The organism is Aeromonas sp. QDB62 (assembly GCF_027705695.1).
Classification (GTDB): domain Bacteria; phylum Pseudomonadota; class Gammaproteobacteria; order Enterobacterales; family Aeromonadaceae; genus Aeromonas; species Aeromonas allosaccharophila.
The window spans coordinates 1-47,115 of record NZ_JAPDCD010000042.1 but is presented as its reverse complement, the minus strand read 5'-3'; the positions used below and the strand labels follow the sequence as shown (position 1 = coordinate 47,115).

The 47,115-nt window shown below is 60.6% G+C and carries 45 protein-coding genes and 4 tRNA genes; 22 read left to right on the top strand and 27 right to left on the bottom strand.

The window, feature by feature from the left end; genetic code table 11:
* The first annotated feature begins 392 nt into the window (after nucleotides 1-392).
* A complete protein-coding gene (locus OKC27_RS18385) occupies nucleotides 393-1,964 on the top strand; it encodes an EAL domain-containing protein (RefSeq protein ID WP_270806564.1) in 1,572 nt (523 codons plus the stop codon).
* A 107-nt stretch (nucleotides 1,965-2,071) separates the two neighbouring features.
* Here OKC27_RS18385 and OKC27_RS18380 read toward each other — a convergent pair whose 3' ends face one another.
* Nucleotides 2,072-2,821, bottom strand: a complete 750-nt coding sequence (locus tag OKC27_RS18380) for a 3-oxoacyl-ACP reductase family protein (protein WP_270806563.1) — start codon at nucleotides 2,819-2,821, stop codon at nucleotides 2,072-2,074.
* 176 nt (nucleotides 2,822-2,997) lie between these two features.
* Between OKC27_RS18380 and OKC27_RS18375 the strand changes: the two genes are divergently transcribed.
* Nucleotides 2,998-3,921: a LysR family transcriptional regulator gene (locus tag OKC27_RS18375; protein ID WP_270806562.1), complete on the top strand. Its 924-nt coding sequence runs from the start codon at nucleotides 2,998-3,000 to the stop codon at nucleotides 3,919-3,921.
* A gap of 71 nt (nucleotides 3,922-3,992) precedes the next feature.
* Here the strand turns inward: OKC27_RS18375 and OKC27_RS18370 are convergent, their stop codons facing one another.
* Nucleotides 3,993-4,904: a LysR family transcriptional regulator gene (locus tag OKC27_RS18370; protein WP_270806561.1), complete on the bottom strand. Its 912-nt coding sequence runs from the start codon at nucleotides 4,902-4,904 to the stop codon at nucleotides 3,993-3,995.
* Nucleotides 4,905-4,981: 77 nt separating this feature from the next.
* On the opposite strand from OKC27_RS18370, the gene OKC27_RS18365 reads away from it, so the two are divergent.
* The 4 genes from OKC27_RS18365 (at nucleotide 4,982) to mdtD (ending at nucleotide 9,723) form a co-directional block, all read left to right on the top strand.
* Complete coding sequence (locus tag OKC27_RS18365; RefSeq protein WP_270806560.1) at nucleotides 4,982-5,599, top strand: LysE family translocator; 618 nt, start codon at nucleotides 4,982-4,984, stop codon at nucleotides 5,597-5,599.
* Nucleotides 5,600-5,717: 118 nt separating this feature from the next.
* A complete protein-coding gene (locus tag OKC27_RS18360; protein ID WP_270806559.1) occupies nucleotides 5,718-7,112 on the top strand; it encodes a D-arabinono-1,4-lactone oxidase in 1,395 nt (464 codons plus the stop codon).
* A gap of 9 nt (nucleotides 7,113-7,121) precedes the next feature.
* On the top strand, nucleotides 7,122-8,249 hold the full coding sequence (locus OKC27_RS18355; protein ID WP_270806558.1) for a CobW family GTP-binding protein: 1,128 nt from the start codon (nucleotides 7,122-7,124) through the stop codon (nucleotides 8,247-8,249).
* Between the two features lie 61 nt (nucleotides 8,250-8,310).
* Nucleotides 8,311-9,723: a multidrug transporter subunit MdtD gene (gene mdtD, locus OKC27_RS18350; RefSeq protein WP_270692486.1), complete on the top strand. Its 1,413-nt coding sequence runs from the start codon at nucleotides 8,311-8,313 to the stop codon at nucleotides 9,721-9,723.
* On the opposite strand, the gene OKC27_RS18345 is transcribed toward mdtD, so the two are convergent.
* The 3 genes from OKC27_RS18345 to folB form a co-directional block, all read right to left on the bottom strand.
* A complete protein-coding gene (locus OKC27_RS18345) occupies nucleotides 9,695-10,183 on the bottom strand; it encodes a YbaK/EbsC family protein (protein WP_270692484.1) in 489 nt (162 codons plus the stop codon). The two genes, mdtD and OKC27_RS18345, sit on opposite strands and share 29 nt — an antisense overlap.
* 98 nt (nucleotides 10,184-10,281) lie before the next feature.
* Complete coding sequence (folK, locus tag OKC27_RS18340) at nucleotides 10,282-10,791, bottom strand: 2-amino-4-hydroxy-6-hydroxymethyldihydropteridine diphosphokinase (protein ID WP_182938371.1); 510 nt, start codon at nucleotides 10,789-10,791, stop codon at nucleotides 10,282-10,284.
* 52 nt (nucleotides 10,792-10,843) lie between these two features.
* Nucleotides 10,844-11,215, bottom strand: coding sequence for a dihydroneopterin aldolase (gene folB / locus OKC27_RS18335; protein ID WP_075112913.1), 372 nt, complete (start codon nucleotides 11,213-11,215; stop codon nucleotides 10,844-10,846).
* A 157-nt stretch (nucleotides 11,216-11,372) separates the two neighbouring features.
* Between folB and plsY the strand changes: the two genes are divergently transcribed.
* The 6 genes from plsY (at nucleotide 11,373) to OKC27_RS18305 (ending at nucleotide 13,763) form a co-directional block, all read left to right on the top strand.
* The gene (plsY, locus tag OKC27_RS18330) at nucleotides 11,373-12,035 is read left to right on the top strand and encodes a glycerol-3-phosphate 1-O-acyltransferase PlsY (protein ID WP_182938370.1); all 663 of its coding nucleotides are present in this window, start codon (nucleotides 11,373-11,375) and stop codon (nucleotides 12,033-12,035) included.
* Between the two features lie 47 nt (nucleotides 12,036-12,082).
* Nucleotides 12,083-12,158, top strand: a tRNA-Phe gene (locus OKC27_RS18325).
* A gap of 52 nt (nucleotides 12,159-12,210) precedes the next feature.
* Nucleotides 12,211-12,286: transfer RNA gene (locus tag OKC27_RS18320), tRNA-Thr, on the top strand.
* 3 nt (nucleotides 12,287-12,289) lie between these two features.
* A tRNA-Phe gene (locus OKC27_RS18315) sits at nucleotides 12,290-12,365 on the top strand.
* Nucleotides 12,366-12,409: 44 nt separating this feature from the next.
* A tRNA-Asn gene (locus OKC27_RS18310) sits at nucleotides 12,410-12,485 on the top strand.
* 105 nt (nucleotides 12,486-12,590) lie between these two features.
* Nucleotides 12,591-13,763 carry a CD0519/CD1768 family membrane protein gene (locus OKC27_RS18305; protein WP_270806557.1) on the top strand — a complete coding sequence of 391 codons (1,173 nt, stop codon included), beginning with the start codon at nucleotides 12,591-12,593 and terminating at the stop codon, nucleotides 13,761-13,763.
* 85 nt (nucleotides 13,764-13,848) lie between these two features.
* Here the strand turns inward: OKC27_RS18305 and OKC27_RS18300 are convergent, their stop codons facing one another.
* On the bottom strand, nucleotides 13,849-14,181 hold the full coding sequence (locus OKC27_RS18300) for a hypothetical protein (RefSeq protein WP_270806556.1): 333 nt from the start codon (nucleotides 14,179-14,181) through the stop codon (nucleotides 13,849-13,851).
* 133 nt (nucleotides 14,182-14,314) lie between these two features.
* Here OKC27_RS18300 and OKC27_RS18295 point away from each other — a divergent pair, with 133 nt between their 5' ends.
* A complete protein-coding gene (locus OKC27_RS18295; protein WP_270806555.1) occupies nucleotides 14,315-14,830 on the top strand; it encodes a ClbS/DfsB family four-helix bundle protein in 516 nt (171 codons plus the stop codon).
* Nucleotides 14,831-14,939: 109 nt separating this feature from the next.
* Here OKC27_RS18295 and OKC27_RS18290 read toward each other — a convergent pair whose 3' ends face one another.
* Nucleotides 14,940-15,632 carry a B3/B4 domain-containing protein gene (locus OKC27_RS18290; RefSeq protein ID WP_270806554.1) on the bottom strand — a complete coding sequence of 231 codons (693 nt, stop codon included), beginning with the start codon at nucleotides 15,630-15,632 and terminating at the stop codon, nucleotides 14,940-14,942.
* A 432-nt stretch (nucleotides 15,633-16,064) separates the two neighbouring features.
* On the opposite strand from OKC27_RS18290, the gene OKC27_RS18285 reads away from it, so the two are divergent.
* Complete coding sequence (locus OKC27_RS18285; RefSeq protein ID WP_182938366.1) at nucleotides 16,065-16,520, top strand: hypothetical protein; 456 nt, start codon at nucleotides 16,065-16,067, stop codon at nucleotides 16,518-16,520.
* Between the two features lie 61 nt (nucleotides 16,521-16,581).
* Here the strand turns inward: OKC27_RS18285 and OKC27_RS18280 are convergent, their stop codons facing one another.
* The 6 genes from OKC27_RS18280 to argC form a co-directional block, all read right to left on the bottom strand.
* The gene (locus OKC27_RS18280; RefSeq protein ID WP_182938365.1) at nucleotides 16,582-17,217 is read right to left on the bottom strand and encodes an FMN-binding negative transcriptional regulator; all 636 of its coding nucleotides are present in this window, start codon (nucleotides 17,215-17,217) and stop codon (nucleotides 16,582-16,584) included.
* A gap of 121 nt (nucleotides 17,218-17,338) precedes the next feature.
* Nucleotides 17,339-18,721: an argininosuccinate lyase gene (gene argH / locus OKC27_RS18275; RefSeq protein WP_182938364.1), complete on the bottom strand. Its 1,383-nt coding sequence runs from the start codon at nucleotides 18,719-18,721 to the stop codon at nucleotides 17,339-17,341.
* A gap of 210 nt (nucleotides 18,722-18,931) precedes the next feature.
* Nucleotides 18,932-20,167 carry an argininosuccinate synthase gene (locus OKC27_RS18270; RefSeq protein ID WP_270794764.1) on the bottom strand — a complete coding sequence of 412 codons (1,236 nt, stop codon included), beginning with the start codon at nucleotides 20,165-20,167 and terminating at the stop codon, nucleotides 18,932-18,934.
* Nucleotides 20,168-20,251: 84 nt separating this feature from the next.
* Entirely contained in the window at nucleotides 20,252-21,163 is a 912-nt protein-coding gene (locus OKC27_RS18265; RefSeq protein WP_058053384.1) for an ornithine carbamoyltransferase, read from the bottom strand.
* Between the two features lie 25 nt (nucleotides 21,164-21,188).
* Nucleotides 21,189-21,992, bottom strand: coding sequence for an acetylglutamate kinase (gene argB / locus OKC27_RS18260; protein ID WP_182938362.1), 804 nt, complete (start codon nucleotides 21,990-21,992; stop codon nucleotides 21,189-21,191).
* A 16-nt stretch (nucleotides 21,993-22,008) separates the two neighbouring features.
* Nucleotides 22,009-23,016 (bottom strand): N-acetyl-gamma-glutamyl-phosphate reductase, encoded by a 1,008-nt coding sequence (gene argC, locus OKC27_RS18255; protein WP_182938361.1) that lies wholly within the window; start codon nucleotides 23,014-23,016, stop codon nucleotides 22,009-22,011.
* A 271-nt stretch (nucleotides 23,017-23,287) separates the two neighbouring features.
* Here argC and argE point away from each other — a divergent pair, with 271 nt between their 5' ends.
* Entirely contained in the window at nucleotides 23,288-24,433 is a 1,146-nt protein-coding gene (gene argE / locus OKC27_RS18250; RefSeq protein ID WP_270806553.1) for an acetylornithine deacetylase, read from the top strand.
* Nucleotides 24,434-24,663: 230 nt separating this feature from the next.
* A complete protein-coding gene (gene ppc / locus OKC27_RS18245) occupies nucleotides 24,664-27,297 on the top strand; it encodes a phosphoenolpyruvate carboxylase (RefSeq protein ID WP_270692476.1) in 2,634 nt (877 codons plus the stop codon).
* Between the two features lie 117 nt (nucleotides 27,298-27,414).
* On the opposite strand, the gene OKC27_RS18240 is transcribed toward ppc, so the two are convergent.
* Together OKC27_RS18240 and OKC27_RS18235 are read right to left on the bottom strand one after the other, a co-directional pair.
* A complete protein-coding gene (locus tag OKC27_RS18240; protein ID WP_182938358.1) occupies nucleotides 27,415-28,050 on the bottom strand; it encodes a Vat family streptogramin A O-acetyltransferase in 636 nt (211 codons plus the stop codon).
* 23 nt (nucleotides 28,051-28,073) lie between these two features.
* On the bottom strand, nucleotides 28,074-28,391 hold the full coding sequence (locus tag OKC27_RS18235; RefSeq protein ID WP_139734505.1) for a DUF6968 family protein: 318 nt from the start codon (nucleotides 28,389-28,391) through the stop codon (nucleotides 28,074-28,076).
* A 348-nt stretch (nucleotides 28,392-28,739) separates the two neighbouring features.
* Between OKC27_RS18235 and OKC27_RS18230 the strand changes: the two genes are divergently transcribed.
* Entirely contained in the window at nucleotides 28,740-29,630 is an 891-nt protein-coding gene (locus tag OKC27_RS18230) for a sensor domain-containing diguanylate cyclase (protein ID WP_270692475.1), read from the top strand.
* Between the two features lie 472 nt (nucleotides 29,631-30,102).
* Nucleotides 30,103-31,377 (top strand): amino acid permease, encoded by a 1,275-nt coding sequence (locus OKC27_RS18225; RefSeq protein WP_333563351.1) that lies wholly within the window; start codon nucleotides 30,103-30,105, stop codon nucleotides 31,375-31,377.
* 66 nt (nucleotides 31,378-31,443) lie between these two features.
* Here the strand turns inward: OKC27_RS18225 and OKC27_RS18220 are convergent, their stop codons facing one another.
* Nucleotides 31,444-32,082 (bottom strand): exopolysaccharide biosynthesis protein, encoded by a 639-nt coding sequence (locus OKC27_RS18220; protein WP_270692473.1) that lies wholly within the window; start codon nucleotides 32,080-32,082, stop codon nucleotides 31,444-31,446.
* Nucleotides 32,083-32,333: 251 nt separating this feature from the next.
* Between OKC27_RS18220 and OKC27_RS18215 the strand changes: the two genes are divergently transcribed.
* Nucleotides 32,334-32,954, top strand: coding sequence for an outer membrane beta-barrel protein (locus OKC27_RS18215; RefSeq protein ID WP_270692472.1), 621 nt, complete (start codon nucleotides 32,334-32,336; stop codon nucleotides 32,952-32,954).
* Between the two features lie 90 nt (nucleotides 32,955-33,044).
* Here OKC27_RS18215 and OKC27_RS18210 read toward each other — a convergent pair whose 3' ends face one another.
* Both OKC27_RS18210 and OKC27_RS18205 read right to left on the bottom strand, forming a co-directional pair.
* The gene (locus OKC27_RS18210; RefSeq protein WP_234604020.1) at nucleotides 33,045-33,968 is read right to left on the bottom strand and encodes a GGDEF domain-containing protein; all 924 of its coding nucleotides are present in this window, start codon (nucleotides 33,966-33,968) and stop codon (nucleotides 33,045-33,047) included.
* Nucleotides 33,969-34,148: 180 nt separating this feature from the next.
* The gene (locus OKC27_RS18205; RefSeq protein ID WP_270692471.1) at nucleotides 34,149-34,397 is read right to left on the bottom strand and encodes a hypothetical protein; all 249 of its coding nucleotides are present in this window, start codon (nucleotides 34,395-34,397) and stop codon (nucleotides 34,149-34,151) included.
* 76 nt (nucleotides 34,398-34,473) lie between these two features.
* Between OKC27_RS18205 and amt the strand changes: the two genes are divergently transcribed.
* Nucleotides 34,474-35,901: an ammonium transporter gene (gene amt / locus OKC27_RS18200; RefSeq protein WP_042655723.1), complete on the top strand. Its 1,428-nt coding sequence runs from the start codon at nucleotides 34,474-34,476 to the stop codon at nucleotides 35,899-35,901.
* A gap of 82 nt (nucleotides 35,902-35,983) precedes the next feature.
* On the opposite strand, the gene OKC27_RS18195 is transcribed toward amt, so the two are convergent.
* The 9 genes from OKC27_RS18195 to OKC27_RS18155 form a co-directional block, all read right to left on the bottom strand.
* Nucleotides 35,984-36,451, bottom strand: a complete 468-nt coding sequence (locus tag OKC27_RS18195) for a glycine zipper 2TM domain-containing protein (RefSeq protein ID WP_069554244.1) — start codon at nucleotides 36,449-36,451, stop codon at nucleotides 35,984-35,986.
* Between the two features lie 97 nt (nucleotides 36,452-36,548).
* Complete coding sequence (locus tag OKC27_RS18190) at nucleotides 36,549-37,046, bottom strand: GNAT family N-acetyltransferase (protein WP_270692469.1); 498 nt, start codon at nucleotides 37,044-37,046, stop codon at nucleotides 36,549-36,551.
* 112 nt (nucleotides 37,047-37,158) lie between these two features.
* Nucleotides 37,159-37,563 carry a nitrous oxide-stimulated promoter family protein gene (locus OKC27_RS18185; RefSeq protein WP_005340128.1) on the bottom strand — a complete coding sequence of 135 codons (405 nt, stop codon included), beginning with the start codon at nucleotides 37,561-37,563 and terminating at the stop codon, nucleotides 37,159-37,161.
* A gap of 87 nt (nucleotides 37,564-37,650) precedes the next feature.
* A complete protein-coding gene (locus OKC27_RS18180) occupies nucleotides 37,651-39,453 on the bottom strand; it encodes an aminopeptidase P family protein (RefSeq protein ID WP_005355029.1) in 1,803 nt (600 codons plus the stop codon).
* 33 nt (nucleotides 39,454-39,486) lie between these two features.
* The gene (locus OKC27_RS18175; protein ID WP_270692468.1) at nucleotides 39,487-40,152 is read right to left on the bottom strand and encodes a GntR family transcriptional regulator; all 666 of its coding nucleotides are present in this window, start codon (nucleotides 40,150-40,152) and stop codon (nucleotides 39,487-39,489) included.
* Nucleotides 40,153-40,345: 193 nt separating this feature from the next.
* On the bottom strand, nucleotides 40,346-41,971 hold the full coding sequence (gene pckA / locus OKC27_RS18170; RefSeq protein ID WP_270692466.1) for a phosphoenolpyruvate carboxykinase (ATP): 1,626 nt from the start codon (nucleotides 41,969-41,971) through the stop codon (nucleotides 40,346-40,348).
* A 149-nt stretch (nucleotides 41,972-42,120) separates the two neighbouring features.
* Nucleotides 42,121-43,005: an Hsp33 family molecular chaperone HslO gene (hslO, locus tag OKC27_RS18165; protein ID WP_042062184.1), complete on the bottom strand. Its 885-nt coding sequence runs from the start codon at nucleotides 43,003-43,005 to the stop codon at nucleotides 42,121-42,123.
* Between the two features lie 77 nt (nucleotides 43,006-43,082).
* Complete coding sequence (gene hslR, locus OKC27_RS18160; RefSeq protein WP_042062186.1) at nucleotides 43,083-43,481, bottom strand: ribosome-associated heat shock protein Hsp15; 399 nt, start codon at nucleotides 43,479-43,481, stop codon at nucleotides 43,083-43,085.
* A gap of 255 nt (nucleotides 43,482-43,736) precedes the next feature.
* Nucleotides 43,737-44,117, bottom strand: a complete 381-nt coding sequence (locus tag OKC27_RS18155; RefSeq protein WP_042655745.1) for a hypothetical protein — start codon at nucleotides 44,115-44,117, stop codon at nucleotides 43,737-43,739.
* A 185-nt stretch (nucleotides 44,118-44,302) separates the two neighbouring features.
* Here OKC27_RS18155 and OKC27_RS18150 point away from each other — a divergent pair, with 185 nt between their 5' ends.
* Both OKC27_RS18150 and ydiK read left to right on the top strand, forming a co-directional pair.
* The gene (locus OKC27_RS18150; RefSeq protein ID WP_270806552.1) at nucleotides 44,303-45,700 is read left to right on the top strand and encodes a bifunctional NUDIX hydrolase/phosphatase PAP2 family protein; all 1,398 of its coding nucleotides are present in this window, start codon (nucleotides 44,303-44,305) and stop codon (nucleotides 45,698-45,700) included.
* Complete coding sequence (ydiK, locus tag OKC27_RS18145) at nucleotides 45,697-46,782, top strand: AI-2E family transporter YdiK (protein ID WP_042062190.1); 1,086 nt, start codon at nucleotides 45,697-45,699, stop codon at nucleotides 46,780-46,782. The genes OKC27_RS18150 and ydiK overlap by 4 nt, the downstream gene beginning before the upstream one ends.
* Nucleotides 46,783-47,115 lie beyond the last annotated feature (333 nt).

The following is a 47,115-nucleotide window of genomic DNA, read 5'->3' as shown; positions in this document are numbered from 1 at the left end:
CTGCAAAGTAAACTGGATGGCTTTCTTGCCGCCAAGGATCTGATGGCGCAGGGGATCAAGATCTGATCAAGAGACAGGGAAGGGCTCTTCCAACATTATTTTAAACTATCAGGGTTAACCGCTCTGGCCTGTAGTTAATCTCTTCACAAGGGGCTATTGGGAGAAGGAATTGCAGGATGAGAAGGGGTTTGAGGTGGAATTGATCCGTTCGGGGCTGTTTGCTGCATGAATCATCCCTGAGTACACCTTATAGTTCGTTTTATAAACGCTTTGCGTTATGTTGTCTGGTTATGACCGGTCGCGAAGAAATAGTGCTCCGCTATCGGTGTGAGATGACTTCTTTTCTCTTTGGCTTGTGCGGGCTGGCCCGACGAATTGCGGCGTGGTTCTTTATGTTTTTGTTCAGGATCGATCTTTCCCGAACCCGGTTACGCTTCGGCGGCGCCTTGCTGGTCTTCGTCCTGCCACTGCTGGCGGGCGGCTGGATCATCCACAGCAACTATATGCAGGATCTGAAAGCGGACTCCAGTGCCTCGGCCCACAAGGCCAGAACCCTGCTGGAGGCGATGCTGGATCATGCGGAGCAGGCCAATCGCTCGGTATTGCCACTGGTCAATGCGCCCTGTGACGAGAACCTGCTGGTATTGCGCAAAAAGGTGGCCATCGAGCCCTTTCTGCGTTCGGTCAATCTGGTGCGCGACGGCATCATCAGCTGTACCTCCCTGTTCGGCGCTGTGAGTGATGCCGATGACAGGTCGATCTATACCGGCAACAAGCTGTTGCTGATGAGTGGCAATCGGGTGCGGCAGAATCACCCGTTGATAGTGGTGCGAACCGAACAGGGCAGGAATGCTGCATTGAGCGCCATCGACAGCACCCAGCTCAGCTTCATGCTCTCTCTGAGTGGCAAGTCCAGCGCCCTCTATCTGCAGGTGGGGTCAGCCTGGCTCGACGCGTCGGGTCGCTATCTCAATGAAGCGCCCACCCTGCATCGCAGAACCAGTCTCGCCCTCGGCTCATCCCATTATCCTTTCACCATTCACGCCGGTTATGCCATGCCGGTCTACTGGAAGTCGCTGTGGGACGCCAGGCATCAGGCGTTGCTGTGGCTGGCCGCAACCTCTACGCTGCTGGCCTGGCTGGTATGGTGGGTGCTGGGGCGCCCCGGTTCGCCAACGGATGAGCTGCGACGCGCCTTGCGAGCCAAGGAGTTTGTTCCCTATCTGCAGCCGCAGATTGCCAGCCACGATGGCAAGATGATGGGGGCAGAGGTGCTGATGCGCTGGCAACATGCCAATGAAGGGGTGATCCGGCCCGACCTCTTTATCCCGCAAGCGGAAGAGTCGGGACTGATCGTCCCCATGACCACCCATATCATGAAGCTGGTAGCTACACGGTTGAATCGGATTCAGGCGCAGTTGCCCGATGGCTTTCATATCAGCTTCAACATCAGCGCGGCCCATTGCCACGATTTTGCCCTGCTGGCCGAGTGCCGCAACTTCCTCGGCCACTTTGCGCCGGGCAAGGTAGTTCTGGTGCTGGAGCTGACCGAGCGGGAGCTGCTGATGTCCGATCCCCAGACGCTCTCCCTGTTTCGCCAGCTGGACGAGATGGGGGTCAAACTCGCCATCGACGACTTCGGCACCGGCCACTCCAGCCTGGCTTACTTGCAGCAGTTTCATGTGGATTACCTCAAGATCGACAAATCCTTTATCGCCCGCATCGGTACCGAGTCGCTCTCGGAACATATCGTGGACAACGTGATCGACCTGGCCACCCGACTCGGACTGGCGCTGGTGGCGGAAGGGGTGGAGACCGAACGTCAGGCTGACTACCTCAGGGCCAAGGGGGTCGATTATCTGCAGGGCTACCTGTTTGCCCGCCCGATGCCGTTGCGCCAGTTTTGCGAGGAGCTGCTGGCGCAGGAGGCCTCGCCAGTCGAGGGGCGGCTTGAGCCAGCCTGAATCCGCCTTGCCACTGTGGCCGCATAGCGACCTGTGCCGCCGCAACTTGTCCTGTTATCAAGCCCCGGCAAGCGCAGGGGCTTTTTTGTGTAGCCAAAAACCAAGGGTCAGGCAGAGAAACCGCCATCAATAGTCAGGCTGGCGCCGGTGATATAGCCCGCTTCGGGCCCTGCCAGATAGGCGACGAAGCTGGCGATCTCCTCATCCTTGCCGTAACGGGCCAGCGCTATCATCCCCTTGAGCTGCGCCGCAGATTCCCCGTCAGCCGGGTTCATATCGGTATCGACCGGGCCTGGCTGCACGTTGTTCACCGTGATGCCCCGTGGGCCCAGATCCCGTGCCATGCCTTTGGTCAAGCCGACCAGTGCCGATTTGCTCATGGCGTAGACTGAACCACCCGCCATGGGGATGCGGTCAGCGTTGGTGCTGCCGATGTTGATGATGCGCCCCCCATTGCCCATATGATGGGCCGCCTCTTGGCAGGCCACAAACACGCTGCGGATGTTGACCGCCAGGGTGCGATCGAGATCGTCCAGGGTCAGCTCTTCAATGTTGCCCCATACCAGCACCCCGGCGTTGTTGACCAGGATGTCCAGTCGACCAAAGGTAGTGACGGTTTGGCGGATGGCGTGCTGAACGGCCACGGCATCTGCGCTGTCGGCCCGGATGGCCAGCGCTTTGCCGCCAGCGGCTGTGATGGTCGCGACTATCTCCTCTGCCTTGCTGGTCGAGGAAACGTAGGTGAAGGCCACGGCGGCACCGTCGCGAGCGAGGCGTTTTACAATGGCGGCGCCGATGCCGCGCGAACCACCTTGTACGAAGGCAACTTGTCCACTGAGGGGTTTAACGGTCAACATCTGGTCTCTCCTGTCTGGTGATAAAACAACGTCTGAGCGAGTCGGGAACTCAAGGCTCTCTGGGCCACCTCAAGCCATGGATGGCGTTGAATGAACCTGTTTACAGTGTGATTGATTCCTTGGAATTGATTAAGTAGCTATTATTCCAATCTCTATTTCCCTCAAGGACCGAGTTGATGGCAGAGCAGGACCCTTTTCTGAGCGTCAGACACTTTGTCGCCGTGGCGCAGGCGGGCAGTTTTACCGCCGCCGCATTGGCGCTGGGGCTGACCGGTTCGGCGTTGAGCAAGAGCATAGTGCGGCTGGAGGCGCGACTGGGGGTCAAGCTGTTGCACAGAACAACCCGTCGGGTGAGCCTGACTCTGGAGGGGGAGGCATATCTGGCCAGCTGTCTCCAGGCCATCCAGGTGCTGGAGGAGACGGAACAGAGCTTTGCATCGGGAAAGCAGAGCCCGTCGGGGCGCGTGCGCATCGATCTGCCCGCTGCGTTTGGCCGCAGGCATGTGCTGCCGATCCTGCTGGAATTGGCGGGCAAGCATCCACAGCTGGATCTGTCGGTGAGCTTCAACGAGCGCAAGGTTGATCTCATTGAGGCCAACATCGATCTGGTGGTGCGGATTGGCGCGCTGGAAGATCAGGCCGATCTCGTTGCTCGCCGCCTGGGGGAGCAGAAGCTGGTCATCTGCGGGGCGCCCGCCTATCTGGCACGGCGTGGGGTGCCCCTGACCCCGGATGAGTTGTCACGGCACGATTGCATCATCGACTGGCGGTCTGGACATCGTCATAGCTGGCTGCTCCGCAACGGGGCGGGAAAAATGGAAGATTACGATATCCCGGTACGCTACGAGATGGGGGATGGCGAAGCCGTACGAGCAGCGGCGCTGGCTGGTCTTGGGCTGGTTCAGATACCGACCTGGCTGGTCAGGGAACAGCTGGACGCGGGATCGCTGGTCTGTGTGCTCAATGACCAGTCTGGTGGCGAGATGCCGATCAATGTTATCTGGGCCAGGAGTCAGCACATGCCGCTCAAGGTGCGTATCGTGGTCGATGCCTTGTTGCAGGCGGCGCAAGAGCATGGCAGTGGTTTTCGGGCCCGCTGAATCTGTGTCGTCACTGTTCAGCGGCCACACGCGAGCCAGGGTCGCGGGTTGGACCCGCGGGGTGTCGCGACCTATTTGCTCAGGGATTGCAGCCAATTCGCCAGCTTCTCATGGGGGCTGCCGGGAATGGGCGGCGCGGGGGCGAGCAGGTGATAGCCGGTGCCATCCGGGATGAATCCTAGCGGGGCGGCCAGCAGGCCGGCGGCGACATCGTCGCACACCAGCCGGTAGGGGCCGATGGCGACGCCAAGGCCCGCCACGGCGGCCTGCAGGCTGAAGTAAAAGTGTTCGAAGGTCTGGGTCGGCGCCTCATCGCTTGTACTCTGTCCGGCCTGTTCCTGCCAGCTTTGCCAGGCGGCGGGACGGGTCTTGGTGTGCAGGCGGGGGGCAGAGGGGCGCAGCGCTGGCAGATCTCCTTGTGGCTCGAAAAACTGCGCCACCTTGCCCGGCTGACAGACTGGCCCTGTCTGCTCCTCAAACAGCAGCTGGCTGTAAAGGTCATCAGGCCAGTGAAAGTCGTTGCGCCGAATGGCGAGATCGATGCCATTGCCAAAACTGAGGGCGCCACCGCCCGCCATCAGATGCACGTCCAGCTCGGGGTGCAGGGCTTGAAAGGCGGGCCAGCGCGGGATCAGCCAGCGCATCAGCAGGGTGGGTTCGCAGGAGATGACCAGCGACTGGGGGCGACTTTTTTGGCGCAGCGACTGTGCTGTCTGGCGGATGCCACCTAAACCCTCTCTGACCGCCTGATAGAGCTGCTCGCCCGCCTCGGTCAGAAAAACCCTGCGCTGGCGGCGTTCGAACAGCATGACCCCCAGCTCCTCTTCAAGCAGGCGTACAGCACGGCTGACGGCACCGTGGGTGAGGTGCAGCTCATCGGCGGCGCGGCTGAAGTGCTCGGTGCGGGCCGCCACCTCGAAACAGCGCAGTGCCGTCAGGGAGGGGAGGGAGAGGTCTTTCTGTGAGTTATTATCACCATTCATGTCAGAAGTTATCGTTCGTTATTGGTGTTGATGCCAAATAAAATAGCCGATATCTCTCTGCATCAGGACTCTTTTTCATGACCGAACTGTTAGCCGTAGTGGCCATTACCTTCTTTGCTGTCATCAGTCCGGGGCCCGATTTTGCCATGGTGTCGCGCAACAGCCTGCTGCTCTCCCGTCGCACCGGCGTGCTGACGGCGCTCGGCATTGCAGCCGGGGTCTGTGTTCATGTGACCTACACCCTGCTCGGGGTGGGCCTGCTGATCCAGCAGTCGCTCTGGTTGTTCAACCTCATCAAGTTGGCGGGGGCCGCCTACCTCATCTTCCTCGGCATCAAAATGCTGCGCGCCAAACCGACGACAGATGAGGTGCTGGCCGAGCAGCCCGTTCTCTCCAGTCTGGGGGCACTGCGCACCGGTTTTCTGACCAATGTGCTCAACCCCAAGACCACCATCTTCATCGTCAGTCTGTTTATGCAGGTGGTGCAACCACAGACGTCGCTGGCGGTTCAGCTCGGTTATGGCGCCTTTATCGTACTGGCCCACGCCGTCTGGTTCAGCGCAGTGGCGATCTTCTTCTCCACCGACTCGGTGCGGGGTCGGCTGTTGGCGGTGCGCCACTGGATTGATCGGGTGTTTGGCGGGCTGCTGGTCGGATTCGGCATGCTGCTGGCATTGACTCAGCAGACACGTTGAAGCTAGGGGAGAGACCTTCTCCCCTATTCCCCCTCTAGTGCAGGGGCTTGTTTTCCATGCCTTGTGACTCGCTTTTCGGTAGAATCAGCGCTCATTTAGAAGTCAGATGAGGCGCGGTATGACGGTTCAGTTCCAGGCATTTCACAGCATCAAGGCGATCGGTAATCGGGAGGTGTTGTTCAACTGGTCGAGAACCAATCCCCTCGGGGCGCTGGATCAGGTGTGGCGCCCGAAAAGCCGTGACCAGCTGCAAGCGCTGCTGCGGGAACACCCCGAGCGCAAGCTGCGCCTTATCGGCTCCGGACTCTCTTTTGAACCCATTCACAGCGTCTATGCCGAGGGCAGTCAGGCGCTGCTGGTGGACTTGCACCACCTGCGCGGCCAGCTGGCGAAAACGGCCGATACCGTCACCTATCAGGCTGGGACGCCGCTCGATACCGTCTACGCCGATCTCATCGCCATGGAGCGGATGCTGCCGGCATCCCCGGGCGTTATCGGCATCCAGACCCTGGGCGGTGCCCTCAGCACCGGCACCCACGGCCAGGGGCTGCACCAATCAGCCCTCTGCGATGCGGTGGAGGCGATGACGGTGATGCTGGCCAATGGCGAGATTATCCGGGTGGATCGCACCGATCCGCGCTTCGGCGCCTTCGTGATGGGGATGGGCATGCTCGGCATCCTGCTCGACGTCACCCTGCGTACCGTACCGAACCGCATCATGCGCTGCACCAAGTTCACCACCGACTATCCCTTCCTCTTGGAACACAACGAGCGGCTCAACCGCGAGCACGGCTTTGTGAAGAGCTGGTGGTTTGCCTGGACCGGCGAGAGCCACATCTGGCTGGTGGATCCCGCCTCTGATGAGGAGGTGGCCCGTTACCGCGCCGGCGGCAGCGAGCCTTTGCTGCTGGATGGCGATATCGACGCCCGCATGAATGCCACCATTGATGCGACTCTGCAGAAGATGGCGAAAGACACCAAGGATGAGGCGCTGGCTGGCGAGCACTTCGAGACGGTGCGCCGCTTCAAGGATGCCTCCGATCTGGTGGGCAACGTCTACCAGATCCTCTGCAAGGGGATCCCGGCCCCCCAGATCAACTGCGAGGTGGCGGTGCCGCTTAATCGCATGAACGAGGCACTGGAGACCCTGCAAGCGTGGCAGCAGGCCAACCCGGGCGTGCTGCACTACCCCTTTATCCTGCGTTGCACCGGCCCCTCCGAGGCCTGGCTTAGCGCCGCTTATGGCCAGCCGGTCTGCTGGATCGGTTTTCTGGTCTATCTGGCGGCGGACGGCACCTTCGTCAACGGCTCCATGGAGCAGATGCGCGAGCTGCAGCAACTGCTGGCGCCGCTTGGCGGCATTCCCCACTTCGGCAAGCATCTGGCGATGGATCTCTACGACTTCCCGGCCCTGCTGCCGCGCTGGAACGACTTTGTTGCGTTGAAAGCCGAGCTCGACCCCCACGGCCGCTTTGAAAACCGCTGGCTCAGCGACCTGTTTGCCAACCGGTAAGGATCTGACATGACCGATATGCAAGACACTCGAATTCCCGTGACCCTGCTGACCGGCTTTCTCGGTAGCGGCAAGACCACCTTGCTCAACCACTGGGTCAAGCAGCCAGAGCTCGGCGAGTGCGCCGTGCTGATCAACGAGTTCGGCTCGGTGGGGCTGGATCACCATTTGGTGCAGCAGGTGGATGAGCAGGTGATGCTGCTCGACTCCGGCTGCATCTGCTGCTCGGTGCAGGGCTCTCTGGTGGAGGCGTTGCAGGGGCTGTTTATGAAGGCCATCCAGCGCAAGATCAAACCGTTCAAGCGGCTGATTATCGAGACCACTGGTCTGGCCGATCCAGCCCCCGTTCTGTTTACCCTGCGCGAAGAGGGCTTTATCGCCCAGCGCTACCGCTTCGATGGCACCGTCACAGTGGTGGATGCCGGTCATATCGAGCAGCAGCTGGCCGCTCAGTATGAAGCGGTGAAGCAGGTGGCGCTGGCGGATCTGCTGGTGGTGAGCAAAGGCGATCTGGTGGATGGCGAACAGCTGGCGAGGGTCGAAGCCCAGCTGGCGGCCCTCAATCCGGCGGCCCCGATCCAGCAGGTGACCAATGGCGAACTGTCGCCAGCGGTGCTGGAGAAGCTCGGCGCCTACAACGAAGCGGCGGGGCGCGATGTGCGTCAGCTGCTGGCCTGGCTGCGCACCGAATCTCCCAAGCAGGGGCTGGCGTCCCCCATGCAGCCGAAGATGCAACCGTTCGCCGCGAAGGTGGGCACCGCGGCGCCCACCCATTTCGAGCACGGCAACATCGAGAGTTTCTCTTTGCGTATCGGTGAGCCGCTCAAGCCCTCTCGTCTGCTGGCTGCCATCGATGCGGTGCAGGCGCAGTATGGCGATGCCCTGCTGCGCCTCAAGGGGATCTTGCAGCTGGAAGGGGAGAGCCAGCCGGTGGTGATCCACGGCGTCCACGGTCAGCTCTATCCGCTGCAGGCATTGGGCGACTGGCCGGAGGGCAAGGCTCAGTCCCGGCTGGTGTTTATCGTGAAAAGTCAGGACAAGGCGGGGATAGAGCAACTCTTTATGGAGACCCTCAGGGCTCCCGAGCCCACTCTGGAAGAGCGGCTCAAAGCCATGCTCGGCCAGCCGGACGCCTGACATGCTGATATGACCCGCTTTCGTGCGGGTCATTTTTTATCTGAAGAGGAGGTAGCAGCTCATGCCAGATAGCACAAACATGGTGACTCCCGCCCAGCGCAAGTGGCTGCCCCTGCTGGCGGCGGTCGGTTTCTTTATGCAGGCGCTGGATGGCACCATCCTCAACACCGCCCTGCCCAGCATGGCCGAGACATTGGGGGAGAGCCCGCTGCAGATGCAGTCGGTGATCATCGCCTACATGCTGACGGTGGCGTTGCTGATCCCGGCCTCCGGCTGGCTGGCTGATAGATTCGGCACCCGCCGCATCTATCTGGCCGCCATCTCGCTCTTTACCCTCGGCTCGCTCGCCTGCGCCGCCTCCAATTCGCTCTCCATGCTGGTGGCCGCCCGGGTGCTTCAGGGGATTGGCGGTGCGCTGCTGATGCCGGTGGGGCGGTTGGCGGTGCTGCGGGTCTATGACAAGCATGAGCTGCTGCGGGTGATGTCGTTTGTTACCATCCCTGGGCTGCTCGGTCCGTTGATGGGGCCGGCGCTCGGTGGCTGGCTGGTGGAAGTGGCGAGCTGGCACTGGGTGTTTCTCATCAACCTGCCGGTGGGGTTGCTCGGTTTTATCGCCAGCTGGCACTTTATGCCGGAGCTGCGGCAGCAGACCGCCCGGTTCGACTGGCAGGGCTTTGTGATGTTCAGCGTCGGCATGGTGCTGGTGTCGGTCGGTTTGCAGGGGCTGGGGGAGCACAGCATCTCCACTGGTTGGGCGCTGTTTGCACTGATCTTCGGCTTGGCGGCGATGGCGAGCTACTGGCTCTATGCCGCCAATGCACAGCAGCCGCTCTTTAGCCTGAACCTGTTCAAGACCACCACCTTTGCCATCGGCATCTGGGGCAACCTGTTTGCCCGCCTCGGCAGCGGTGCCATGCCGTTCCTCACCCCGCTCTTTCTGCAACTGGGGCTCGGCTTCTCCCCGAGCAAGGCGGGGATGACCATGATCCCGACGGTGCTGGGCGCCATGCTGACCAAGACGCTGGTGAACAAACTCATTCCCAGAGTGGGTTATCGCCGGATCCTGATTGGCAACACCCTGCTGCTCGGCGCCATGATCGCCAGCTTCTACTTTATCGACAACCAGCTTCCCTATGGCGTGCTGCTGGGCTGGCTGGCGATCTTTGGCGCCATCAACTCGCTGCAGTTCTCCGCCATGAACACTCTCACGCTGCAAGATCTCAGCCCGACCCTGGCCAGCAGCGGCAACGGCCTGCTCTCGGTGGTGATGCAGCTCTCCATGAGCTTGGGGGTGGCGATTGCCGCCAGCCTGCTCGGGCTCTTCTCGGCGGGTACCTCAGCGGCCAACGGCCAGTGGCTGGCCGGGTTCCACCTTACCTACCTCTGTGTCGGGCTGCTCTCCATGCTGGCGGCGCTGATCTTCGCCCAGCTGGCGCGCGATGGGGCTACGCCGTCGGCGAGGGCAGATAGCTGACCTCGCAGGGGAGCTGCGCCAGTACCTCGGCCAGATGCTCGGTCGCCAGCAGAAAGGTCTGCTCCGGGTGGCCCGGAGTCCAGGTGAAGGCGGTGTGGTTGAGCAGTTGCGGATCCACCAGTAGCGGAATATCGGCACGGGGCAGGAAGGGGCAGACCGCTCCCGGCAGGCAGCCAATCTCCGCCTGCATCTCTTCGGCGGTGCAGATGGAGGGCTTGGCACCGAGTGCGGCCTTGACCGCCTTGTTGTCGAGCCGTCCCTCCCTGTGGGTCAGCAGCAGGGCGAAGCGGCCATCCTTGAACTTGAGAAACAGGGTCTTGCTGAACTCCGCCTGCCAGCCGAGGCGGGCTTTGACCTTTTCGTCGGTGGCGTAGTCGAGGATGGGCTCATGTTCGAAGCGCTGGTGGGGCAGTTCGGTCAACAGCTGGCAGTTGAAATGGTGAATGGTATCGAGTTGCATGGGGTTCTCCTGTCGTGGGCGCTATCCTGCCACTCTCGCAGGGTCAGGCCCTCTTATCCGCTATAAACGACAAGGGCGCCGTGAGGCGCCCTTGTCGATCAGTGATGCTGCAATTCGCACGCTTCCCAGTGAAAGGGAATGGGGCACAGCTGCTGTGAGGCCTTGTCATAGGCCTGCCAAAGCTCGCCCATGGTGCGACCATCGATGGGGTGGCACAGGGTGGGGGCCAGCTCGGCCAGCGGCCACAGCACGAAGGCGTTGGTGAGCACTTCACCGCGCGGCAACACCAGCGGGGTGTCGCAGACCAGATCGCCATAGAGCAGCAGATCGAGATCCAGGGTGCGCGGGGCGAACTTCTTGGCATCTGGCTCGCGGCCGTGGGCGAACTCCATGGCCCGCAGTCGCTGGCAGACGGTGGCCAGCGGCAGGTCGGTCTCGGCAGCCGCTACCAGGTTGTAGAAGGGGCGGCCGTTGAAGCCGACCGCTTCGCTTTCGAATACCCGAGAGACCCGCAGCTCGCCAAACTCGGCATGCAGGGCATCGAGTCCGGCACGAATATGGCGATCCCGCTCGATGTTGGAGCCCAGGCTAATATAGATGCGGGTCATGCGGTGCTCCCTGTCATCGGGTTGGCGCCCGGACGGATATAGAGGGTGGCCATCAGTTGCTGCTCGCGGCAGGCGTGCGATGGCGCAGGATCTCTACGCCGACCCCGGCGGCATTGGGCACGGCGCCCGGCTTGGTGAGGGTCACCTTGACCCACTGCACCCGCTCATCGGTCAGCACCAGCATGGCAACCTGCTCGGCCATGGTCTCGACCAGCTCGACGACCTTACCGGTGACATGCTCGCAAATCTTGTTGGAGAGGTCGGCATAATCCAGTGCCAGATTGATGTCGTCGGTTGCTGCCGCGGGGCGGTTGTCGAACCCCATCTCGAGGTCAAAACGGAGCTTTTGGCGAATGCCCTTCTCCCACTCATATACACCGATGGTGGTCAAAACTTCGAGTCCGCGAATAAACACCTTGTCCATGACTGTACTTCTTCTTTACTCTTGATGGGCTGTGATGACAGCGCAGGGATGCTGGCCGGGCAACAGGCTTGCCGAGGCGCTCTGGGTGGGCATGGGCCCATGCCAGCGTATGTGGCCCGCATCATACCCCATTCATATCGTGGTAAAAACGACCAAGATGACGGCCCTGACGATTTTGATGATTATTCTGGCCTACCTGGGTGGTTCACTATCCAGTGCTGTGCTGGTCTCCCGCTGCACCGGTCTGCCCGACCCGCGGGATCATGGCTCCCACAATCCGGGGGCAACCAATGTGCTGCGCCTCGGTGGCCGGATGGCGGCGCTGGTGGTGCTGCTGCTCGATGTGCTCAAGGGCACTGTGCCCGTCTATCTCGCCTGGTATCTGCAGATCAAACCCGTCTACCTCGGCTTTATCGGGGTCGCCGCCTGCCTCGGCCATATGTATCCCATCTTCTTTCATTTTCGCGGTGGCAAAGGGGTCGCCACCGCTCTGGGGACTATGATGCCCATCGGCTTCACCATGGGGGGCGCCGTGATTGGCACCTGGCTGCTGGTGCTGCTGGTGAGCGGCTACTCCTCGCTGGCCTCCATCATTACCGTGCTGCTGACGCCGCTCTTTACCTACCTGCTCAAACCCGAATACACCCTGCCAGTCTCGCTGCTCTCCTGCCTTATCCTGATCCGCCATCACGAGAACATCTCCCGCCTGCTCAAGGGAGAGGAACCCAGAGTCTGGGGGCGAAAACGCGTGGCCTGTGCCGATGAAGTGGCAGAAATGGGCGATGTTGCGCAAAAAAGAGACGAACGAGACAAAAAGTGAAATTTCCCGTTGACCATCCGGCTTAAAATCCGTTTAATAGCGCCCACGCCCAGATAGCTCAGTCGGTAGAGCAGGGGATTGAAAATCCCCGTGTCGGCGGTTCGATTCCGTCTCTGGGCACCAATTTTGGTGCCATGAAATAAAAAATCTGTTCATGCACAATGGTTTAAAGTGTGCCGGCTTAGCTCAGTAGGTAGAGCAACTGACTTGTAATCAGTAGGTCACCAGTTCGATTCCGGTAGCCGGCACCATTTGCCCAGATAGCTCAGTCGGTAGAGCAGGGGATTGAAAATCCCCGTGTCGGCGGTTCGATTCCGTCTCTGGGCACCAATTAAGGTTGATGAGATAGCGATATCTGGTCTCCGAAGTACAATTCCTCCTTAGTTCAGTCGGTAGAACGGCGGACTGTTAATCCGTATGTCACTGGTTCAAGTCCAGTAGGAGGAGCCAATTCAAAAAGCCCTTGTCGCAAGACAAGGGCTTTTTTCTATTGGGCCCAGCCCGTTTACAACCATAAAAACAACCACACACGCACAGATGAACCGCAGGATAGATATGGAAAATCATGTAGTTATAGAGTCAAAGGGGCGACTTGCCGCCATTCGGGACTGGCTGGAGCCGGTGCTGGTGCTGCTTATTCTCGGCAGCCTGTTCGGTTATCTCGGTAGCCAGATGGGCCTCTCGGCCATGGTCAATACCCTGTTCAACACCGCCCACCAGCTGCTGCTCAATACAGTGCTCTTTATCATGGGGATCACGGTGCTCTCTGGTGCCCTGAGCCAGCTCTTGAGCGAGTTCGGGGTGATCCGTCTGCTGGAGGTACTGCTGGCCCCGCTGATGAAGCCGGTGTTTCGTCTGCCCGGTCGCACCGCGCTGGCGGCGCTGATGACTTTCTTCTCCGACAACCCGGCGGTGATCAGCCTCGCCAAGGACAGCCGCTTTCGCAAAGGCTTTACCCCCTGGCAGCTGGTGTCGCTGACCAACTTCGGCACCGCCTTTGGCATGGGGCTGATCGTGGTCACTTTTATGGCCACCCTGCAGCTGCCGAGCGGTGAATCCACCGCCAGCGCGGCGCTGATCGGTCTGCTTGGCGCTCTGGTCGGCTCGGTGGTCTCTACCCGACTGATGCAGCGGATGATCCGCCCCTTGGTGGGTGAGGTGCTGATCGATGAGCAACCAGCGGGCAATGGCCCCAAGGTCGGGGTGACCAAAGAGGCCGCTCCCGTCTGGCTGCGGATCCTCAACTCCCTGCTTGATGGTGGCAAATCCGGCGTGGAGCTGGGGATGGCGGTGATCCCGGGGGTGCTGATCATCAGCACCTTCGTGATGCTGCTGACCTTCGGCCCGGGTGACAAGGGGTATACCGGCGAAGCGTTTCAGGGGGTTGCCCTGCTGCCGGTGCTGGCCGCCAAGGTGAGTTGGCTGTTTGACCTGCTGTTTGGCTTCAAGCAGCCGGAGCTGGTCGCCTTCCCGGCCACCTCGCTCGGTGCGGTCGGCGCCGCCATGTCGCTGGTGCCCCCCTTTATTGCCAAGGGGTGGATCACCGGTAACGAGGTCGCGGTGTTTACCGCCATGGGGATGTGCTGGAGCGGCTTTTTGAGCACCCACACCGCCATGCTCGATGCCCTCGGCTATCGCCACCTCACCTCCCGCGCCATCGTCGCCCACACCATCGGCGGCCTGTGTGCCGGGGTGGCCGCGCACCAGCTCTATATGCTGCTGGGCTGAGCAGGGTTCAGATACGGATACAAAAAGAGGCTCTTCGGAGCCTCTTTGCATTTCTCCCTGCCGGTTCTGTTCACGGGCATACCAATCACCCTTGTGGCGTGATGCCCTGCACCTTCAACCAGAATCGCTCCTGACAGTGGTTGTGAAACAGTTTGCTGGGCGGAGTGATGGGGATGGGACTGCCGATGACCCGATAGCTGATCCAGCACTCGGCGCAAAGCTGCGGCGATGGTGCGTCGTCCTGCTCGGTTTGCTGGCGGATGACGACCCCATTGGCAAACCAGCTGGTCGTTATCTGGTGCCGGATCACAGTGCCGCTCTCATCATGCTCGCTATAGTGTTCACTCTCTTGGCGAATGAGGGTGACGGGGCTCGCCTGTCGATGAATGGCCCTGATATAGCTGATTAGTTGATTCATTGCCGATCTTGCCGTGATGGTTGGCCTGCACTGGATGAGCTGCACAGGATGGAAGAGGGCTAGCGTAGCGCGCTGCCTTGGTTGCGGCAATCGCCTCGGCTGAGCCGCAAGCAAACCTGAAAGGGGGAGATAAATGGGGATCCCGCAAAACAAGGCCGATCTGCTGCTCGCGATCGATACCAATTTCGGCAAGCTGTTCAAGGCGTTGCAGGCCGTCCCCGAGAGCCGGGTGCGGGAGCAGACCCTGGCAGGGCACAGCAAGGGAACCACCATGAGCGTCGCCAATCTGCTGGCCTACCTTATTGGCTGGAACGAACTGGTGATCAAGTGGATCGAGCGGGATGAGGCGGGTCTTCCGGTTGATTTTCCCGAGACCGGTTTTAAGTGGAACGAGCTGGGCAGGCTGGCTAAAACCTTCTATCGGGATTACGAAGGGCTCAGCTATCAGGCATTGTTGCAGCGGTTGGCGGCCGCCAGAGGGCGCATCATCGAACTGGTTGAGGCGCGCAGCGATAACCAACTGTATGGCAGCCTCTGGTATGAGACGTGGACGTTGGGGTGGATGATCCAGTTCAATAGCGCCTCCCCCTATCTCAACGCCAACGGGCGGCTGCGCAAGTGGCTGAAGGGGATCGGTATTCGGGTATGAATGCCCCCAAAGCGGCATTTGGCCATGCTGCTGGCCTGACAGGATGAAAGAGAGGGGCGCTGCGGCGCCCCTCTCTGTATCTGCTGACGAAACGCGTCTGCTCTCCGGTTTATTCGATATGGCCGATAAGGCTCTGCGCGATCACCGCTTCCGGCATCATCTCCCGCAGTCCTGCAATCAGCTTATCTCCAGCCTCTTGCAAGGCGGCCAGCGGCATCTCGGGCAGGCTCTCCAGAATGAACCACATCTGACCCGAATCGGCACTTAGTCGGGTACGCACCCCCTGCCGCCAGTTCCAGCGCCGACAGGTGACCCCCTTGCCATCCCGCCAGACCACCTCGCCGGGTTCCGGAGATTCGTGGGCGGGTTCGCCCCCTTTCATGGTATCGAACTGCTCGCTGCCATCGGCTACTACCAGTCGCGGCAGCCCCTCATAGGCGAGCAGGTTCTCGCCACCGACCGGAATGGCGTAGCGGATGCTGATGGCATTGTAGAGATCGACCACGGGATCGATGGTTGGCAGGTTGCCATCGCGGGCGACCCGTTTTCTCAGGGCCTCGGCGGAGCAGGTAGTCCGCTGCGACTTGGCGCCGAACTTTCTGAACAGATCGCCCCAGGCGGCGAGGTGCGCCTCTGCCCACGGCACATCGGCGGTCAGCATGGCGGTGCAGGCTTCATCAAGGGAGCGTGCCCCCACGTTCGGGTCAACCACGGTGGCGGCCTGTACCGTGATGCTCAGGGCGCGAAAGCCGGGGGCCAGTTGGCTGACTTCGGGGGAGATATGGGGGGTAATCAGTGACATAACGACTCCAGAATCGAAAGAGGCGAGGGGGCGCGGTTGCCGGACAGCATCGCGGCAACGGCAAATCCGGTTTGAGAGCCATCATGCGCGAACATGTTAAATAAGAAAATTTACATGTTCTTAATGGTTATAAGTTTCATGAATGAAAAAAGGTGCGCTCGCGGGGATGGCTGGCGTGGAGCATAAGGAAATTCCGCCGCTTCCGGTTTGCTCCGGCAATGCCCCTTTGCCGCGCTGATCAGCAGCGGCAGCCGCTGGCCGCCCGGCTCTCTCCTGATACTCGCAATGGTCATGCCCAGGCACGAGGCAGCTATTCAAATCGCTCGACGGCTCAATGAGTTGGCTATTGTTGGTGTTTTTTTCATCGTTCTGGCCCCGCTTATGCACTCCTTCTCACATCACCACCAAGGGCTGCCGTCGCGGAGAGATATCATGATCAGTACCCTGCTTCCCCTTGCCTCTATCGCCCTCAAGCTGGGCAGTCAGCTGCTCGGCAGCAGTAGCAAACCTGAGCCTGTGCAACAAACCGTGCAGGAGGAGCGCCTGCCGCCGACCGTCCAGAGCCTGTTCCAGCGGCTGGGAGTCAAGGATGCCAATAGCGAGCATAACCGCGCTGCCATCAACCACTTTATGGGTGAGCTGATGCAGACTCTGGGGCAGGAGAATGGCGGCCAATCCCTCCCTGCCGCCATCGATAGCGCCCGCAACCAGCTGGCGAGCGGTACCCAGAGTACCCGCCTCGATGCGCTGCAAAGTGAACTTGATACCCTTAAGGGTACCCTTGGTGCCAGCGACCTCAATCTCGATCAGCTGCTCGGCGCCTTTAAACAGACTCTGCCCAATGGCAAGGGGGAGGGGGTTGGCAAACTGCTCAATGCCAGCGCCTGAACGGCGGTGAGCAATAAAAAACGCAACCTCGGGTTGCCGTTTCTGTTTGTGGTTTAACACGTTATGGGCGAGGTGATGGCGGGTTCTCCATATCGCAGGCTACTTCTACCAGCCCTCTAGCGTGCAAGGCGTGAGCTGCACCTTGGCGATCCGCTTCATCCTTGTTCTGGCCCAGTTTGAATTTGCCAACCAGCCGCTCTATCTCGATTTCAATGCCGACAACGGCCTGCACCATGGTTTCCATATATTCTCTCGGCGCATCCGCCATCTTCCATGGCGAGGGTTCCCCGGCTTCATGGGTTCGGGTCAGATTGGCCAGTAAACGGCGGATAAAACGAGCATCATCACGAATGCTGATGCGGCCGTGAGCATGCACCACGCTGTAGTTCCAGGTCGGCACCTGCTTGTGATGATCATGCTTGCTCGGATACCAGCTAGGGGAGATATAGGCATCTGCAGCCTTGAAGATCACCAGTACTTCGTCCCCATCCTTGGCCTCTTGCCAGAGCGGATTGTTGCGTGCGACATGGGCACGCAAGACTCCCTGCCCTCCGGTTTCCTTAGCAAACTCGAATGGCAGATGGTTGGCATCCAGCCCCTGTGAGCCGTGGGTGATCAGAGCACCTAGCGGATGTGCTTGCATCAGTTGATGCAGGGCCTCGGGGTCATCGGTGGCGAAATGAGGTGGCAGATACATGCAGATTCCTTCTATCGAGCGCTGACATCCATTCAACAACTACAGGCATCCAGTCAGCGGGACAAGCCGTTTCTGGCGCAAAAAAAAGAGGGCTGATGCCCTCTCTCTGCGTTAACGGTGATTAGCTGCGTTTTGCCAGCCAGGTTTCGGCGGCGGTGAGGGCTGCCTCTACCTGTTCGCGGGCGACACCGCCTTTGGCGACTCGCTTGGCGAGGGTCGCTTCCAGCTCCAGATTGGGGTAGACGTCGAACTCGATCACCGGGCTGAAGCGTTGGAATTCGCCGATGGAGAGCTCCTCCAGCGGGCGACCCACGCTGATGGCGAATACCACGGTTTCGCCGACGATATGGTGCGCTTCACGGAACGGTATTCCTTTGGCTACCAGATAGTCCGCCAGCTCGGTGGCGTTGGCGTAGCCGCCCTGCGCGGCCACCATGGTGCGCTCGCCGTTCACTTTCAGATCGATCAGCACCAGCGCCGCCATATCGAGGCAGTCGTGCCAGGTGTCGAGGGCATCGAACAGCCCTTCCTTGTCTTCCTGCATGTCCTTGTTGTAGGCCAGCGGCAGCGCCTTGAGGCTCATCAGCATGCCCATCTGGGCGCCGACCACCCGGCCGGTCTTGCCACGGATCAGCTCCAGCGCATCCGGGTTTTTCTTCTGCGGCATCAGGGAGGAGCCTGAGGTCACCGCGTCGGAGAGCTCGACAAAGCCCGCCTCGCCGGTGTTGTAGAAGATAAGGTCTTCGGCAAAGCGCGACAGGTGGGTCATGGAGAGGGACGCCACGTGCATCAGCTCCACCACGTGATCCCGATCGGAGACCGAATCCAGACTGTTGCGGGTGGCGCCACCAAAGCCCATGTCGAGCGCCAGCGCTTCGCGGTCGATGGCGTAGGCGGTGCCCGCCAGCGCGCCGCAGCCGAGCGGGCTGGTGTCGAGCCGCTTGAGGGCATCCTGCAGTCGGGAGTAGTCCCGCTCCAGCATCTCCACATAGGCCAGCGCCCAGTGGGCGAAGGTGACCGGCTGGGCCCGCTGCAGGTGGGTGTAACCCGGCAGCACCGCGGCCTGATTGGCGCGGGCGGAGGCCACCAGCCCCTGCTGCAGGGCGGTGATGGAGCCGAGCAGCAGCTCCCCCTGCGCCTTGCACCAGAGTTTCAGGTCGGTGGCGACCTGATCGTTGCGCGAGCGGCCGGTGTGTAGCTTCTTGCCGAGATCGCCGACTGCGGCAATCAGCTGGCTCTCGACCCAGGAGTGGATATCTTCGGCATCCGAACTCAGGATCTGCTGGGGATCCTGCTGCACCGAGGCGAGCAGCACCTCCATCGCCTGTTGCAGTTTGCCCTGCTCATCGGCGGTCAACACGCCCACCTTGACCAGCGCTTTGGCCCAGGCCATGGAGCCCTGAATATCCTGCTCCGCCAGCCGGTAATCGAACCGCAGCGAATCGTTGAACTGCTTGAACCGGCTATCGGCTCCCTGACTGAAGCGTCCACCCCAAAGTGCCATACTGCTCTCCTTGAATGCGTTGTCGGCGGCGCCCTGGCCACCGAGCTTGAAATCGTGCCCTGTTTTTCTGCGAGTCTGTTATCTCACAGAAGCGGCCGGGGCGCTGCCGCTCTTGTCACACCCGCCGATGATGGGTCAGGGGCTATGCCCTCGGCCTATAGAAGAGGGGGCCATGCCCCCTCAACGGAATCAACGGGTTATCGCGCTTTCTTAGCCGTGGGTGTGGTCGCCACCGATAGCCTGATGCTGCTCTTTCATGGCGCGGATCCGGCTGGCCAGGGTGTAGAGGCGGATAAAGCCTTCGGCATGGCTCTGGTCATACACTTCGTCGGCGCCGAAGGTGGCAAAGTCTTCGGAGTAGAGGCTGTTCGGTGACTTCTTCTGCACCGCAGTGACCTGACCCTTGTACATCTTCAGCACCACTTCACCGTCGAGATCTTCGGCGATGGCGTTGGCAGAGGCGAGGATCGCCTTGCACAGCGGGGTGAACCAGCGACCGTCATAGACCAGATGGGAGAATTCGGCTCCCAGCTTTTCCCGCCAGGCGCGGGTCGGGCGATCCAGTACCAGCTCTTCCACGGCGCGCAGCGCTGCGACCATCACGGTTCCGCCCGGGGTTTCGTAGCAGCCGCGGGACTTCATCCCCACCATCCGGTTTTCGGTGATGTCAATGCGGCCCACGCCGTGCTTGCCGGCACGCTCGTTCAGGGTCATCAGGATCTGGTGCGGGCTGAGTGGCTGGTCGTCAACGGCCACTACTTCGCCTTTGGCCACGGTCAGCTTGACGTACTCCGGCTGATCCGGGGCCTGCTCGGCCGATACGGTCCACTGCCAGACCGCTTCGGACGGCTCGTTCCAGGTGCTCTCCAGCTCGCCACCCTCGGTGGAGATGTGCCAGGCGTTGGCGTCGCGGCTGTAGATCTTCTTCAGGGTCGCCTTGCAGGGGATGCCGCGGGTCTCCAGATAGGTCAGCAGATCTTCCCGGGAGCGCATGTCCCAGATCCGCCACGGGGCGATCACTTTCAGCTGGGGCGCCAGTGCGGCGACCGCACCTTCGAAACGCACCTGATCGTTGCCCTTGCCGGTACAGCCGTGGGAGATGGCATCGGCCCCTTCCGCCAGTGCCGCTTCGACCATCGCCTTGGCGATGATCGGGCGGGCCATGGAGGTGCCCAGCAGATAGGTGCCCTCATAGACGGCGCCGGTCTTCAGGGTCGGGTAGACGTACTCTTTGACGAACTCTTCGCGCAGATCCTTGATGATGCACTTGGTGGCGCCGGAGGCGATGGCTTTTTGCTCGATCCCTTCCAGATCGTCACGCTCCTGACCCACGTCGGCCACGAAGGCGATGATTTCGGCGTCATAGTGCTCTTTCAGCCAGGGAATGATGGCCGAGGTATCCAGTCCACCCGAGTAAGCCAGTACGATCTTGTTGATTCCGCTCATTTTACTTCTCTCCGTGATGATTCGATGATGATTCAATAAAAGGGTCGTGATTCAGGTTGATTGCCGCGTTACTTGTTGCCCTGACTATTTATGCCCAAACAGGGTCAGCAACACGGCATTCTGGATATGCATCCGGTTTTCGGCCTCGTCCATGATGAGGGAGGCAGGGCCATCCATCACCTGCGAGGTGATCTCCAGCTCCCGGTGCGCCGGTTGGCAGTGCAGCACGTGCTGGATGCCGGTCCGGTCGAGCAGGGCCTGGTTGATTTGGTAAGGCATAAAGAGCTCGGTGACTTGCTCCATCGGGGTGTTGTCGCCCATGGAGACCCAGGTATCTGTGTAGGCCACGTCAAACCCTTCGATATCCGCCACGTCATCGCTGATGTGGATGGTCGCCCCCGACTTGGCCGCCAGTGCCTGCGCCTGCAGGAAGATCTGGGTATCCGGGCCGTGGCCTTTCGGGCAGATGAGGGTGACATCGGTGCCCAGAGTGGCCCCCAGCAGCAGCAGAGAGTGGCTGACGTTGTTGCCATCACCGAGGTAGGCGAGTTTTACCTTCGACAGGTCGTCGTAGTGCTCGGCAATGGTCATAAAGTCGGCCAGCCCCTGACAGGGGTGGTAGAGGTTGCACAGGCTGTTCACTACCGGCACAGAGCCGTGCTCTGCCAGCTCGACCAGGGTCTGGTGATCGAACACCCGGGCGACGATGGCATCACACCAGCGTGACAGGTTGGCGGCGAAATCCTTCACCGACTCCCGCTTGCCCAGCGCGCCGTTCTGCTGATCCAGATAGACGCTGTGGCCGCCCAGTTTCGCGATACCGATGTCGAAGGTGACCCGGGTACGCAGGGAGGGCTTCTCGAACAGGGTGACCACGCTCTTGCCGGCCAGCGCCTGGCTGTACTTCTTCGGGTCGGCCTTGACCGCTTTGCCCAGCGCAATCAGCGCTTCAATCTGGGCTTTGTTCAGATCACTGTCTTTCAGAAGATGTTGCATCGGATATTCCTTGTTCCGGTGAGGATTAGAGGGCTACCTGATTGCCATCGGCAATCTTGACCAGAGTGCCGACCGCGCCGCCAGCCAGCAGCTTGAGCAGCTGATCCGGGTAACGCCAGCTGGCGACACAGACCGGCTTGCCGAGGGTCTCGGCAGCGTGCAGGGCCGCTTCTACCTTGACCGCCATACCATCGCGGATAACCCCTTTCTCCATCAGATCTAGTGCGGTCAGCTTGTCGAGCTGTGGCACCAGCTTGCCCTTGCCATCCAGGATGCCGCTCACATCGGAGAGCATTACCAGATCGGCACCGAGCGCCTCGGCAATGGCGGTGGCCGCCTGATCCGCATTGACGTTCATCAGCTGCCCCTCGGCGGTGATGCCGATGGAGCTCACCACTGGCAGGAAGCCCTGACCGAGGATCCCCGCCACCAGCGCCGGGTTGCCTGGCTTGCACTCGCCGACGGCACCGAGATCCGGGTCGAGCTGGGTCACCTGACACAGGCCGCCATCCGCCAGACAAAGCCCCACCGCCGGAATGCCGGTGGCGATTGCCTTGGCCATCATCTGCTTGTTGGCCGTACCCGCCAGCGCCCCGGCAATAAAGGGGATCTGCTCGAACGGGGTCACCCGCAGGCCACTCTTCTTGGTGGAGGTAAGACCCAGCCCCTTGAGCAGGTCATCCACCAGACAGCCACCGCCGTGTACCAGCACCAGCGGACGGTGCTGATCGTCGAGAAAGGTTTTGAGGGTGGCGAACAGGGCGGTCAGCGCCTCGTCGTTCTCGATAAGGGCGCCGCCCAGCTTGATTACCAGAGTTTGCTTGTCCATATCTCTCAATCCTTCCTTAAATCAGGCCGGTGGCCGGTTCAAAACCAAATTTGATATTTATGCACTGCATCGCTTGCGAGGCGGCGCCCTTGAGCAGGTTGTCGATGGCCGAGACCACCACCAGCATGTTGCCCTGCTGTTGCCAGGCGATGTCGCAGTAAGGGGTGCCCGCTACGCCACGGATGGAGGGCATCTGGCCGGTGAGGCGCACCAGCGGCTTGCCTTCGTAGGCCTTGAGGAAGGCCTGATCCACCTGGGTAGGGGTCACGCCGTCAGCCAGTTGCACATAGATGGTGGCCAGGATGCCGCGCACATAGTTGCCAAGGTGGGGCTGGAACAGCACCTCCTTGCCGAGGTGGTGGCTGATCTCCGGCTGGTGTCTGTGATTGAAGGTGCCGTAGGGGTTGAGGCTCACTTCGCAGAAGCTGGTGTTGATGGCCGCCTTGCGACCGGCGCCGGAAACCCCGGAGACGGCGTTGATGATCGGCTGCCACCCCTTGGCAATCAGACCATCCTGCTGCAGCGGCTTGAGAGCGCAGAGGGAGGCGGTCGGGTAGCAGCCGGGCACCGCAATCAGCTGGGCGGTGGCAATGGCATCGCTGTTCCACTCCGCCAGACCATAGACGGCCTGATCCAGCCACTGTTCGCTGTCGTGGGTGAAGCCGTAGAAGCTGTCGTAAAAGCCCTGATCCTTGACCCGGAAGGCGCCGGAGAGATCAAACACCGGCAGACCCTTGGCGAGAAACTTGGGTGCCAGCTCGGCGCTCACCTCGTGGGCGGTGGCCAGCAGTACCAGATCGGCCTGGGTCAGGATCCGGGTCATGCCGTCGTCGTCCAGCGGCAGCAGCGGCTGATCGAGGGCACCGACCCACTGGGGATGCAGGGAAGAGAACCGCTTGTGGGCATCCTGACTGCCGGCGGAGACATAGAGGCCGAACAGTTTGAGTTGTGGATGGTTCTGTACCAGTGCGGCCAGTTCGGCTCCCGCGTAGCCACTGGCACCGACGATAACGGTGTTAAGCATGTTGAATATTCCAAGTCAGAGTTCGAGATTCACAGCATGACGCTGCAGTGCACAAGGGGGTTCGATCGCCCCTTTGCACGAGTGCGGAGGGGCAATTCAGGCGGGGGTGTGTCGTCGGTTATAGATCAGGTGACAGAACATTAACTTTCCCTTACAACTAGAAGCCTTTGTTGATGAGCCAGATATTCAGGTAAAATTACAGAATATTCATGCACTCACTTTGCATTTGTATTTTCTAACAGAAACATTCCGGGGACGCAAGGAGCAGCTGATGGCCAATCTGGATTTTTTTTCACTCTATAAGAATATTATTGCGATTCCCTCTATCAGTAGCACGGATACCAAGTGGGACCAGAGTAACGAGGCGGTGATCCGGCTGCTGGCCGACTGGTTTACCCAGCTCGGCTTTCAATGCGAGGTAACGGCGCTGCCGGAGCTGCCCGGCAAGTTCAATCTGGTGGCGACGATCGGTCAGGGGGAGGGCGGTCTGCTGCTGGCGGGCCACACCGATACGGTGCCGTTCGATGAGGGGGGCTGGAGCAAGGATCCCTTCAAGGTGACCGAAGAGGGCAACCGCCTCTATGGCCTCGGCACCATCGATATGAAGGGCTTCTTCGCCTTTATCGTCGAGGCACTGAAAGAGATTGACCTCAAGACGCTCAGCAAGCCGCTGCGCATTCTCGCGACTGCCGACGAAGAGACCACCATGGCGGGGGCTCGCGCCATTGCCGCGGCGGCCGAGCTGAAACCCGACTACGCCGTGATTGGCGAGCCGACCGGACTGGTGCCGGTGGTGGCCCACAAGGGGCATATGTCGGAGGCGATCCGCATTACCGGCAAGAGCGGTCACAGCTCGGATCCCGCCAACGGCGTCAACGCCATGGAGATCATGCACAAGGCGATGGGGCAGGCGCTGCGCTTGCAGCAGGATCTGAAAGATCGCTACGCTGACCACCGCTTTGCCGTGCCACAGCCGACCCTGAACCTTGGTTACATTCAGGGGGGCGACAGCCCGAACCGCATCTGCGGCTGCTGCGAGCTGCATATCGATCTGCGACCCACTCCGCAGGTGGGACCGGATGAGCTGATGGGCATGCTCAAAGAGGCGCTGTCGCCCATCGAAATTCACCAACCCGGCTGCCTGCATCTGCAACATCTGCATGAGCCTATTCCTGCTTACGCCTGTGCCGACGACTCTGTGCTGGTGCGGGAGGCTGAGAAGGCGAGCGGCCGCGCCGCCGAGTCGGTCAACTACTGCACCGAGGCGCCGTTTATCCAGCAGCTTGGCTGCGAGACCATAGTGCTGGGCCCCGGTCATATCACCCAGGCGCATCAGCCTGACGAGTATCTCGACCTCTCGTTCGTCAAGCCGACCACCTCGGTGTTGCAGCACTTGATCAGACGTTTTTGCCTGTAGCGGCGGCGATGAAAGGGGCGTAAAACTGTAAGTAAGTTACATAACAAGCCGGTTGTGGAGTGGTGATGGAAATACATGTTCTGAATCGGCCTGTTATTTGACCTTGCGCAGACAATCTGGGTAGATTGTCACCCTAAGATGACGGAGCATATGTTGTAATCGCACAACAATAAGTGAGGTCGTCTTGCACCCCGGATGGGTGTCAGGCACCAACAAGATAAGGATGTGGAATGAACGAAAAGTACGCCGCACTACGCGCCAACGTAGGCATGCTGGGTCAGCTGCTGGGTAAATCCATCAAGGATCATCAGGGTCAGGCCTTTCTCGACAAGATCGAAACCATTCGCCAATTGGCCAAGTCCTCCCGCAAGGGCAATGAATCAGACCGGGAACGTCTGCTCGATACCCTGCGCACCCTGAGTGATGACGAACTGCTGCCGGTGGCCCGCGCCTTCAGCCAGTTCCTCAATCTGGCCAACGTGGCGGAACAGTTCCACACCATCTCCCGTCGCTGTGAAGAGCAGGTCTGCACCCCGGATCCGCTGGAGCAGATGTTCGACAAACTGAAAGCCTCCAACCTGTCGCAAGAGGCCATCATTCAGGCCGTGCGCGAGCTGGATATCGATCTGGTGCTGACCGCTCACCCGACCGAGGTGACCCGTCGCACCCTGATCCACAAGCACGTGCAGCTCAACGACTGCCTCGAAGCGCTGGAGCTCTCCGACCTGCTGCCCCGTGAGCGGGACAAAATTCTCAATCGCATCGAGCAGCTCATCAATCAGGCGTGGCACACCAACGAGATCCGCGAACAGCGCCCGACTCCGGTTGACGAGGCCAAGTGGGGCTTCGCTGTGGTGGAGAACAGCCTGTGGCCAGCCATTCCCGAATTCATGCGCAATCTGGACGAGCGTCTGCAACACCATCTGGGTGTGCGGCTGCCGCTGGATGCCGCGCCGGTCAAGTTCACCTCCTGGATGGGCGGTGACCGCGACGGCAACCCCTTCGTCACCGCCAAGGTGACTGCCGAAGTGCTGGAGCTGGGCCGCTGGATGGCGGTGAGCCTGTTCTACAAAGACATCAAGGAGCTCACCTCCGAGCTCTCCATGTCAGACTGCACCGACGCCGTGCGCGCCCGCGTTGGCGATCACCCCGAGCCCTACCGTGCGCTGGTGCGCGAGCTGCGCGAAGCGCTGCGTGAAACCAAGGAGCACCTCACCGCCAAGGTGCAGGGGCAGGTGAGCGAGAGCCGCGACCTGATCACCACCACCGCCCAGCTGCGCGAACCGCTGGAGCTCTGCTACCACTCATTGCACGCCTGCGGCATGGGCAACATCGCCGATGGCATGCTGCTGGACGTGCTGCGCAAGGTTGCCTGTTTCGGCATCCATCTGGTCAAGCTCGATATCCGTCAGGATGGCGAGCGCCACGGGCTGGTCTTCTCCGAGCTGACCCGCTATCTGGGTCTGGGTGACTACGCCGAGTGGAGCGAAGATGACAAGCAGGCCTTCCTGCTCACTGAGTTAAGCTCCCGCCGCCCGCTCATTCCCCACGACTGGGAGCCGAGCGCCGAGGTGCGCGAGACGCTGGATACCTGTCAGGTCATCGCCCGGCACGACCCCGATGCGTTCGGCATCTACATCATCTCCATGGCCGGTGCGCCGTCCGATGTGCTGTCGGTGCAACTGCTGCTCAAGGAGGCGGGCTGCACGTTCCGCATGCCGGTCGCCCCGCTGTTTGAAACCCAGGACGACCTGATGGCAGGCACCGCCGTGATGGAGCGTCTGCTCTCGGTGGACTGGTATCGCGGTTACATTCAGGGCCGCCAGTACGTGATGATCGGTTACTCCGACTCTGCCAAGGATGCGGGCATGATGGCCGCTGGCTGGGCCCAGTACGCCGCCATGGAATCCCTGGTGGGGCTGGCCGAAGCCAACAATATCCGCCTCACCCTGTTCCATGGCCGTGGCGGTACCGTCGGTCGTGGTGGTGCGCCTGCCCATCAGGCCATCCTCTCCCAGCCGCCGGGATCCCTGCGCGGCGGTCTGCGTACCACCGAACAGGGGGAGATGATCCGCTTCAAGTTCGGTCTGCCGAAAGTGGCGATCAAGAGTCTGGAGCTCTACACCAGTGCCGTGCTGGAAGGGAACCTGCTGCCGCCGCCCAAGCCGAAAGAGTGCTGGCGTGAGGTGATGGAACAGTTGGCCGATGACTCCTGCGAGCATTACCGCAGTATTGTGCGCGGTCATCCGGACTTCGTCCCTTACTTCCGTGCCGCCACCCCGGAGATGGAGCTCGGCAAGCTGCCGCTCGGCTCCCGTCCCTCCAAGCGCAAGCCCAACGGCGGCGTCGAGAGCCTGCGCGCCATTCCGTGGATCTTCGCCTGGACCCAGAACCGCCTGATGCTGCCGGCCTGGCTCGGTGCCCACAAGGCGCTGCAACAGGCCATCGACGGCGGCAAGCTGGCGGTGCTGGAAGAGATGAGCGCCCAGTGGCCCTTCTTCCGCACTCGCCTCGAAATGCTGGAGATGGTGTTCCTCAAGGCGGACGTCTGGCTCGCCGAGTACTACGACACCCGTCTGGTGCCGCAGGAGCTGTGGGGCCTTGGCAAACAGCTGCGTCAGGAGCTCGCCGAATCCATCGAAGTAGTGCTGAAACTGAGCCCGCGCGGTGATCTGCTGGAGGATCAGCCGTGGATCAAGGAGTCCATCAAGCTGCGCAACCCCTACACCGACCCGCTCAACGTGTTGCAGGCCGAGCTGCTCAACCGCTCCCGCAACCACCCGGAGACCCTGCACCCCGAGCTGGACAAGGCGCTGATGGTCACCATCGCCGGTATTGCCGCAGGGATGCGCAACACCGGTTGATAGCCAGCCCAAGCCAGCAGGCTTCAGCAAGATCGATCAAGCCAAAGGGCGCCGACAAGGCGCCCTTTGTTGTTTCTACTATCTTGCGGGGTCATGTTGTTGTCGTGGTGGTTGTCTCTAATGGGTTGCCGCTTCCAGCGCGGCTATCTCGCCACCGCTGATGAGCGGTAGGTTGCGGCTGATCTGTTCCACCGGCCAGTCCCACCAGGCGACGGCGTTGAGACGGGCTATGGTGTCGTCGTCGAAGCGGTAGCGGATCACTTTGGCGGGGTTGCCGCCGACCACGGCGTAGTCGGGTACGTCACCGGTGATCACGGAGCGGGCGGCGATGATGGCGCCGTTGCCGACCTTTACCCCCGGCATGATCAGGGCGTCATAGCCAATCCAGACATCGTTGCCGATGATGGTATCGCCCTTGTAGGGGAGGCTGCCCGGGGCGGGTGCGGCATGCTCCCAGCCGTTGCCGAAGATAAAGAAGGGGTAGGTGGAGAAGCCGGAGGTCTGGTGGTTGGCGCCGTTCATGATGAACTTCACCCCGCGGGCGATGGCGCAGAACTTGCCGATGATCAGCTTGTCGCCGACGAAGGGGAAGTGGTAGAGGACGTTGCGCTCGAAGCCCGCCGAATCCTCCGGGTCGTCGTAATAGGTGTAGTCACCCACCTCGATATTGGGCCCCTTGATGGTGTTCTTGATAAAGCACACTTGGGGGAAGCCGTTCATGGGGTGGGGATTGGCGGGATCGGGTCCGTGCATCTGGTCTCCTTGGATGGGCCGGGCTAGAGCGCCGGGAAGTAGCAGGCGCTCATGTCGATGGGGTGATCTGGGCAATTGGGCAGATAGAATTGCCAGCCCGCATCGGAGAAGGCGCGCAGCTCGGTTTCGACAAATTTGATGGCGAGGCTCAGGGCCTGCAGGCTGTCGACACCGTAGATGAAAGTCTTGTCGCTCAGCCCCGCCAGCTTCACCTTGCAGCGCCAGTCACCGCTGGCGGACTTGGGATCCGGCTCGGGGGCCTTGATGGCGATCTTGAGGACGAGCTGTTCCCCTTCGGTGCTGATGGCGTCGAAGCGGGCGGTGACGATGGCGTTTTTCATCTGGCGATTCCTTTTCCGTGGTACAGCCCCTGCGGTTGCGGGTGGCTGGCTCCCTGATGGCTGATGAGCTAAAAACTGGACTCAGGACGGCCAGCGTAAATGAACTTGTGAGTTGAAACAATGGGATATCCGCGACCGGATGAGGGCACTTTCGCCACTGTGAGCGAGCGCCGGGTCGGGAGGCGGCGCGAGCTGGCAATCGGTGTTGGCCGAGATGTTGACGGGCGGCTAGATGTAAAGGATTGTTGGCTGTGGCGGTAAATTAACCATCTGGGGCGATGAGGGCAGTTGAGTCCTCTTGAGGCAGAATATCTCCCCCCTGTTTGATGCTGAAGTACAGGAGTCTCCGTGGCGCTTTCGGTAACCCAGCTTTATGAAGTGATGGCCCAACTGCCAGACCCTATCTTTATCCTCAGTGAAGATGGCTATTACGTGGAATATATCGGCGGCATGGAGCAGCAATCCTATCACGATGGCAATCCGCTGGCGGGCAAACAGCTGGCCGATGTGTTGCCGCCCGAGATGGCCATGTGGGTCAAGGCGCAGGTGGCCGAGTCGCTGGCAAGCGGTCAGGTGCGGGTGGTGGAGTATGAGCTCTCCGCAGCCGAGGTGGGGGGGATCAATGCCGCCGTCGGGCCGCAAGGGGTGCAGCGTTTCGAGGGCAAGATTGCGCCGTTGCCCTCCCTCTATGACGGCAAGCGGGCGGTGGCTTGGGTGACCCGCAATATCACCCGTCAGTTCGAGTTGCAGCAGAGACTGCTGCGTCAGAGTGAAACCGACCAGCTGACCGGCCTCTACAACCGCCGTTTCTTCTTCGAGCACTGTCAGCAGTTGCGGGCAGGGGATGAGCCCTGCGGCCTTATCATGCTCGACATCGATCACTTCAAGCAGATCAACGATCGTTACGGTCATCAGCAGGGAGATCGGGCGTTGCAGCGCTTCAGTGGCTGCATCGATGCCCTGTTGCGGGCAGACGATCTCTTTGTGCGCAGCGGTGGTGAGGAGTTTCTGATCCTGCTGCCACGGATCGATGACGCCGGTTTGCAACAGATGGCGGAGCAGATCCGCGCCGCCGTCGAAGCACTGCCTGCCGATCCGGTCGCCATGACAGTCAGTCTGGGCACTACCCTGGTGCTGCCGGAGGAGGAGATCAATCAGGCGCTGGCTCGGGCCGATGAGTGGCTCTACCGGGCCAAGCGGGCAGGGCGCAACCGGGTGGCGCACTGCCCGGCACGCTGAGCCTCCCGGCCTTGTTATTGGCCAGAAATGACCTGTCCTTTTGCCATCAATAATTTGGCTGACATCACTGTCAATTAGTGGAAAAGTTCGCCGTATTATTTCACTCATATTCCACTGGCTAAGGTGTTAATATTATCGGCCTGATCGCTGGTCTTATTTGTGTTGTTGGGCAACAGGATGAGGTTTTATCGGTATGTTATCAAACAGACTTGAATCGGGTTTTGGGTGACGGATGTGATACATCTCGCTCTCTTTTGAAACAATCCGATTCAAACAGTCATGAATTATTAACCTTGACCCGGATAGCGATTTCAACGATGGTAGCGTGGCAGCTCCGTCTTCCTCCTGTGGCCCTGTTGGCCGCTGGCGGCGTTGTTTTTTCATGTACAGGGCGATATGCAATGACATATCTCCAGCCTGTTATTCGGGCCAATAAAAATAATGATGACAGACTAATAAGGTATATATTGCAATGAGTGTTTCTATTGCTGAAAAGAGTAACCCTGTTTCAAAATTGAAATGGGAGAAAAGCGATTCGGTATGGACCATGGGCTTATATGCCACGGCTGTTGGTGCCGGTACGTTATTTCTCCCTATTACTGTTGGCAGTAATTCCCCGGTTATTTTGCTGTTTATATTATTGCTGGCTTTTCCGCTCTCATATTATTCCCACCGGGCATTGAGCCGCTTTGTGCTCTCCAGCTCCCATCGGGAAGGGGACATCACCCATGTGGTGGAGGAGCACTTCGGTGCCAAGGCGGGCAAGCTGCTGATGCTGGTCTATCTGATGGCCTTCTACCCCATCATTCTGGTCTACAGCATCTCCATCACCAATGCGATCCAGAGCTTCGTGGTCCACCAACTGGGCAACGCCGAGCTGCCGCGTGGCCTGCTGGTGCTGGGGGTGATGCTGGGTCTGCATCTAATCCTGCTGGCTGGCAAACAGATCGTGGTGTCGGCCATCAGCGTGCTGGCACTGCCGATGGTCGCCTTTCTGATTGGCCTCTCCATCTATCTGTTGCCCCAGTGGAGCCTCTCCTATTTTTCCGAAAGTCAGGCGGTGGACTGGCGTGATCCGGCATTCTGGAAATCCCTCTGGCTGATCGTGCCGGTGATGGTGTTCTCCTTTAGCCATGCGCCCATTATTTCCTCCTTCAGTGCGGCGCAGAAGAAGCGTTGTCAGGAGAGTGCCGATCGGCGCGCCAAGCGGATCATCAAGTGCAGCAGCATGCTGATTTGCGGCAGCGTGCTCTTTTTCGTGGTGAGCTGCGTGATGAGCCTGAGTCAGGCCGAGATGGCGCTGGCCCGTACCGACAATATCTCGGTGCTGTCGGCGCTGGCGAACAAGTTCTCCAACCCGCTGATCGCCTATGTGGGGCCGCTCATCGCCATTCTGGCCATGTCCAAATCCTTCCTCGGCACTTCCATGGGGGTGAGTGAGGGGACGGTGAGCATGGTGAGCGGTGCCTGTCAGGGGCTGGGGCTCTCCCTCAGGGAGTCGACCATCGCCCGGGTGTCGTCGGTGATCCTGTTTATGGTGACTGCCGTCATCACCTATCTGAACCCCAATGTGCTCGACATCATCGAGCGCGTCAGTGGCCCGCTGATCGCGGTGATCCTGTTTCTGCTGCCGGCCTGCTCCATCTATCGCTTGCCCGCACTCAAGCGTTATCGCGGGCCGAGTACCCTTTTTGTGTTGGTGATGGGGCTGCTTGCCATCTCGGCCCTTATCTACGATCTGCTTTGACCGGGCGGTATCCCGCACAAATCAAAAAGGGCGACCATCTGGTCGCCCTTTTTCTGTGCATCGGGGTTAGCCGAGCAGGCCGGTGGCGCTCTGGCCCGCCATCAGCAAGCCGATGGCCAGCACGCTGAACCAGACCAGAGTCGCGCTCACCAGCAGGTAGCCGCTGGCGACGAACAGGCCGTCCCGCTGCAACATGCCGGTGGCAAGCAGCAGGATGGCCCAGGCAGGCATGGCATTGGTAAACGGGATGGCGCCCAGGGGCAACATCAGCAGCAGGGCGGCCAGCATGATCAGCAGGCCGTTGCAGCGGTTGACCGTGTTGCTGCCGGTCAGCAACAGCAGACGCGGGCGGATCACGCGATCGACCCGTGCCAGCAGATCCGCCCCCTTGTGCAAGGTCGGCTTGAGCTGGTCGGCGGCGAAGCGGCGCTCCATCAGCATGGCGGGCAGCCAGGGCACCCGGTTGAGGGTGATGCCGATGCCGATAAAGAGGATCAGCAGGCCAAACGGGGTGCTGACGCCGGGGATGGAGACCGGCAGCAGGAAGGGGACGGTGAGCAGCACGCAAAACAGCAGCATGCCCTGTTCACCCACCAGTGCGAGCATCTGGCGCAGGCTGATATGGCTCTCTTCGATGGCATGCGCGGTGGCCCGCAGGGTATCCGCGAGGGTGGTTTTGGGGTCGTTGAGTTGCGCGGCAACCATTCCCTGATGTCCTTCTGAGTGGTAATAACGGGCCCCGATGACCCGATTTGGCGCCAGCATACGTGGCAGAGGTTAACCGTCGATGAATGGTGGTAGGTGCCGCATAGCGGCGGCAGTGGTGCTGGCCTGCAGCGCAACCGGTGAGTGTGATCACCGCCATGAAATCGAACCGGTACAGCCGCCATCCAGGATTGGAGCAGGATGACTCTGGTATGCTCTTTGAACAATCACATTGAGTTCAGGGATCGATGATGAAGAGAGCAAGGATCGTGATAATGGGGCTGCTGCTGCCATTCGGGCAGGTCTGGAGTGCCGAGGGCGCGGCCACATCCGGTTGGCAGGTGACGCCGTTTTTCGGCTACAGCTCGTCCATCGACTTCGAGAAGAGCGACGAGGTGCAGCCGGTGCCGCTTTCTGCCTCGCTCGATTCACTGCAGGGGCAGAGCTCCGGCAGTTGGGGCCTCTTTATCAGCAAGGAGGTGGATGATCCCGGCATGATCGAGCTGCTCTATAGCCACCAGTCCACCACCCTCTCCCCCGACCAGCCGGATCGCCTGACGGTCGATACCCTGCACTTTGCCGGTGCGCTGACCCTCTCTGACAACCTGATGGCACCTTATATCGGTGCCGGGATCGGGGTGACCCGTTTCGCCGCCTACGACAGCGAGGTGACCCCCTCCATGTCGCTGGCGCTCGGGGTGCAACCGCGCCTCGCCGAGCATCTGGCGCTGCGTGCCGAGGTGCGCGGTTATGGCTCACTGGTCAACGACAGCAGCCAGTTTCTCTGCAACCCGGAGCAGTGCGTGTTCAAGGTACGGGGCGAGCTGGTGACCCAGTGGCAGGCCAATATCGGTCTGACCTTCCGCTTTTAAGCCGCCACAATTTCATGCAGGAAAAAGGGGCCGTCTGGCCCATTTTGTCTGGATGTTTGCTGCAGTGCTCATCATTGCTCCGGCAGATGCTCACGTCCCGTGATTGACCGGGGTTGCCCATACGGCGCAATTTCTGCCCGCCTCCTTGGCGCCATAGAGCGCCTGATCCGCCCGCTTGAACAGCGAGACTGCCGACTCCTTGGGCTCGCGGACCCCTACTCCCAGGCTGACTGTCAGGGGATGGGCCGGGTCGGGGGCGATGGCGCGGGTCGCCGTCAGCAGGGTGTTGGCCAGTTGCTGTAATCGGGCTTCGTTTGCTTCGGGCAGCAGCAGGGCAAACTCCTCTCCGCCAATGCGGGCCGCCAGCGCCCCGGGCGGGCAGTGCTGCTGCAACAGCTCGCCAAACTGCAGCAACACCCGATCCCCGATATCGTGACCGTAGTTGTCATTGATCACCTTGAAGTGATCGAGATCCAGCAGAATGAGCCCCTGGCACTCGCCCTGCTCCAGAAACAGCTGCTGATGAAAGTAGCGCCGGTTTGGCAGCCGGGTCAGATCGTCAAACAGCGCCTGTTGTCTGAGCTGAGCGTTGACGTGAAAGAGGTGGTGCATGGTGCTCAGGATGCCGATGCTGCTGAGCAGGATGCCGCTGGAGCGCAGCAGATCCTCGGCATAGATAGCGATCCAGAGTGGTTGGGCGACCAACTCGTCCATGATGTCGGCGGTGGCCCCCATGATCCACAACATCAGGCCGTAGCAGAGCAGGCGATAGGTTCTGGTGGGCAGAGGGGCGCACTGCACCACCCAGAACAGGAACAGCATGGTCAGCCAGTTGATCCCCTCGAAGCCAAAGCTGATGACATGAAGGCGAGCGAACGGGAAATGGGGCAGCAGCAACAGATGAAGGACCATGATGACCAGCATCAATCCCCCCAGCAGCGTGATGTGGGCACGATGCTCCCGGTCGAGATGGCGGTAGTGGGAGAGTCTGATGTCGAGACGATCGAACTGCATGGTGTTCCTCGGATTGGGCCTGCCATCACCTTGCAAACAAGGGGCTGCGTAATGGTATGCCGTGCTCGGATAACAGGAAGCGGCTGGTCTGTCAGTGTAAACGAGCGGGCCCGCAGCAGGCGATATCGATGATGTCAGCTTGTGGGCTGGCTCCGGGTTTGCGCACTTCTGGTGCGCACGTTATCGCCTGCCCTGTGACAGGGCGGCCCAGGGCGGGTTGGCGCAGCCAGTGCGCCATGTTGGTGCAAACAGGGTTTCGTCGATAGTTAATTTTATGATTTTAAAGGATTTAAATTTATGGCCCGCTTTATGCTTTTTATCTGTCAGACGGTCTCTTGCGGTCATCGGCGGCAGACGCAGTGATGAGGCGGTAGCAAGAGATATCCCCGTGCCGGGCACGGGTGTGATTCTGGCGGGTTGCTGCAACACCTTGCGGCTCGCCACAGATTCAATCAGGGAAACGGAGCCGGCCTCGTACCGGTACGACAGGGAAGGAGAGTGCTCTATGGTCAAAAAATGGATGATGGCAGGTCTGACGATGTTGCCTGCCTTGCTGGTTACCCCAAGTTGGGCCGAAGAGGTCGCTCAGGTTCAGGCTGCGGTGGCACCGGTTGCCGCCGTGACAATCAACAAGGGTGACAACACCTGGATGCTGCTCTCGGCGGCGCTGGTGATCCTGATGTCGATCCCCGGTCTGGCCCTCTTCTACGGTGGTCTGGTGCGGGCCAAAAACATGCTGAGTGTGCTGATGCAGGTCTTTACCCTGTTCTGCCTCATCTGCGTGCTCTGGGTGATCTACGGCTATTCGCTGGCCTTTACCGAGGGGGGCAATTTCTACGGCTCCTTCAGCAAGGTGCTGCTCAAGGGGGTGACGCCTGACTCCATCGCCGCCACCTTCAGCAAGGGTGTCGGGATCAGCGAGCTGATCTATGTGGTGTTCCAGGGGGCCTTTGCCGCCATCACCTGCGGCCTTATCGTGGGGGCGTTTGCCGAGCGCATCAAGTTCGCCGCCGTGCTGCTCTTCTCGGTGATCTGGTTCACCTTCGCCTACATCCCGCTGGCTCACATGGTGTGGTACTGGGCGGGTCCGGATGCCTATACCAGCGCCGAGGCTGCCGCAACCGCGACCGCCACTGCCGGTTATCTGTTCCAGCATGGTGCGCTGGACTTCGCCGGCGGCACCGTAGTGCACATCAACGCCGCCGTGGCGGGTCTGGTGGGGGCCTATCTGGTGGGCAAGCGTCTGGGCTACGGTCGTGATCCCATGACCCCGCACAGCCTGACCATGACCATGATCGGCGCCTCCCTGCTCTGGTTTGGCTGGTTCGGTTTCAACGCCGGCTCCGCACTGGAAGCCAACGGTATCGCCGCACTCGCCTTTATCAACACCTGGGTGGCGCCAGCTGCGGCAGCGCTGTCATGGACGCTGGCCGAGTGGGTGATGAAAGGGCGTCCCTCCCTGCTGGGCGCGGCCTCTGGCGCGGTGTCCGGTTTGGTGGTGATCACCCCGGCAGCCGGTTTCGTCGGAGTGGGCGGTGGTCTGATTATGGGCCTGATCAGTGGCGTGGCGGGTCTGTGGGGTGTCCACGGTCTCAAGCGCCTGCTGGGTGCTGATGACAGTCTGGACGTGTTTGGCGTGCACGGGGTGTGCGGCATTCTTGGTGCCCTGCTGACCGGCGTCTTTGCCAGCCCGGATCTGGGCGGCACCGGGGTGTGGGACTATGTCACCAATCAGGTTGCCGAGGGGTACTCCATCCTGACTCAGGTGAAGATCCAGGCCATCGGGGTCGGTGTCACCATCCTCTGGTCCGGTGCCGTGGCGGCGATTGCCTTCAAGGCGGTCGATATGCTGGTGGGTCTGCGGGTGAACGGCGATGCCGAGCGGGAAGGGCTGGATGTCACCTCCCACGGCGAGAAGGCTTACAGCATGTAATCCCTAACTTCAGACAACAAAAAACCGCCGGGATCGGCGGTTTTTTTATGACTCGAGAGCTGCAAAGCCTGAGTTCACACTCTTAGTTCACGACGGCCACGTTGATGCTGCCATTGCCCTGGGTCATGCGCACGCGAGCGCCCGGGGTGAAGGTGGGGCTGGCTTTCTGCACCACCACGATGGCTTCGCCATTCTCTTTCTTGATCTCCAGCTCGACGCCGTCGACCTGATTCATCTTGTTGCCGATGGCGTTGCCTGCCGCTGCACCGGCGATGGCGCCGCCTGCGGCTGCGATGTCGCGTCCGGTGCCGCCACCCACAGTGCTGCCCAGCAGGCCGCCGACTACGGCGCCGCCAATGGTGCCCATCAGGGAGTTCTCATCGGCCTGGATCTTCACCGGGCGGGTGGAGATGATGGTGCCGTAGCTGACGGTCTGCACCTGTTTGGCGCGGTCTTTGGTGTAAACATCGCCAGAGTAAACGTCACTGTTGGCGCATCCGGTGATGGTGGTCGCTGCCAGCAGGGCAATAAGGGTCATACGCTTCAACATGGTGGGCCTCCTGGGCTGCACGTAATTTGAACAATCCGGTTGATGAGTGAACTTTACTCCAACCCCGTCACACATGAAATCGGCAAAATGTAACCAATTATGCGTTCTGTAACCGGTTTTGTCCTTGAATCGCAGCTGTACCGGGGAGGGTTTTAACCAGCAGCAGACGGTCTTCTCCGGGGCCGAAATAGTCGGCTACTTCCGCCTGCAATATGTAACCGAGCCGGTAGTAGAGGCGCTGGGCCGGATTGGCCGGATCGACCGTGAGCCGCAGTTCGCTGATCTGCAGCGCCTGCTGGTTGGCCTCCATCTGGCGCATCATCCGCTCCGCGAGGCCGAAACCGCGCGCCTCGGGCAGCACCGCCAGCGAGAGCACCCAGCCTTGCGACCGCTCCTGACCGAATCCCCCCAGTACATACCCCACCAGCTGCCCCTCGTATTCGGCCACCAGCAACAACTCGGGCCACAAATCCATCGCCTGACGGAAGAAGAAGGCGGGATAGACATCTTCGCCAAACACCTTGGCATCGATCTGCCAGATGGCGTGCATGTCATGGTGGGTAGCGGTGCGTAGCAGGGGCGGGTTGTGGTGCATCAGGACTCCATTGGCAGCAAACGAATCGGCAACGCCGCTGACCTTGGGGTCAACGGCAAAAAAGGAGTCATAGGGTAGTGGTCATCCCCTGCCGGATGCAAGGGATTGGCGGTTATGGCGGCAGGGGGCGGCTCTGGGGCAGTTTGGGGGCCTTGCGAAAGCCGTCGAGCAGGTGGCGGAGGGTGAGCCAGGGGTGGCGCAGCAACATGCGCGGGCCGCTCCACTTCATCACCTGCTGGATCTGTTTGCGCATCGCCGGTGCGTAGCAGTGGATATTGCAGTTGGCACAGGTGGGTTTGTGGCCGTGGCCATAACGGCAGCGACGCAGGCGCTGATGGGCGAAATCCCGCAACTGGCGACAGTGGCGGCAATGGGGATCCTGATGATGGTGCTGGCAGTAGAGGCGGATCATGGCGCTGACCGTCTGCTGCTCGCGCATGAGTCTGGGATGGTCACTCGCCTTTTTGCTGGCTGCGGCGTGTGAGCCCCGGGCTGGGCTGGCATGATGACTTTTCATGGCCGCCATTCTCCTGACCTGCTCGCTTTGGGTGTTGATACAGGTCAAAAGGGGGGATAAAAAACAGGGCCCGCAGGCCCTGTGTCATCAGATGAGGCTGGTTGCCTGCTCCAGCCAGGCGAGATCCTCGCCTTCGAGCAGCGGGCTCAGGCGGCGGAACACCTCGACATGGTATTCGTTGATCCAGCGGAATTCGGCCGGGCTCAGCAGGCTGCGGTCGATCAGGCGGGTATCGAACGGCACGTAGGTCAGACGCTCGAAGCCCAGCATCGGCAGCTCGCCAACCTGTTCCAGCTCTGTCACGACTACCAGGTTCTCGCAGCGGATGCCGAAGCCATCTTCACGGTAGTAGCCCGGCTCGTTGGAGAGCACCATGCCAGGTTGCAGGGCAACCATGCTCCCTTTCGGCGCGATGCGCTGGGGTCCTTCGTGGACACTCAGGAAGTGGCCGACGCCGTGGCCGGTGCCGTGGTCGTAGTTGTAACCGGCTTGCCACAGCGGCATGCGGGCCAGCACGTCGAGCTGGATACCGGCGGTGCCGCGGGGGAAGCGGGCCTGATCCAGCGCGATATGGCCCTGCAGTACCCGGGTAAACATCGCTTTCTGCTCGTCGCTCACCTCACCCACCTTGATGGTGCGGGTGATGTCGGTGGTGCCATCCATATACTGGGCGCCGGAGTCCAGCAGATAGAGGCTGTCCTGACCGAACGCACGGGGGGTGCCGTTGGTGTGGTGGTAGTGGCACATGGCGGCGTTGGGGCCGAGTGCGGAGATGGTATCGAAGCTCGGCTCGACGTAGTGCTCCTGCTCGCGGCGGAACGCTTCCACCTGATCGGCCAGGGTGCCTTCATCCACCCCCTCGAACTCGCCGGAGGCGACCAGCCGATCCAGCCAGGCGAGGAAGCGGGTCATGGCCACGCCATCGCGCAGGTGAGCGGCACGCATACCGGTCAGCTCGATCTCGTTCTTGCACGCTTTCGGCAACATGGTGGGGTCTTGTCCTGCCACCAGAATGGCGCCCGCCTCTTCCATGACGAGCTGGGTCCAGGCGTTGGCGCTGTCCGGATCTGCCAGCACCTTCTGCTGATCTTCACCGATGCGTTGCAGCACGTCGCCCAGCTTGTCGATGGGGTAGACGGAGACATCCTGCCCCACGTGCTGGGTAAAGGCGAAGCAGTCAATTTTGTCGGTGTCGACGAAGAAATCCATGCTGGTGTTGGCGTAGAGCACCGCAAAGCCCAACACCACCGGCAGCCGGTCGATGTCGCGGCCGCGCAGGTTGAGCAGCCAGTTGATGGGCTCGGCCTGGGTCAGCAGCACCGCATCCAGCCCGCGCTTGCGCAGGTCGGCCGCCAGCTGTTCACGTTTGGATTGGCTGGACTGGCCCGCCAACTCCTCGCTGTAGAGGATGACCGGGCTCTTGGTCGGCTCCGGGCGATCGCTCCAGTTCAGATCGATGGGGTTCTGCTCGACGCGGATCAGCTCGATACCGCGGTCGGCCAGCACGGCCTTGGCGTTCTTGTACCAGGTCAGGCTGTGCAGGCGGGCATCAAAGCCAACCCGGGAGCCTGATGGCAGCTGTTCGGCCAGCCACTGCACATGAGGATTTTCAATAAGGTGGAGGAATTCGAACAGTTCGGCGGGAGTTTGCATCCGCGCCTGCACCGTATAGCGACCATCGACAAAGAGGGCTGCCCGCTGGGCCATGATGATGGCGACCCCGGCAGAGCCGTTGAAACCGGTGATCCAGTCAAGCCGCTCGGCATAGGCGGGGATGTACTCGCCGAGGTGCTCATCATCGTGGGGGACGATAAAGGCGTCCAACTCCTGCATGGCCAGCTCGGCCCTGACTTGGGCGACGCGGGTTTCAATTATCTCGAAATTATTCATGTCGTTAGTGCCAGATGGTTGCTATATGAGTGTTCAGTTTTTATGGCTGCTGGCCAGGATCCGCTTGATCGACTGGCCCGCTGCTTCGATATGCTGCCTGAGCAGCACCACCGCCTCGTGCTTGCGCCGGGCGCGGCACAGTTTCAGCAATTGGGCGTGTTCACGCTCCGCCTTGTCCACCCCGTCGCTGGCAAACAGCAGCTCGAAGCGGACATAGCGGTCACAGCTCAGATTGATCTGGGCGATCAGTTCAAGTGCCTGGGGGCGACCGGCTGCCTGATAGAGGGTGGCGTGAAAGCTGTGGTTCAACTCGGCCCAATGTTCGATCTGGGTGCCTGACTCCAGGGCGTGATCAAACTGGGCGAGGATCGCCTCCGCTTGTGCGAAGGTGGCTTCCGTCATCTTGTCGACGGCGTGAAACAGGGTATCGGCTTCCAGCAGCGCTCGCAAATAAAAGAGCTCTTCAATGGCCGAGGCGTCCAGCATGGTGACCACGGCGCCGCGATGGGCTTCGAACTTGACCAGCCCCTGTGCCTCCAGCTGCATCAATGCTTCGCGCACCGGGATGCGGCTCACGGCCAGCTCTTTGGCTATGGCATCCTGACGCAAGGGGGCGCCAGCGGGGAACTCCCCACGGAGGATCCGGCCACGGAGGTTTTCCATCACCATCTGGGTTCGGGTCTTGTAGGGTGGGGTCATGGTCCGGTCACGATTGGGCGTTACAGAATTGTATATTGTATAAAGTTTGGCTGAATCTAACCTGTCACAATGGGCAAAGGCAAGGTTTTGGCCCCTTTAACGGGGGCGATGGCGGCGTTCGGGGCCCCACAAAAACAAAAATGCCGGTCAGCGTGGCTGACCGGCATGATGTCACTGATACGAAGCGGGCCTGTTACAGCTGCGGGCCTGCCGCAACCAGACGTTTGCCTTCATCGTTATCGGTGAAGCGCTCGAAGTTCTTGATGAAACGGCCTGCCAGATCGACGGCCTTGGCATCCCACTCGGCCTTGTCGGCGTAAGTGTCGCGCGGGTCGAGGATCGCCGGGTTCACATCGTGCAGCGCGGTCGGGATCTCCAGATTGAAGATCGGCAGCACCTTGGTCTCGGCCTTCTCGATGGAGCCATCCAGGATGGCGTCGATGATGGCGCGGGTATCCTTGATGGAGATGCGCTTGCCGGTGCCGTTCCAGCCAGTGTTGACCAGATAGGCTTCTGCACCTGCCGCTTCCATCCGTTTTACCAGCTCCTGACCGTACTTGGTCGGGTGCAGGGAGAGGAAGGCTGCGCCGAAGCAGGAGGAGAAGGTCGGAGTCGGCTCTGTGATGCCGCGCTCGGTACCGGCCAGTTTGGCGGTGAAGCCAGAGAGGAAGTGGTACTTGGTCTGCTCCTTGGTCAGTTTGGAGACCGGGGGCAGTACGCCGAAAGCGTCGGCAGTCAGGAAGATCACCTTGGTGGCGTGACCTGCCTTGGAGACCGGCTTGACGATGTTTTCGATGTGATAAATGGGGTAGGAGACGCGGGTGTTCTCGGTCTTGGAGCCATCATCGAAGTCGATGGTGCCATCGGCAGCAACGGTCACGTTCTCCAGCAGCGCATCGCGACGGATGGCGTGGTAGATGTCCGGCTCTGCCTCTTCGGAGAGCTTGATGGTCTTGGCGTAGCAGCCACCTTCGAAGTTGAATACGCCGTCGTCGTCCCAGCCGTGCTCGTCATCGCCGATCAGCTGACGCTTGGGATCGGTGGAGAGGGTGGTTTTGCCGGTGCCGGAGAGGCCGAAGAAGATGGCGACGTCGTCGTCCTGACCCACGTTGGCGGAACAGTGCATGGAGGCAATGCCGCGCAGGGGCAGGAAGTAGTTCATCATCGAGAACATCCCTTTCTTCATCTCGCCACCGTACCAGGTGCCGCCGATGAGCTGGATCTTCTCGGTCAGGTTGAAGGCAACAAAGTTCTCGGAGTTGAGACCCTGCTCCTTCCAGTTCGGGTTGGTGCACTTGGCACCGTTCATCACCACGAAGTCAGGCTTGAAGGTTTTCAGCTCTTCATCGCTCGGGCGGATGAACATGTTCTTCACGAAGTGAGCCTGCCAGGCCACCTCGGTGATGACGCGCACGGCCAGACGGGTATCCGGGTTGGCACCGCAGAAGCCGTCGACCACAAACAGGCGTTTGCCGGAGAGCTGTTTGGTGACCAGCGCTTTCAGATGTGACCACACTTCCGAGCTAATGGCTTTGTTATCGTTTTTACCCTGGTCAGACCACCATACAGTGTTCTGGGTAGTGGCATCTTTGACGATATATTTATCTTTAGGGGAGCGACCGGTGAAGATACCGGTGTTGACGTTAACGGCGCCCAGCTCGGTCACCACACCGCGCTCGAACCCTTCTAGGTCAGAACGTGTCTCTTCCGCGAAAAGCTGGTCGTAAGAGGGGTTGCGAACGATTTCTTGGCTGTTTGTGATGCCGTACTGGTCCAGTCCTAATTGTTGGGCCAGGGTGGGTTCTGCCACGATTGTCATTGTATTCTCCTGGGTTCAGAGGTTGGTAGGGTTCTATCTGACGGTCATCCTATCACTTAGGTGGTAGAGTTTAGCGATCGCCATCAAACTTTATAAAATAGGGTATTTTTTTGTTATTAAAGTTAAAGGCGGGTTTTGCCCGCCTTTAATTAGTGTAACTGGTTTGCATCATTGCCGGGAGCCCTGCTGAACAGGGTTTCGACATCGATCCCATTAAATTGGTACTGGGCGCCGCAATAATCACAGTGCATGTCGATCTTGCCGAGCTCCTGCACCATCTCCATCACCTCTTCCTTTTCTATCTGCAGCAGAGCCCCTTCGCAGCGCTCGCGGGAGCAGGTGCAACGGAACTCGACCGCCTGCGGATCGAACACTCGCACCTTGTCCTGATGGTAGAGACGGTAGAGGATCTCTTCCGCTTCCAGCCCGAACAGCTCTTCATCCTTGATGGTGCTGGTGAGCTGGGTCAGGTGATCGAAATCGTTGCTGTGATCCTCGCTTTGGGCAGGCAGCTCCTGCAGCATGATGCCGGCGGCGCGCGGCGCACCTTCGTGGTAGCCGGTGCGGATCCACAACTTGGTGGCCAGCTGTTCGGAGCGGGCGAAGTAGTGCTCCAGGCAGCCTGCCAGGGTGTCGGCGTCCAGCGCGATGATGCCCTGATAGCGCTCGCCCTGTTCCGGGGTGATGGTGATGATCAGCTGGCCATTGCCGATCAGGCTCTGCAGCTTGCCATCGCTCGGCAGCTCGCCTTCATAGCGGGCCACACCGCGCAGTTGCTGGTTGTTGTCACCGTTGATCACGGCCAGACGCACCGGGCCATCGCCCTGCAGCTGTACGGTGATGGAGCCTTCAAACTTGAGGGTGGCGGTCAGCAGGCTGGTGGCGACCAGCAGCTCGCCCAGCAGTTTTTGCACCTGCACCGGGTAGTTCTGGGCTTCCACCACGTGGCGGTAGGTGTGATCCAGCTGGACCAGCTCGCCACGCACTTCGTACTCTTCAAACAGATAGCGATACAGCAGATCTTGGTTGCTCATCATGTATTCCTGGCTTTTCGGTGAGGTAAATCGGGCGGGCTGGGGTTGCTGCCAGCCCGGTATCAAATCGGGGTCGGTCAGTACTGTTTGACCTTGAGCAACTGGCGTCGCTCCTGCTTGTCGGGGCGGCGTTCGGGGCTGGGGGCAAACTGGCTGTTGAAGCGGCGCGCCTCGCTATTCTCGGCCCGTTTTTTCAGGCTCTCGGCGGTCTCTTCATAGAGCTGCTGGGCCAGCGGGGCTGATTTGCGCTGCTCGCTCAAGGCCAGCACCCGCACTTCGCGCTCGTCCTGCCCCTGCCAGAAGCGGATCAGAGCACCCACTTCCACCTGTTTGCCCGGTTTGCTGCGCTGACCATTGTAGTGCACCTTGCCCCCGTCTATCTGATCCCGCGCCACGGAGCGGGTCTTGTAGAAACGGGCCGCCCACAGCCACTTGTCGAGACGAACCTCAAGGGGACTTTCTGCATGATTGGGCATGAACAGGCTCCATAACGGGGAAAAGAGGTGGTCGATTATACCAGAGCACGGGGTCGGGATAGAAACCGGGCAGCCGCAGTGCGGGGCGCAAACCATGTCAAGGTGATGCAACATATGGGCAGTTTGCTGATTCACAAGGGAAAGCCGGTGCGTTATCGGGCATTTATGGGGTAGGGAAGGGCCTTCATACCGCGCATATAACGCTGCCGCCCCGGTTTGGAGCGGCAGCATTCACATCTATCGACCACGGCAGAGTCAGAAGTGATCGTGCTGATCCGGCTTCTTCTGGTCGTGCGGGCCTTCGCTGTGGGCGATGGCGGTGCGAATGAGATCAACCCCGGCGCGGATAATCAGCACTCCCATGTTGACCAGCTTGACGCAGACCCACATGAAGGTGATGAGCAGGATCAGCTTGAGCACGGTCTGGAACGCTTCCAGGAAGTTCTGCTCCAGCTGGGAGGTCAGGCCGTTGGCGCTGGTCATCAGCCAGGTGTAGACCTCGCGCACGAACGGGATGCGGCTTGGCATCTCCAGCACATCCAGTGCGGCAGGGAGCGCCTGGAAGATGACGATGCTGCCGAACAGAATCAAAATGACACCGATGGCGATGCCGAGGAAAAAGCCGAACTGTCTCATGGAGGGCTCCAGCATTTGCTGCATGAAATTGAAGATAGCCGCCAATAGTAGGGAGTGCCCCGCTTCATCGCAATCTTCCGTGCACCGTCAGCGCGGCGGGAACGGCGGCGATCCGGCCGCTACCATTGCCCAACTATCTGATTTCTGGGAGGCTTGTCGCCATTGTGCATAGGGAAAGCAAATTGATGTCGAGAACCCTCTTTTTACTGTTGCTGATGCTGGTTGCCGTTGTTCCTGCGGTGAGTGCCGAACTGGCGGCATCCTCGGCCCCCACGGCGGCAGCCTGCGCCATCCGCCATCAGGATCAACTGTTGCTGGTGCAGGATCGCATCTCCTCCCGATATAGCCTGAGCGGCGGCTATATCGATGGCGGCGAGAGCCCGCAGCAGGCGGCGCTGCGCGAACTCTATGAAGAGACCGGCTTGCAGGGAGAGGTGGTGCAGGAGCTGGGCCGCTGGCTGCGGGCACGTATCTTCGCTTGCCGCACTCTGGAACCGATTGTCGCGCAGCAAGACACAGCGTTTGTCTCGATCCTGAAGGCCCCCAATCTGGGGGGCGAGATCCTCAACGCCCGCTTGATCGCGGTGGACAAGTTGCCCCGCGAGCAGCGCCGCTTCCCGGATCAGCTCGACTGGCTGCAATCCCGATTGGATAAGGTGCCCGAGAGCGAGGTGCGCTGGCAGGCCGATTTCGTGGCGCAGGGCAATGCGCTGCATCAAGCCGAGATCCCGCTGATGATGCGTCTGCAGCAGTGGCTGGGGCCCGATGTCTGGTGGCTGTCGGTCTGCAATCTGTTTGGTTCAGGCGGCTTTCAGCTTGCCCTGATACCTTTGCTGCTCCCGCTGCTGGGGTGGCCACGGCTGCGTCAGCTGCTGTTTGCCATGCTATGGCTTGGCTTGCTGGTGCAGGCGGGCAAGGAGGGGATCGGCTGGCCGCGCCCCTTCCATCTGCAACCGCTGCTGGCGGCCCAGAGCGCGCAAGGCTTTGGCATGCCGAGCGGCCATACCGCCTCGGCGCTGCTGTTCTGGGGGGCGTTGCTTGGCTGGCTGTGGCCGACGCACCGCTGGCGGGCGCTCTCGCTGGCCCTGTTGCTGGCGCTGGTCACAGGTCTGGCGCGGGTCTGGCTCGGGGTGCACTTTATCTCTGATGTGGCGGCCGGGTTGCTGATCGGCGCCTTGCTGCTGGCTGCTCGCCCCTGCTGGCGTGCCGATGGGCATGCGGTTGGCTGGCTGCTGCTGATTGCCGCCGCGCTGGCGCTCGGGGGGCTGACCCAATCTGCCCATCTGGCCGGGATCGGCCTGACGGCGCTCGGGCTCTGGATGGGCGGCTTGCTTACCCTGAGCCGCGGTGGTTATCCCCCCATAGTGACCTGCGCAGTCACGCTGGCGGGGGGCGCGGTGATCGGGGCGGGACTCTGGGCGGTGCCGCTGCTGACCAGCAGCTCGCTCACTATCCTGCTCGGCCAGTTATCGCTCTTTTTCGGGCTGGGGCTCTGGTTGAGCGCAGGCCTCTGGTGGATACTCTCTTTCTTGAAATGCGACACACGACCCAAGGGCAACGGCTCTGACAAGGGAACTCTATGAATGTGAAAAAAGTGGATTTGGCCAAGACAACCCTGGGGGTGCTGTTTATCAGCCTCCTGATTATCTCCTGTTTCTTGGTGTTGCAGCCCTTCCTGCCAGCACTGGTGTGGGCCACCATGATCACCATCGCCACCTGGCCACTGATGCTGATGATGCAGCGCCTGCTGTGGGGCAAGCGTTCGCTGGCGGCCCTGTTTATGACGCTGGTGCTGCTGCTGATCTTTGTCATCCCGCTCTTTATGACGCTGGCCAATGTGGCGGAGAAGGCCCCCATGCTGATTGAGCTGGGCACCCATATCAGCCAGTCGCCGCCGCCGGAGCTGCTCTGGCTGCAACAGATCCCGCTGGTGGGTACCAAGTTGTATGAGTTCTGGCAGCAAATTCTGGCGAGCGGTGGTCAGGTGCTGTTTGCCAAGCTGGCGCCCTATTTCGGCCAGACCGCCCGCTGGCTGGCCTCTCAGGCCGGTAATCTGGGGCTGCTGTTCGTGCACTTCCTGCTGACGGTCGGTATCTGCGGCCTGCTCTATCACTCAGGTGAAGTGGTGGCGACCGGCATTCGCCGCTTTGCCCACCGGCTGGCGGGCCAACGGGGTGACAATGCCACCGTGCTCGCTTCACAGGCGATCCGCGCCGTGGCGATGGGGGTGGTGGTGACCGCACTGGTGCAATCCACGGTGGCCGGTGTCGGCCTGCTGATTGCCGGTATCCCCTACGCCATGATTTTGGTGGTGGTGATGTTCCTGCTGATCGTCGCCCAGATCGGCCCCTTCCCGGTGCTGCTGGCCTGTATCGGCTATCTCTACTGGAGCGGCGACACCACCTGGGGCACCTTCCTGCTGGTCTGGTCACTGTTTGCGGGCACCATGGACAACTTCCTGCGCCCCTTCCTGATCAAGCGTGGCGCTGACCTGCCGCTGATCCTGATCCTGGTGGGTGTAATCGGCGGCTTGCTGACCATGGGGATCATCGGTCTGTTTATCGGCCCCGTGGTGCTGGCGGTGGGTTACACCCTGCTGGATGCCTGGATCAAGGAAGATGACCAACCGGCGACCGCTGCGGTGGAAGCGCCCAAGGCCCAATAACGATTCAGTAACAAGATGATTCAGCCACTATCGCTGATGCCAAGAGCCGCCCATAAGGGCGGCTCTGTTATTTGTGGTGATTGTGATTATGGCGATCGCGTCAGATTGGTTGATCCGCGCCAACCTGCATATCCCACATATTACCGCTCCATGTAGGTTCGATTAGCGAAGCGTAATCGGACGATCGAGGCACAGTTGCCCCGGAGTTTCCGTCAATCATCGGCCTCTGTTAGAGGGGGAATTAGGTGGCCGTGATCTCAGAGATCCCCTCATTTTTAGAGACTCAAATAATTCCAAGTGTGCGGGTATATAAGCGGTGTTGCTTCAGGTAGT

Coding starts and splice junctions, on each gene's coding strand:
- OKC27_RS18385 (WP_270806564.1), top strand. CDS start 393: ATGTTTTTGTTCAGGATCGATCTTTCCCGAACCCGGTTACGCTTCGGC.
- OKC27_RS18380 (WP_270806563.1), bottom strand. CDS start 2,821: ATGTTGACCGTTAAACCCCTCAGTGGACAAGTTGCCTTCGTACAAGGT.
- OKC27_RS18375 (WP_270806562.1), top strand. CDS start 2,998: ATGGCAGAGCAGGACCCTTTTCTGAGCGTCAGACACTTTGTCGCCGTG.
- OKC27_RS18370 (WP_270806561.1), bottom strand. CDS start 4,904: ATGAATGGTGATAATAACTCACAGAAAGACCTCTCCCTCCCCTCCCTG.
- OKC27_RS18365 (WP_270806560.1), top strand. CDS start 4,982: ATGACCGAACTGTTAGCCGTAGTGGCCATTACCTTCTTTGCTGTCATC.
- OKC27_RS18360 (WP_270806559.1), top strand. CDS start 5,718: ATGACGGTTCAGTTCCAGGCATTTCACAGCATCAAGGCGATCGGTAAT.
- OKC27_RS18355 (WP_270806558.1), top strand. CDS start 7,122: ATGACCGATATGCAAGACACTCGAATTCCCGTGACCCTGCTGACCGGC.
- mdtD (WP_270692486.1), top strand. CDS start 8,311: ATGCCAGATAGCACAAACATGGTGACTCCCGCCCAGCGCAAGTGGCTG.
- OKC27_RS18345 (WP_270692484.1), bottom strand. CDS start 10,183: ATGCAACTCGATACCATTCACCATTTCAACTGCCAGCTGTTGACCGAA.
- folK (WP_182938371.1), bottom strand. CDS start 10,791: ATGACCCGCATCTATATTAGCCTGGGCTCCAACATCGAGCGGGATCGC.
- folB (WP_075112913.1), bottom strand. CDS start 11,215: ATGGACAAGGTGTTTATTCGCGGACTCGAAGTTTTGACCACCATCGGT.
- plsY (WP_182938370.1), top strand. CDS start 11,373: ATGACGGCCCTGACGATTTTGATGATTATTCTGGCCTACCTGGGTGGT.
- OKC27_RS18305 (WP_270806557.1), top strand. CDS start 12,591: ATGGAAAATCATGTAGTTATAGAGTCAAAGGGGCGACTTGCCGCCATT.
- OKC27_RS18300 (WP_270806556.1), bottom strand. CDS start 14,181: ATGAATCAACTAATCAGCTATATCAGGGCCATTCATCGACAGGCGAGC.
- OKC27_RS18295 (WP_270806555.1), top strand. CDS start 14,315: ATGGGGATCCCGCAAAACAAGGCCGATCTGCTGCTCGCGATCGATACC.
- OKC27_RS18290 (WP_270806554.1), bottom strand. CDS start 15,632: ATGTCACTGATTACCCCCCATATCTCCCCCGAAGTCAGCCAACTGGCC.
- OKC27_RS18285 (WP_182938366.1), top strand. CDS start 16,065: ATGATCAGTACCCTGCTTCCCCTTGCCTCTATCGCCCTCAAGCTGGGC.
- OKC27_RS18280 (WP_182938365.1), bottom strand. CDS start 17,217: ATGTATCTGCCACCTCATTTCGCCACCGATGACCCCGAGGCCCTGCAT.
- argH (WP_182938364.1), bottom strand. CDS start 18,721: ATGGCACTTTGGGGTGGACGCTTCAGTCAGGGAGCCGATAGCCGGTTC.
- OKC27_RS18270 (WP_270794764.1), bottom strand. CDS start 20,167: ATGAGCGGAATCAACAAGATCGTACTGGCTTACTCGGGTGGACTGGAT.
- OKC27_RS18265 (WP_058053384.1), bottom strand. CDS start 21,163: ATGCAACATCTTCTGAAAGACAGTGATCTGAACAAAGCCCAGATTGAA.
- argB (WP_182938362.1), bottom strand. CDS start 21,992: ATGGACAAGCAAACTCTGGTAATCAAGCTGGGCGGCGCCCTTATCGAG.
- argC (WP_182938361.1), bottom strand. CDS start 23,016: ATGCTTAACACCGTTATCGTCGGTGCCAGTGGCTACGCGGGAGCCGAA.
- argE (WP_270806553.1), top strand. CDS start 23,288: ATGGCCAATCTGGATTTTTTTTCACTCTATAAGAATATTATTGCGATT.
- ppc (WP_270692476.1), top strand. CDS start 24,664: ATGAACGAAAAGTACGCCGCACTACGCGCCAACGTAGGCATGCTGGGT.
- OKC27_RS18240 (WP_182938358.1), bottom strand. CDS start 28,050: ATGCACGGACCCGATCCCGCCAATCCCCACCCCATGAACGGCTTCCCC.
- OKC27_RS18235 (WP_139734505.1), bottom strand. CDS start 28,391: ATGAAAAACGCCATCGTCACCGCCCGCTTCGACGCCATCAGCACCGAA.
- OKC27_RS18225 (WP_333563351.1), top strand. CDS start 30,103: ATGAGTGTTTCTATTGCTGAAAAGAGTAACCCTGTTTCAAAATTGAAA.
- OKC27_RS18220 (WP_270692473.1), bottom strand. CDS start 32,082: ATGGTTGCCGCGCAACTCAACGACCCCAAAACCACCCTCGCGGATACC.
- OKC27_RS18215 (WP_270692472.1), top strand. CDS start 32,334: ATGAAGAGAGCAAGGATCGTGATAATGGGGCTGCTGCTGCCATTCGGG.
- OKC27_RS18210 (WP_234604020.1), bottom strand. CDS start 33,968: ATGCAGTTCGATCGTCTCGACATCAGACTCTCCCACTACCGCCATCTC.
- amt (WP_042655723.1), top strand. CDS start 34,474: ATGGTCAAAAAATGGATGATGGCAGGTCTGACGATGTTGCCTGCCTTG.
- OKC27_RS18195 (WP_069554244.1), bottom strand. CDS start 36,451: ATGTTGAAGCGTATGACCCTTATTGCCCTGCTGGCAGCGACCACCATC.
- OKC27_RS18190 (WP_270692469.1), bottom strand. CDS start 37,046: ATGCACCACAACCCGCCCCTGCTACGCACCGCTACCCACCATGACATG.
- OKC27_RS18185 (WP_005340128.1), bottom strand. CDS start 37,563: ATGAAAAGTCATCATGCCAGCCCAGCCCGGGGCTCACACGCCGCAGCC.
- OKC27_RS18180 (WP_005355029.1), bottom strand. CDS start 39,453: ATGAATAATTTCGAGATAATTGAAACCCGCGTCGCCCAAGTCAGGGCC.
- OKC27_RS18175 (WP_270692468.1), bottom strand. CDS start 40,152: ATGACCCCACCCTACAAGACCCGAACCCAGATGGTGATGGAAAACCTC.
- pckA (WP_270692466.1), bottom strand. CDS start 41,971: ATGACAATCGTGGCAGAACCCACCCTGGCCCAACAATTAGGACTGGAC.
- hslO (WP_042062184.1), bottom strand. CDS start 43,005: ATGAGCAACCAAGATCTGCTGTATCGCTATCTGTTTGAAGAGTACGAA.
- hslR (WP_042062186.1), bottom strand. CDS start 43,481: ATGCCCAATCATGCAGAAAGTCCCCTTGAGGTTCGTCTCGACAAGTGG.
- OKC27_RS18155 (WP_042655745.1), bottom strand. CDS start 44,117: ATGAGACAGTTCGGCTTTTTCCTCGGCATCGCCATCGGTGTCATTTTG.
- OKC27_RS18150 (WP_270806552.1), top strand. CDS start 44,303: ATGTCGAGAACCCTCTTTTTACTGTTGCTGATGCTGGTTGCCGTTGTT.
- ydiK (WP_042062190.1), top strand. CDS start 45,697: ATGAATGTGAAAAAAGTGGATTTGGCCAAGACAACCCTGGGGGTGCTG.